This is a genomic window from Variovorax sp. CCNWLW225 (assembly GCF_037204045.1).
GTDB lineage: Bacteria > Pseudomonadota > Gammaproteobacteria > Burkholderiales > Burkholderiaceae_C > Variovorax.
Genome location: NZ_JBBCBV010000012.1, coordinates 1 through 57,355 on the forward strand (window position 1 = coordinate 1; position 57,355 = coordinate 57,355).

The 57,355-nt window shown below is 65.3% G+C and carries 51 protein-coding genes (1 of these 51 cut by a window edge); 40 read left to right on the plus strand and 11 right to left on the minus strand.

Going from position 1 to position 57,355, the window contains the following annotated elements:
• Positions 1-117: 117 nt before the first annotated feature.
• Genes V9L20_RS18655 through xylB form a run of 4 tightly spaced genes read left to right on the plus strand, consistent with a single transcriptional unit; the run spans position 118 to position 4,253 of the window.
• Entirely contained in the window at positions 118-789 is a 672-nt protein-coding gene (locus V9L20_RS18655; RefSeq protein ID WP_337297707.1) for a transaldolase family protein, read from the plus strand.
• Between the two features lie 26 nt (positions 790-815).
• Positions 816-1,784, plus strand: coding sequence for a carbohydrate kinase family protein (locus V9L20_RS18660; protein ID WP_337297708.1), 969 nt, complete (start codon positions 816-818; stop codon positions 1,782-1,784).
• Between the two features lie 13 nt (positions 1,785-1,797).
• On the plus strand, positions 1,798-2,736 hold the full coding sequence (locus V9L20_RS18665; RefSeq protein ID WP_185868029.1) for an AraC family transcriptional regulator: 939 nt from the start codon (positions 1,798-1,800) through the stop codon (positions 2,734-2,736).
• A 47-nt stretch (positions 2,737-2,783) separates the two neighbouring features.
• Entirely contained in the window at positions 2,784-4,253 is a 1,470-nt protein-coding gene (xylB, locus tag V9L20_RS18670) for a xylulokinase (protein ID WP_337297709.1), read from the plus strand.
• Positions 4,254-4,324: 71 nt separating this feature from the next.
• Here xylB and groL read toward each other — a convergent pair whose 3' ends face one another.
• The 5 genes from groL to V9L20_RS18695 all read right to left on the minus strand — a co-directional run bounded on the left by groL (position 4,325) and on the right by V9L20_RS18695 (position 11,032).
• The gene (gene groL, locus V9L20_RS18675) at positions 4,325-5,977 is read right to left on the minus strand and encodes a chaperonin GroEL (protein WP_126745495.1); all 1,653 of its coding nucleotides are present in this window, start codon (positions 5,975-5,977) and stop codon (positions 4,325-4,327) included.
• Between the two features lie 30 nt (positions 5,978-6,007).
• On the minus strand, positions 6,008-6,298 hold the full coding sequence (locus V9L20_RS18680; RefSeq protein ID WP_258504344.1) for a co-chaperone GroES: 291 nt from the start codon (positions 6,296-6,298) through the stop codon (positions 6,008-6,010).
• A gap of 168 nt (positions 6,299-6,466) precedes the next feature.
• Positions 6,467-7,213 carry a DUF4198 domain-containing protein gene (locus V9L20_RS18685; RefSeq protein WP_258504374.1) on the minus strand — a complete coding sequence of 249 codons (747 nt, stop codon included), beginning with the start codon at positions 7,211-7,213 and terminating at the stop codon, positions 6,467-6,469.
• Positions 7,213-9,321 (minus strand): TonB-dependent siderophore receptor, encoded by a 2,109-nt coding sequence (locus tag V9L20_RS18690; protein ID WP_337297710.1) that lies wholly within the window; start codon positions 9,319-9,321, stop codon positions 7,213-7,215. The genes V9L20_RS18685 and V9L20_RS18690 overlap by 1 nt, the downstream gene beginning before the upstream one ends.
• Before the next feature lie 106 nt (positions 9,322-9,427).
• Entirely contained in the window at positions 9,428-11,032 is a 1,605-nt protein-coding gene (locus V9L20_RS18695) for a phospholipase D family protein (protein WP_337297711.1), read from the minus strand.
• Positions 11,033-11,205: 173 nt separating this feature from the next.
• On the opposite strand from V9L20_RS18695, the gene V9L20_RS18700 reads away from it, so the two are divergent.
• From V9L20_RS18700 to V9L20_RS18715, 4 genes are all read left to right on the plus strand, one after another.
• Complete coding sequence (locus V9L20_RS18700; RefSeq protein WP_337297712.1) at positions 11,206-13,308, plus strand: TonB-dependent siderophore receptor; 2,103 nt, start codon at positions 11,206-11,208, stop codon at positions 13,306-13,308.
• 33 nt (positions 13,309-13,341) lie between these two features.
• Complete coding sequence (locus tag V9L20_RS18705; protein ID WP_258508272.1) at positions 13,342-14,541, plus strand: PepSY-associated TM helix domain-containing protein; 1,200 nt, start codon at positions 13,342-13,344, stop codon at positions 14,539-14,541.
• The gene (locus tag V9L20_RS18710; RefSeq protein ID WP_337297713.1) at positions 14,538-14,717 is read left to right on the plus strand and encodes a hypothetical protein; all 180 of its coding nucleotides are present in this window, start codon (positions 14,538-14,540) and stop codon (positions 14,715-14,717) included. The genes V9L20_RS18705 and V9L20_RS18710 overlap by 4 nt, the downstream gene beginning before the upstream one ends.
• A gap of 87 nt (positions 14,718-14,804) precedes the next feature.
• Positions 14,805-16,946, plus strand: coding sequence for a TonB-dependent receptor (locus V9L20_RS18715; RefSeq protein WP_337297805.1), 2,142 nt, complete (start codon positions 14,805-14,807; stop codon positions 16,944-16,946).
• 18 nt (positions 16,947-16,964) lie between these two features.
• On the opposite strand, the gene metK is transcribed toward V9L20_RS18715, so the two are convergent.
• Positions 16,965-18,149 carry a methionine adenosyltransferase gene (gene metK, locus V9L20_RS18720; RefSeq protein ID WP_337297714.1) on the minus strand — a complete coding sequence of 395 codons (1,185 nt, stop codon included), beginning with the start codon at positions 18,147-18,149 and terminating at the stop codon, positions 16,965-16,967.
• 220 nt (positions 18,150-18,369) lie between these two features.
• Here metK and V9L20_RS18725 point away from each other — a divergent pair, with 220 nt between their 5' ends.
• Both V9L20_RS18725 and V9L20_RS18730 read left to right on the plus strand, forming a co-directional pair.
• Positions 18,370-19,269 (plus strand): lysophospholipid acyltransferase family protein, encoded by a 900-nt coding sequence (locus tag V9L20_RS18725; protein ID WP_337297715.1) that lies wholly within the window; start codon positions 18,370-18,372, stop codon positions 19,267-19,269.
• Complete coding sequence (locus V9L20_RS18730) at positions 19,266-20,150, plus strand: LpxL/LpxP family acyltransferase (RefSeq protein WP_337297716.1); 885 nt, start codon at positions 19,266-19,268, stop codon at positions 20,148-20,150. Before V9L20_RS18725 ends, V9L20_RS18730 begins: the two co-directional genes overlap by 4 nt.
• Before the next feature lie 21 nt (positions 20,151-20,171).
• Here V9L20_RS18730 and V9L20_RS18735 read toward each other — a convergent pair whose 3' ends face one another.
• Both V9L20_RS18735 and yihA read right to left on the minus strand, forming a co-directional pair.
• Positions 20,172-21,083, minus strand: a complete 912-nt coding sequence (locus V9L20_RS18735; RefSeq protein ID WP_337297717.1) for an alpha/beta fold hydrolase — start codon at positions 21,081-21,083, stop codon at positions 20,172-20,174.
• Between the two features lie 78 nt (positions 21,084-21,161).
• Positions 21,162-21,905 carry a ribosome biogenesis GTP-binding protein YihA/YsxC gene (yihA, locus tag V9L20_RS18740; protein ID WP_337297718.1) on the minus strand — a complete coding sequence of 248 codons (744 nt, stop codon included), beginning with the start codon at positions 21,903-21,905 and terminating at the stop codon, positions 21,162-21,164.
• A 70-nt stretch (positions 21,906-21,975) separates the two neighbouring features.
• Between yihA and V9L20_RS18745 the strand changes: the two genes are divergently transcribed.
• The 5 genes from V9L20_RS18745 to V9L20_RS18765 all read left to right on the plus strand — a co-directional run bounded on the left by V9L20_RS18745 (position 21,976) and on the right by V9L20_RS18765 (position 28,080).
• Positions 21,976-22,641, plus strand: a complete 666-nt coding sequence (locus V9L20_RS18745) for a c-type cytochrome (protein WP_258504384.1) — start codon at positions 21,976-21,978, stop codon at positions 22,639-22,641.
• A 116-nt stretch (positions 22,642-22,757) separates the two neighbouring features.
• Entirely contained in the window at positions 22,758-24,929 is a 2,172-nt protein-coding gene (locus V9L20_RS18750; protein ID WP_337297719.1) for a cytochrome c biogenesis protein ResB, read from the plus strand.
• The gene (ccsB, locus tag V9L20_RS18755) at positions 24,926-26,242 is read left to right on the plus strand and encodes a c-type cytochrome biogenesis protein CcsB (protein WP_258504386.1); all 1,317 of its coding nucleotides are present in this window, start codon (positions 24,926-24,928) and stop codon (positions 26,240-26,242) included. Before V9L20_RS18750 ends, ccsB begins: the two co-directional genes overlap by 4 nt.
• 118 nt (positions 26,243-26,360) lie before the next feature.
• A complete protein-coding gene (gene msrP / locus V9L20_RS18760; protein WP_337297720.1) occupies positions 26,361-27,371 on the plus strand; it encodes a protein-methionine-sulfoxide reductase catalytic subunit MsrP in 1,011 nt (336 codons plus the stop codon).
• A 34-nt stretch (positions 27,372-27,405) separates the two neighbouring features.
• Positions 27,406-28,080, plus strand: a complete 675-nt coding sequence (locus V9L20_RS18765; RefSeq protein WP_337297721.1) for a sulfite oxidase heme-binding subunit YedZ — start codon at positions 27,406-27,408, stop codon at positions 28,078-28,080.
• Positions 28,081-28,123: 43 nt separating this feature from the next.
• Here V9L20_RS18765 and lysA read toward each other — a convergent pair whose 3' ends face one another.
• Together lysA and lptM are read right to left on the minus strand one after the other, a co-directional pair.
• The gene (gene lysA / locus V9L20_RS18770) at positions 28,124-29,410 is read right to left on the minus strand and encodes a diaminopimelate decarboxylase (RefSeq protein ID WP_337297722.1); all 1,287 of its coding nucleotides are present in this window, start codon (positions 29,408-29,410) and stop codon (positions 28,124-28,126) included.
• Positions 29,407-29,661, minus strand: coding sequence for an LPS translocon maturation chaperone LptM (gene lptM / locus V9L20_RS18775; RefSeq protein ID WP_409513995.1), 255 nt, complete (start codon positions 29,659-29,661; stop codon positions 29,407-29,409). The genes lysA and lptM overlap by 4 nt, the downstream gene beginning before the upstream one ends.
• Before the next feature lie 36 nt (positions 29,662-29,697).
• On the opposite strand from lptM, the gene cyaY reads away from it, so the two are divergent.
• Positions 29,698-30,030 (plus strand): iron donor protein CyaY, encoded by a 333-nt coding sequence (gene cyaY / locus V9L20_RS18780; protein ID WP_258504391.1) that lies wholly within the window; start codon positions 29,698-29,700, stop codon positions 30,028-30,030.
• A gap of 12 nt (positions 30,031-30,042) precedes the next feature.
• Here cyaY and V9L20_RS18785 read toward each other — a convergent pair whose 3' ends face one another.
• The gene (locus V9L20_RS18785; RefSeq protein ID WP_337297723.1) at positions 30,043-32,451 is read right to left on the minus strand and encodes a penicillin-binding protein 1A; all 2,409 of its coding nucleotides are present in this window, start codon (positions 32,449-32,451) and stop codon (positions 30,043-30,045) included.
• A 238-nt stretch (positions 32,452-32,689) separates the two neighbouring features.
• Here V9L20_RS18785 and V9L20_RS18790 point away from each other — a divergent pair, with 238 nt between their 5' ends.
• The 24 genes from V9L20_RS18790 to murA form a co-directional block, all read left to right on the plus strand.
• Complete coding sequence (locus V9L20_RS18790; protein ID WP_337297806.1) at positions 32,690-33,769, plus strand: pilus assembly protein PilM; 1,080 nt, start codon at positions 32,690-32,692, stop codon at positions 33,767-33,769.
• The gene (locus V9L20_RS18795) at positions 33,766-34,386 is read left to right on the plus strand and encodes a PilN domain-containing protein (protein ID WP_258504394.1); all 621 of its coding nucleotides are present in this window, start codon (positions 33,766-33,768) and stop codon (positions 34,384-34,386) included. The genes V9L20_RS18790 and V9L20_RS18795 overlap by 4 nt, the downstream gene beginning before the upstream one ends.
• 8 nt (positions 34,387-34,394) lie before the next feature.
• Positions 34,395-35,075, plus strand: a complete 681-nt coding sequence (locus V9L20_RS18800) for a type 4a pilus biogenesis protein PilO (RefSeq protein WP_337297724.1) — start codon at positions 34,395-34,397, stop codon at positions 35,073-35,075.
• Positions 35,072-35,614: a pilus assembly protein PilP gene (locus V9L20_RS18805; RefSeq protein ID WP_337297725.1), complete on the plus strand. Its 543-nt coding sequence runs from the start codon at positions 35,072-35,074 to the stop codon at positions 35,612-35,614. Before V9L20_RS18800 ends, V9L20_RS18805 begins: the two co-directional genes overlap by 4 nt.
• On the plus strand, positions 35,611-37,752 hold the full coding sequence (gene pilQ, locus V9L20_RS18810) for a type IV pilus secretin PilQ (RefSeq protein WP_337297726.1): 2,142 nt from the start codon (positions 35,611-35,613) through the stop codon (positions 37,750-37,752). Before V9L20_RS18805 ends, pilQ begins: the two co-directional genes overlap by 4 nt.
• 23 nt (positions 37,753-37,775) lie before the next feature.
• The gene (locus V9L20_RS18815) at positions 37,776-38,324 is read left to right on the plus strand and encodes a shikimate kinase (RefSeq protein WP_258504398.1); all 549 of its coding nucleotides are present in this window, start codon (positions 37,776-37,778) and stop codon (positions 38,322-38,324) included.
• A gap of 31 nt (positions 38,325-38,355) precedes the next feature.
• Positions 38,356-39,468, plus strand: a complete 1,113-nt coding sequence (aroB, locus tag V9L20_RS18820) for a 3-dehydroquinate synthase (RefSeq protein ID WP_337297727.1) — start codon at positions 38,356-38,358, stop codon at positions 39,466-39,468.
• Positions 39,469-39,490: 22 nt separating this feature from the next.
• On the plus strand, positions 39,491-40,621 hold the full coding sequence (locus V9L20_RS18825; RefSeq protein ID WP_337297728.1) for a deoxyguanosinetriphosphate triphosphohydrolase: 1,131 nt from the start codon (positions 39,491-39,493) through the stop codon (positions 40,619-40,621).
• Between the two features lie 5 nt (positions 40,622-40,626).
• Positions 40,627-41,880 carry an MFS transporter gene (locus V9L20_RS18830; RefSeq protein WP_443098604.1) on the plus strand — a complete coding sequence of 418 codons (1,254 nt, stop codon included), beginning with the start codon at positions 40,627-40,629 and terminating at the stop codon, positions 41,878-41,880.
• Entirely contained in the window at positions 41,877-42,452 is a 576-nt protein-coding gene (locus V9L20_RS18835) for a DUF1415 domain-containing protein (protein WP_337297730.1), read from the plus strand. The genes V9L20_RS18830 and V9L20_RS18835 overlap by 4 nt, the downstream gene beginning before the upstream one ends.
• Entirely contained in the window at positions 42,449-43,330 is an 882-nt protein-coding gene (locus tag V9L20_RS18840; RefSeq protein WP_337297731.1) for a class I SAM-dependent methyltransferase, read from the plus strand. The genes V9L20_RS18835 and V9L20_RS18840 overlap by 4 nt, the downstream gene beginning before the upstream one ends.
• A 29-nt stretch (positions 43,331-43,359) precedes the next feature.
• On the plus strand, positions 43,360-44,055 hold the full coding sequence (locus tag V9L20_RS18845; RefSeq protein WP_337297732.1) for a transposase: 696 nt from the start codon (positions 43,360-43,362) through the stop codon (positions 44,053-44,055).
• Positions 44,056-44,246: 191 nt separating this feature from the next.
• Entirely contained in the window at positions 44,247-49,001 is a 4,755-nt protein-coding gene (locus V9L20_RS18850) for a glutamate synthase-related protein (RefSeq protein ID WP_337297733.1), read from the plus strand.
• 172 nt (positions 49,002-49,173) lie between these two features.
• A complete protein-coding gene (locus V9L20_RS18855) occupies positions 49,174-50,652 on the plus strand; it encodes a glutamate synthase subunit beta (protein WP_337297734.1) in 1,479 nt (492 codons plus the stop codon).
• Positions 50,653-50,717: 65 nt separating this feature from the next.
• Complete coding sequence (locus V9L20_RS18860) at positions 50,718-51,575, plus strand: ABC transporter ATP-binding protein (protein ID WP_258504406.1); 858 nt, start codon at positions 50,718-50,720, stop codon at positions 51,573-51,575.
• The gene (mlaE, locus tag V9L20_RS18865; protein ID WP_126745528.1) at positions 51,572-52,354 is read left to right on the plus strand and encodes a lipid asymmetry maintenance ABC transporter permease subunit MlaE; all 783 of its coding nucleotides are present in this window, start codon (positions 51,572-51,574) and stop codon (positions 52,352-52,354) included. Before V9L20_RS18860 ends, mlaE begins: the two co-directional genes overlap by 4 nt.
• 38 nt (positions 52,355-52,392) lie before the next feature.
• On the plus strand, positions 52,393-52,884 hold the full coding sequence (gene mlaD, locus V9L20_RS18870; protein ID WP_337297807.1) for an outer membrane lipid asymmetry maintenance protein MlaD: 492 nt from the start codon (positions 52,393-52,395) through the stop codon (positions 52,882-52,884).
• Positions 52,885-52,910: 26 nt separating this feature from the next.
• Positions 52,911-53,627, plus strand: coding sequence for an MlaA family lipoprotein (locus V9L20_RS18875; RefSeq protein ID WP_258504407.1), 717 nt, complete (start codon positions 52,911-52,913; stop codon positions 53,625-53,627).
• Between the two features lie 186 nt (positions 53,628-53,813).
• On the plus strand, positions 53,814-54,473 hold the full coding sequence (locus V9L20_RS18880; RefSeq protein WP_258504408.1) for an MlaC/ttg2D family ABC transporter substrate-binding protein: 660 nt from the start codon (positions 53,814-53,816) through the stop codon (positions 54,471-54,473).
• Positions 54,474-54,477: 4 nt separating this feature from the next.
• Positions 54,478-54,750: an STAS domain-containing protein gene (locus V9L20_RS18885; protein ID WP_126745531.1), complete on the plus strand. Its 273-nt coding sequence runs from the start codon at positions 54,478-54,480 to the stop codon at positions 54,748-54,750.
• An 88-nt stretch (positions 54,751-54,838) separates the two neighbouring features.
• Positions 54,839-55,786, plus strand: a complete 948-nt coding sequence (locus V9L20_RS18890) for an ABC transporter ATP-binding protein (RefSeq protein WP_157612502.1) — start codon at positions 54,839-54,841, stop codon at positions 55,784-55,786.
• A gap of 5 nt (positions 55,787-55,791) precedes the next feature.
• Complete coding sequence (locus V9L20_RS18895; RefSeq protein WP_258508276.1) at positions 55,792-56,547, plus strand: ABC transporter permease; 756 nt, start codon at positions 55,792-55,794, stop codon at positions 56,545-56,547.
• 18 nt (positions 56,548-56,565) lie between these two features.
• On the plus strand, positions 56,566-56,808 hold the full coding sequence (locus tag V9L20_RS18900; protein WP_012746311.1) for a BolA family protein: 243 nt from the start codon (positions 56,566-56,568) through the stop codon (positions 56,806-56,808).
• 39 nt (positions 56,809-56,847) lie between these two features.
• On the plus strand, positions 56,848-57,355 hold the 5' portion of the coding sequence (murA, locus tag V9L20_RS18905) for a UDP-N-acetylglucosamine 1-carboxyvinyltransferase (RefSeq protein WP_258504411.1). The gene runs 782 nt beyond the window's last position; 508 of the gene's 1,290 nt are visible here — the first part of the coding sequence; its start codon is at positions 56,848-56,850; the stop codon falls past the right edge of the window.

Below are 57,355 nucleotides of genomic sequence, written 5' to 3' on the forward strand. Positions count from 1 at the left end.
CTCCGCGCAGCGAAATAAAGGAGGAGGGCGAAGCCCGGGGGACATTCGCGGAGGGGAGTACCCGGTGGCCTTTGCACACGCCACGAACTCTCCGTATTCTGTGCACCAAGCAAGCCCATGAACCAAGATTTCCACCTGTATCTGGACAGCGCCGACTTGACCGAGCTGAAGACGTGCCTACCGCACCCAGTCGTTCACGGCGTAACAACCAACCCCACGCTGCTTCAACGCGCAGGCGTAGGCCGCGACGAGGTACCGGGTCTGCTGAAGCGCTGCATTGAGCTGGGCGCGCGACAGGTACAAGCCCAGGTGTATTCGAGCGATGTCGACGGCATGCTCGAAGACGCCGATAAGCTGCTCTCGCACTTCGACTGCGGACAACTCGTGGTAAAGATTCCCGCCACGCGCCAAGGCCTCGCTGCCGGCGCCCGGCTCATCGCGCAAGACGTGCCGGTCACGTGGACGGCTGTGTACGCGCCCGAACAGGCGCACTTTGCCGCGCAACTGGGCGCGGCGTACGCGGCGCCGTACCTGGGGCGGCTCGAAGACGCAGGTATCGATGGGCTGGCGCTCATTGCGCAAATGCAGGCCCTGGTGGTCCAGCGACCTTCGTCCGGCACGCGGCTTCTGGTCGCGAGCATCCGCTCGCGCGAGGCGTATCTTTCGCTGCTGGGGCTTGGCGTGGGTGCCATCACCATTCCGCCACGCCTTTTTGCCGAACTGCTCGATCATCCCGCCACGCTGGCTGCCGAGAGCGGCTTCCTGGCCGACGCGCGTGCCTTGGGCTGAGAGAAGACGAAGAGAATCGAACCACTATGCGTATTGCACTCACGGGCGAAGCCCTGATCGATTTCACCGCCAGCGAGGCAGGCACCCTCGGGTTCTTGGGGCACGAGGGCGGCTCGCCGCTCAACACCGCGGTGGCCTGCGCGCGCCTGGGCCAACCCACCGGCTTTCTCACCCAGCTGTCGACCGACCTCTTCGGTGAGCGGCTGATGGGCTTTCTCGAGCACAACGGCGTGGACACCAGCTTCATTCTGCGCAGCAACGCGCCGTCGACCCTGGCCTTTGTCGAGCGCACGCCGCAGACCAACCGCTATGCGTTCTATACGCGCGGCAGTGCCGACGCCACCTGGGCGCCGGAGCCCCTGCCGCAGCTGCCGGCGGACTGCCGCTTTCTGCACTTTGGGTCGATCTCGCTGCTGCAGGAGCCGGCGGCCACGCGCATCGCCGAACTGGTCACGGCCAACGCAGGACGCCGTGTGATCGTGTTCGACCCCAATGTGCGGCCTAGCCTGATTCCCGATATACCGGCGTATCGCACGCACGTCATGGAGTGGCTTGCGATGGCCGACATGGTCAAGCTCAGCGACGAGGATGCCGAACTGCTCGCCCCCGGCCGGCCAGTCGATGCGCTGGCCGCGGAGTGCCTGCAGGCCGGTGTGCATGCGGTCATCGTCACTCGCGGCGGCGCCGGTGCCACGCTCTGGCGCACCGGGCGCGAACCGCTGACCGTGGCGGCGCCTCGGGTGGAGGTGGTCGACACCATCGGTGCGGGCGACACCTTCACGGCCGGCCTCTCCGTGTCGCTGCTTGCACACGGCGTGGGGCACCCGGCCCAGCTTGGCGAACTGAGCGACGAGGCCTGGCGCGACGTGATGCGCTTTGCCGCCACGGCCGCTGCGCTGAACTGCACCCGCGAAGGCGCCGATCCACCCACGCTCCAGGCGGTTGAGGCCGCGCTCGCGCAGCAGGACAATGAGCCTGCCGCGTCCCGGTTTTGACCTTCGTGCTGCCATGACAACGTCCACCCGCAAACGCGCGATTCCCCGTCAGCGCCACCCCGAGCTGGAGCGCGACATTGCGCGCTCCCCGTCACTGGGTTACGAGGCCCCAGAAACCGGCTTGGTGCGCTGCCTCGCCCACGGCTTTCCGAGCCCGCTGGTGCGATGGCACTTTCATGAAGACTACGAGCTGCACCTGATCACGGAGACATCGGGCAAGGCCTTCGTCGGCGACTGGATCGGGCCGTTCCAGCCGGGGCATTTGGTGCTCTGCGGGCCGCGGCTGCCGCACAACTGGATCTCGCTGGACGTGCCCGAAGGCGGCGCCGAAGGGCGCGACCGGGTGATCCAGTTCCGCCACGAGCCCATCGAGAGCGCCGCGGCCGGGATCCCGGAGTTGCGCGAGGTGATGCAGCTGCTCGAGCGGGCCCGCCACGGCATCGAGTTCTTCGGCATGTCGCAGCAGGCGCAAACGCACTGGGACAACATCAAGGCCGCGCGCGGCGTGCGCCGGCTCGGGCTGTTCTTCGAGTTCATGGCCGACCTGGCGCAGTGCACCGACTACCGGCTGCTCTCGAGTGTGCAGATGCAGGGTGCGCAAGGCATCGAGGGCGATGCGCAGGTCGACCAGATCAACGACATCGTCAACCGCATCACCGCCAACCTGGCGGAGCCGATTTCCATGTCGGACGTGGCGGCCGAGCTCGGCATGAGCGAGAGCCGCTTCAGCCGCTTCTTCAGGCGTTCCACGGGCAACAGCTTTACCGACTTCGTCAACCGCGTGCGCATCAACAGCGCCTGCCATCTGCTGATGCAGACCGACCACTACGTGACCGACATCTGCTACCAGGTGGGCTTCAACAACGTGGCCAATTTCAACCGGCGTTTTCTCGAAATCAAAGGCATGACGCCGAGCGAATTCAGGCGGCAGGCCGACACGCGGTTCGGCTGAGTTCAAGGCAACAGCCGGCATTCAAGGCGCAATCAGGGAGCACTATCTTGTATCTGGGACTCGACCTCGGCACGTCCGAGCTCAAGGCGCTGCTGCTTGCCGACGATCACCGCATCGTTGGCGTGGCACGCGCAGCACTCACGGTCGAACGGCCGCAACCGCTCTGGTCGGAGCAGGCCCCAAGCCAATGGTGGCAGGCGCTGGAGCAAGTGATGGCCGAGCTGCGGAAGGCGCACCCCGATGCGCTGCGGGCCGTGCGTGGCATCGGCCTGTCGGGCCAGATGCACGGCGCCACGCTGCTCGACGCGGCGGGCGAGGTGCTGCGTCCCGCCATTCTCTGGAACGACGGCCGCAGCGGCGCGCAATGCGAGGCGCTCACGCGCGCGGTAGCGCGGCTGGGCGAAATCGCGGGCAACCTGGCGATGCCCGGTTTTACCGCGCCCAAGCTGCTGTGGGTTCGAGAGCACGAGCCTGAAATCTTCGCTCGGGTGGCGCGCGTGCTGCTGCCGAAAGACTGGCTGCGCTTCATGCTCAGCGGTGAGGCGGTCAGTGAGATGTCCGATGCGGCCGGCACACTGTGGCTCGATGTCGGCGCGCGCGACTGGTCCGACGAACTGCTCGCGGCCACGGGGCTCACGCGAGAGCACATGCCCCGGTTGGTTGAAGGCAGCGAAGTGTCGGCGCAGCTCAAGCCCGAGCTGGCGGCACGCTGGGGCGTGGGCAGCGACTCGGTACTCATCGCTGGCGGCGCCGGCGACAACGCCGCCAGCGCGGTCGGCATGGGGCTGGTGGAGCCGGGCCAGGGCTTTGTGTCGCTCGGCACCTCGGGCGTGGTGTTCGTCTCGACCGACCGCTTTCTGCCCAACCCCGCGCAGGCGATGCATGCGTTCTGCCATGCGCTGCCCAAGCGCTGGCACCAGATGTCGGTGATGCTCTCGGCCGCAAGCGCGGTGAGCTGGGCCGCCAAGACATTCAAGTTTGCCGACGAGGCGGCGCTGCTCGAAGCGGCAGCGTCGGTGGCACCGGCACGGCGCGAGCGTTGCCCGCTGTTCCTGCCGTACCTTTCGGGCGAACGCTCGCCGCACAACAACCCCAATGCGCAGGGCGCGCTGTTCGGCCTGACGCATGCGCACGGTCCGGCGGAAATCGCCTATGCCGTGGTCGAGGGCGTGAGCTTCGGGCTGCGCGACGGCTTCGACACCTTGCGCCTGCCGGCCGACATGCCGCTGCGCGAAGTGGCGCTGGTCGGCGGCGGTGCGCGCAGCGTGTGGTGGGGCCAACTGCTGGCCGACATCTTCCAGGTGCCGCTCACGCTCTATGCAGGCAGCGAGACGGGCGGCGCGCTGGGTGCGGCGCGGCTTGCGTGGCTCGCCGATGGTGGCGCTGTGGCCGAGGTGTGCACGCTGCCGCCGGTCAAGCAGCAACTGGCGCCCTCGGTCGAAGGGAACGGCTCGCACAAGACGCGGCATGCGCGCTTCCAGGTGCTCTACATGGCGCTGCGCGACCAGTTTCGATAAACGTACCGCGCAATAAAAAAGGGCCGCTTGCGCGGCCCTTTTTGTTTTGGTGAGCAGAGCTCAGCCGGGCATTACATGCCCATGCCGCCCATACCACCCATGCCGCCCATGTCGGGCATGCCGCCGCCGGCACCGGCTTCTTCCTTCGGTGCGTCGGCGACCATGGCTTCGGTCGTCAGCAGCAGCGAAGCAACCGATGCTGCGTTCTGCAGCGCGGTGCGGGTCACCTTGGTCGGGTCCAGAATGCCCAGCTCGAGCATGTCGCCGTACGTGTCGTTCGCAGCGTTGAAGCCGTAGTTGCCCTTGCCGGCCAACACAGCGTTCACCACCACCGAGGCTTCGCCGCCGGCGTTGTTCACGATTTCGCGCAGGGGCGCTTCGATCGCCTTGAGCACCAGCTTGATACCGGCGTCCTGGTCGGCGTTGTCGCCCTTCACGCGGTCGCCCACGGCTTGCTTGGCACGCAGCAGAGCCACGCCGCCGCCAGCCACAACGCCTTCTTCCACTGCAGCGCGGGTGGCGTGCAGGGCGTCTTCGACGCGAGCCTTCTTTTCCTTCATTTCGACTTCGGTGGCGGCGCCAACCTTGATCACCGCAACACCGCCGGCCAGCTTGGCCACGCGCTCTTGCAGCTTTTCACGGTCGTAGTCGCTCGTGGCTTCTTCGATCTGCACGCGCACTTGCTTCACGCGGGCTTCGATGTCGGCAGCAGCGCCGGCGCCGTCGATGATGATGGTGTTTTCCTTGCCCACTTCGATGCGCTTGGCTTGGCCCAGGTCGGCCAGCGTCACCTTTTCGAGCGTGAGGCCCACTTCTTCAGCGATGACCTTGCCGCCCGTCAGGATGGCGATGTCTTCCAGCATGGCCTTGCGGCGGTCGCCGAAGCCAGGAGCCTTGACAGCCACGACCTTCAGGATGCCGCGGATCGTGTTCACCACCAGCGTAGCCAGGGCTTCGCCTTCGACTTCTTCGGCAATGATCAGCAGCGGACGGCCAGCCTTGGCAACTTGTTCCAGCGTGGGGAGCAGGTCGCGGATGTTGCTGATCTTCTTGTCGAACAGCAGCACGAACGGGTTGTCGAGCAGCGCCGATTGCTTTTCGGGGTTGTTGATGAAGTAGGGCGACAGGTAGCCGCGGTCGAACTGCATGCCTTCGACGACGTCGAGTTCGCTTTCGAGCGACTTGCCGTCTTCGACAGTGATCACGCCTTCCTTGCCGACCTTGTCCATCGCGTCAGCGATGAGCTTGCCGATGGTTTCGTCGCTGTTGGCCGAGATCGAGCCGACTTGTGCGATTTCCTTCGACGTGGTGGTGGGCTTCGAAGCCTTCTTCAGCTCTTCGACCAGGGCCGTGACGGCCTTGTCGATGCCGCGCTTCAGGTCCATCGGGTTGATGCCGGCGGCCACGTACTTGAAGCCTTCGCGAACGATGGCTTGTGCCAGAACCGTGGCGGTGGTGGTGCCGTCACCAGCGTTGTCGCTGGTCTTCGAGGCCACTTCCTTCACGAGCTGGGCGCCCATGTTCTGGAGCTTGTCCTTGAGTTCGATTTCCTTGGCGACCGACACACCGTCCTTGGTGACGGTGGGGGCGCCGAACGAGCGCTCGAGCACCACGTTGCGGCCCTTGGGGCCCAGGGTCACCTTGACTGCGTTGGCCAGGATGTTGACACCCTCGACCATGCGTGCGCGGGCTTCACCGCCGAAGACTACGTCTTTTGCTGCCATGTTTTATTTCTCCGAAAGGGGATGGATGGATTACTTATCGACGACTGCGAACAGGTCGTCTTCCTTCATGACCAGCAGTTCGTCGCCGCCGACCTTGACGGTCTGGCCGCTGTACTTGCCGAACAGGACGCGGTCGCCGACCTTGACGGTCAGTGCGGTCAGTTCGCCCTTGTCGTTGCGCTTGCCCGGGCCCACGGCCAGGACTTCACCCTGGTCGGGCTTTTCGGCGGCTGCGTCGGGAATGACGATGCCGGAGGCGGTCTTGGTTTCGCTGTCAACACGCTTGACGATCACGCGATCGGCCAAAGGACGAAGTTTCATTGCATCTCCTGGATAAGAAACGGGGTTGTGGTCGGGCGCCGGGCGGGGAGACCGGCGGCCCATCGGCTGGAATCGAGGCTTGTTAGCACTCGTCAGCAGCGAGTGCTAATCATAAGGGCAATCGGTGGAGTTTCAAGGCCCCGGGGCGCAGCCGTCGGCCCCGCTCGCCTATTCCGGCGCGTGCGCAAGCACGAAGGAGAGCGACGCCAGGTGCTCCACCTTGTCGGTCTTCGCAGGATCTTCCGGTGGCGTCGACAGCACGGCGGTGATGACGTTCAGCCCCTGGTTGCGCACCTTGATGACCACGGTGCCGTCGGCGCCGCTTTCGATCGGCTTCGCGTCGGGATCGTTGACGAAGTCGGCCAGCATCAGGGCGCCCGCCACGGGTTTTCCTTTGTAGAGCACGCGCAGGCGCAGGTCTTGGCCGAGCTTTTCGGGCAGCGTGGAATCGACCGGGACGATCTGCAGCGTGTGCCCTGGCAACGGCGGCAAAGCACCGCGCAGCGGGCTGCGCAGATGCACCGCGTATTTGAGGTTGTGGCCGCTGGTGAGCGCGCCCGGAACTTCGTCCTTGCCCTTCTTGAGCCATTTGCCTTCCGGCGTCTTGCTCCAGGTGCCGTTGTCGAGCACGGCTGCGACGATGGCGGGTTTCTCCTTGGTGTCCACCACCAGCAGGCGCCCGCTCACGTCCAATGCCGTCGATACGGGGTTCGCGGACGCGTCGTAGGCGGTGACGGCGGTGATCAGCGGCTGCCGCTTGACCGTGTCCAGATCGTCGGCGCCTTCGCCGTAGATCAGCGCGAGTTCGCCGGAGCGCTGGGCAAACCAGATACCGTGCGCCTGCGCGCCGGCCGAGCAGAGTACGGCCGCCGCCGCGAGGGTGGCCAGGGCGGCAATTCGGTGCGGTTTGCTCATCAGAGGTCCAGTTTCAGGCTGGCGACGACACTGCGTTTCGCGCCTGGGATCACGTACAAATTGCCCCAAGAGGCGGTGTAGAAGTTCTTGTTGAACAGGTTGTGCACGTCGATCGACACGCGCGCGGTCTTGTTGATTTGCCAGTAGCTCACCAGCTTGACGGTGGTGTAGGCCGGCAGGGTGTAGGTGTCGGCGTTGTTGCCCGAGCGGTTGCCGACGTAGTTGATGCCGGCGCCCACGCCATAGCGGCTGCCGTTGGCCAGCGCATCTTCGCGAATGGCAAACAGGCCGGCACTGGTCCTCGGAATGTTCGTGATGCGTGTGCCGGCCGCCAGCGTGGCGTCTTTGGAGATGCGGGCGTCGACGTAGGCGAAATTTCCGCTCACCCGCCAGTTCTTGTCGATCTGGCCATAGACGTCGGCTTCGAAGCCGCTGCTCTTGACTTCGCCGGCGGCCACGGAAAAGCCGGGCGTGTCGCTGGCCGTCAGCACGTTCGTCTTCTTGATGTCGAACACGGCGAAATTGGCGCCCAGGCGCTGGTCCCGGGTCTGCAGCTTCACGCCGGCCTCGAGGGCGGTGGAGTGCTGCGGATCGAATGCGCGGCCGTTCTTGTCGGTGCCGCTGTTGCCGCGAAACGACTTGCCGGCAGACACATACCAGGAGCTCCAGTCGTTCGGCAGATAGGTCAGGCCGGCGCGCGGCGAAACGGCATCGTGCTTCTGGGCACTGTTGCGGTTTGCGACACGGTCCTCGATGCTCTGCCTGTAATGGTCGTAGCGGGCGCCCACCAGCAGCTTCCATTGCGGCGAAAGGCTGATCTGGTCCTGCACGAATACGGCGCTCGCGCGCTGGTGCTCGTCTGTACTGGAGGTGAGCGACGTGAGCGGCGGCTGGGGCTTTCCATACACCGGCTGGTAGATATCGATCGGGTAGTTCCCGGAGCGAAGGATCTCGGTGTTCATCCACAGCCTGGAGGCTTCCACGCCGATGAGCAGCGTGTGGCCCAAGGTGCCGGTCGTGAACTTTCCTTCCAGTTCCGCCTGGAAGGCGGTGTCGCGCGACGGCAGCTGGCGCCACGTGGCGCGGCGGTTCAGCGTCCGGTTGTCGGCCGCGAGCGATGTCGCTTCGGTGTAGTTACCGGAAAAGGTGCTTTCCTTGTAGCTCGCACCCACGCGCGCGCGCCAGTTGTCCGACAACTGGCGGTCCAGCGTGAGCTGGTGCGTATTGCTGGTGAGCGTCATGTTGCCGTCGCCGGGCTCGTTGAGCACGCGGTCGCGGGGCAGGGTGCCGAGCACGCCGCGCACGTTGATCAGCCCGCGGTCCAGCGGCGTCTTCGAACGCAGGAACTCGGACTCGTAGTTGAGCACCGTCTTGTCATCGATCACCCAGGTCAGCGCCGGCGCCACCAGGGTGCGCCGGTTGCTCAGCAGGTCGCTGCGGCTGTCGCCTTCCTCCACCGCCATGTTCAGGCGGTAGGCCACGCTGCGGCCCAGCGCGCCGGTGCTGTCCAGCGTACTGCGGCGCAGGCCCTGGCTGCCGATGCTGAAGTCGGCCGTGTTGCGGCGCGTGAACTCCGGCTTCTTGGTGACGATGTTGATGGTGCCGCCGGGCTCGCTGCTGCCGTAGACGGCCGAGGCAGGGCCCTTCAGGAATTCGAAGCGCTCGACGGTGGCGGTGTCGCGCGGCGGGTTGTAGCCGCGGGAGCCGGGAAAGCCGTTGACCAGAAACCCCATGTCGGTGCTGCTGAAGCCGCGAATACCGAAGTTGTCCCAGGTGCCGCCGAAGTCATTGAGGCGCGTGATGCCGCTCACAAAATCCACCGTGTCGGCCAAGCGCCTCGCACCCATGTCTTCGATCAACTGGCTGGAGATGATGCGTACCGATTGCGGCACCTCCCGCACCGGCGTGCTGGTGCGCGTGGCGCCGCTGCTGGTCGTGGGGTTGTAGCCGCCGGATTCCGGCTCGGCCACCACATGCACTTCGGGCAGCGATGCGCTCGCAGGGTCTGACGGTGCGCTGGCGGTGCCTTGTGCTGTGGAGAGTGAAGAAATGGAAGCGAGGGGGAGCAAGGCGAAGGCGATGCGTGACGACCGGGTGCGAAATCCCATTGAGAACTTTGTAGTGCGTTTGAGTGGAGTTATTGAGAACAAATCTCATTCCCCATTGTAGGCGGCGTGGATGGCCGCCCTTGGCCACCGCAGCCTCTGCAGCGCGCTACAGCTGGTCTGTCGGCACGAACCAGGAGAACAGCAGCAGCTGCAGGCGCGTGAGCAGGCTGGAGTCCGGCTCGCTGTCGAGCACCTCGTTGTCCACATCGCCGGTGCCGATCCATTGCACGTTCTCGCCGTCAGGCATGAGCACCACGCGGTAAACACCTTCGATGTCGTCCAACTGATAGGCGTACAGCAGCGCCTGGCTCAATTCGAAGCTGCGCACGCGAACGCCGAACTCGGTGTTCAGCCGCGCCGAGCGGGGATCGAGGTTCATCGAGCCGAGCAGCACCCATTCCCGGTCGACCAGGGCAAGCTTGGCGTGAAGGCGCCCGCGCGCTTTCTTCAGCAGCGTGCGGAACTGGCGGTTGCGCTTGAGCTGCTGGGTACTCACCTCGTACAGGTTCACGCCCAGCTTCAGCATGTCGACGCGGTAGCGGTTGTAGTTGATGTTCACCAGCGGCTCGTCGCTGTCGGCCAGCGAATTGGTGATGACGCTGATGCGCACGCCGCGCGCCCGGCCTTCCCGGATGCGCGCCATGCCGTCTTCCCCCGGGATGAAGTAGGGCGAAATCACCACCACGTCCGAGCGCGCGCTCGCGGTCATTTCATGGAACCGCGCCGCAAGCGATTCGGCCGGCGATGCAAGAGTGCCCAGCGCCTTGTTGGGGCTGTCCGCTGCGGCATGGGCTTCGGCCCGCATCCACTTCACCCGGCCGATGTCGGCAAGCTGCGTGCCGAGCGGCGCGTCGCCCAGCAGGTCGGTGCCGGCAAGAGGGGCGGGCGGCGGCGCATGGATGGGCGAAGTGGCGGCTTCGAGCTCCGCTTTCAGCAATTCCGGGCTGTCGCTGGCGCCGGCAATCCGCTGGAGCGGGTAGACCACGTCGCTGTTCCAGTAGGTGTCGAAGATGCGCGCCGCCTCCGGCACCACGGGCCCGGCCATGATCAGTTCGAAATCGATGAAGTTGGCGCCTTCGCTGCGCAGGAAATACTCGTCGGCCAGGTTGCGCCCGCCGGCAATCGCCATCGCGCCGTCGGCCACGAAGAGCTTGTTGTGCATGCGGTGGTTGAGCCGGCGAAAGTCGGCGAAGAACTCGATCCACCGCGTGGCCGAGTGGTCGCGGGCGTTCACGAACGGGTTGAACAGGCGGACCTCGGCATTGGGCTCCGCGGCAAGTCCGAGCAGCAGGCGGTCCATGCCGGCGGTATAAAAATCGTCGAGCAGCAGGCGCACCCGTACGCCGCGACGGGCGGCATCGCGCATTTCGCGCAACAGCAGGCGGCCGGTCTTGTCGTTGCCGAGCTGGTAGGTCTGCACGTCCAGCGAGGCTTGCGCCTGACGCATCAGCTCGAAACGGGCGTCGAGCGCAAAAGAGGCCTCGACCAGCGGGCGGATGCTGGAAAGCCCGTCCTGCTGCGCTGCGCTCAGGTCTGCAGCAGCCCGGCCTAGCATGGTGGCGGGAGAGGCCGCGATCGACAGCGTCGGCGGCTCGGGTGCGCGAGGGGGAAGACCGGCACAGCCCGCCAGAACGAGCGCGAGTCCGGAGCCGATCAGCCACAGAGCCGGACCGCGCAGCGCGGAAAACGAGAGTGCAATGAGCTTGAGCATGAGACCGGCCGTAGCACGGGACGTGCGGGCGGGATCGTAGCCGCTTTGGTTGCCACCACGCCGGCCATCCATGGCGTAACGCCCCTCGCTGCTCTCGGGAAATTGAAACAAATGAGACTTTATAACTATTAGAATACGAATCGTTCTTAATAATGTTTCGGAGTGGAGCAGGAATGACGAGGTTGATGGCGGGGCGCAAAGTCGCATCGGTGCTGGCAGGATGCATGGCAATTTATGTGCATCAGCAGGTTTTGGCCCAGGCCCCGGCGCCCGGCGCGTTGCCGGAAATCAGGGTGGATGCAAGCGCAGAGGCCGAAACCGCGACTTCGCCGGTGATCGGCTATCGCGCGAGGAATGCCGCCACCGCCACCAAGACCGACACGCCGCTTTCCGAAACGCCCCAGTCCGTGACCGTGGTCACGCGCGACCAGATGGTGGACCAGGGCGCGGGCAATCTGCAGGACGCGCTCAACTACGCGGCCGGCGTGCGCTCCGATGCCTACGGCCTCGACTCGCGGACCGACTCCGTGCGCATTCGGGGCGCTTCGCCCGACATTTACCTGGACGGCCTGCGCCAGGCCTACGGCTACTACACCAGCACCACGCGCACCGAGCCCTACACGCTGGAGCGGCTCGAAGTGCTGCGCGGCCCGTCGGGCATGCTGTTCGGCGCCGGCACCGCCGCGGGCGTGGTCAACATGGTGAGCAAGCGGCCGCTGCAAGAAGCGCAGCGCGAAGTGGGTGTGCAGTTCGGCAGCTTCGGCCGCAAGCAGGTCCAGGCCGACCTGACCGGTCCGCTGAATGCGGACGGCTCGCTGTCTTACCGGTTGATTGCATTGCAGCGCAAGTCGGACACGCAGGTTGACTACGTGCCCGACGACCGCAGCGTCATTGCGCCGTCGTTGACCTGGCGGCCGAGCGCGGCAACCTCGCTCACGCTGCAAGGCCTGTATCAAAAGGACAAGAGCGGCAGCAGCTCGCAATTCTTCCCGTGGGCAGGCACGTTGCTGCCCAACCCGAGCGGACGCATTCCCACCAGCCGCTTCATCGGCGAGCCGGGCTTCGACTACTACGACAGCGAGCGCAAGACCTTCGGCTGGCAGTTCGAGCACAAGTTCAACGAGAACTGGACCCTGCGGCAGAACTTCCGCTATGCGCAAAACGAAAACGACAACCGCTACCACTACGGCGCGGCCTTCAGCGGGGCCGAGAGCTGGGACGCGACGGACCCGATCTTCAGGCGCGTGCTGGGCCGCTACTACGACAGCTACCTGACGCGCAACCGCACGCAGACGCTCGACAACCATGTCGAAGGACATTTCCAGACCGGCGCGCTCAAGCACACGCTGCTTGTGGGCGCGGACTTCGCGCGCCAGCGCGAAAACGTCTGGGGCGGCACCACGTACGACACCATCGACGCCTATGCGCCTGTGTATGGCCACGTCGACATGCCCATTCGCGATGCGCGGCCGCGCACCCGCCAGCGCCAGAACGGCTTCTACCTGCAGGACCAGATGAAGCTCGACAACTGGATCTTCGTGGCGGGCCTGCGCCACGACAAGGCCGTTTCGAGCGCGGAAGGCAGCGACGCCGAGAAGAGCAGCGCAACCACCAAGCGGTTTGGCGTGATGTACGCCATGCCTTCGGGCTGGTCTCCGTACCTGAGCTACAGCGAGTCGTTCACGCCACAGTCGCCGCGCAACGGGCAGATCTTCTCGCCCCTGCGCGGTGAGCAGTGGGAAGCCGGCGTGAAGTACGAGCCGAAGGACCGCGCGCTTGCGTTCAGCGCGGCGGTGTACGACCTGCGCGAGAAGAACCAGATCACTTCGCCGTCGCCCAACGTGTACACGCAGGTCGGCAAGACCAAGACCCAGGGCCTCGAACTCGAAGCCAAGGGTTCGATCGGCTCGAACCTCGACCTGATCGCGCACTACAACTACACCGATGCGGACGAACTGATCGAGGGCCTGCCCAAGCACCAGGCGAGCGTCTGGGCCAAGTACCGCTTCTCGATTGGTGGTCTCAGCGGGTTCTCGGCCGGCGCGGGCGTGCGCATGATGAGTTCGTTCCGCGACCTGCAGTCCGGCGCGGGTCCACGGGTGCCGGGGGTGACGTTGCTCGATGCCGTCTTTGCCTACGAAAATGCCAACTGGCGCTATGCGCTCAACATCAACAACCTGACGGACAAGGTCTACTTCAGCACCTGCCTTTCGCGCGGTGACTGCTGGTACGGCTCGCGCCGCAGCGTGGTGGCAAGCGCAACCTACCGCTTTTGATAATTCTCTTTCGATGGGAGCAGTGACGACATGATGAACAGCCGAAAGATCAAGACCTGGGCCTGGGTACACAAGTGGAGCAGCCTTGTGTGCACCGTGTTCATGCTGCTGCTGTGCATCACGGGCCTGCCGCTGATCTTTCATCACGAGATCGGCCATCTTCTGGGCACCGAGGTCGAAGCGCCCAAGATGCCCGCGGACACGCCGCGCGTGAGCCTGGACCGCGTGCTCGAGACGGCGCGCGCCAAGCACCCCGACCGCGTGGTGCAGTTCGTCTCGCAGCCCGAGGACGACGACGGCCTCTGGCTCGTCACGCTCACGCCCACGCCTGAACCCACCGAAGACTTCAAGTCGGTCGCCATCGATGCGCGCACCGGCGTCGTGCTGGCACAGCCCAAGTTCGACGAGGGCTTCATGTACGTGATGTTCAAGCTGCACGTCGACCTGTTCGCAGGGCTGGCGGGCAAGCTCTTCCTGGGCTTCATGGGCTTGCTGCTGCTTGTGGCCATCGTTTCCGGGGTGGTGCTTTATGCGCCTTTCATGCGCAAGCTCGACTTCGGCACGGTGCGGCGCGAGAAGCGGCCACGCCTCAAGTGGCTCGACCTGCACAACCTGCTGGGTATCGTCACGCTGGTGTGGCTGTTCGTGGTGGGCTCCACCGGCATGATCAACACCTGGGCCGACCTGATCATCAAGTACTGGCAGTACGACCAGCTCAGCACGCTGCTTGCGCCTTACAAGAACGAGCCGACCGTACCCGCAGCCGAGCGCGGATCGGTGCAGCGTTCGATGGAAGTCGCGCTGAAGCAGGCGCCCGACATGAAGCTGTCTTTCATCGCGTTCCCGGGCACTTCGTTCTCGAGCCCGCACCACACCACCTTCTTCCTGCGCGGCAACGAGCCCTTCACCTCGAAGCTGCTGAAGCCGGTACTGGTCGATGCGAAGACCACACAGGTGACCGCCTCGCCCGAGATGCCGTGGTACCTGACGGCGCTGCTCGTGTCGCAGCCTCTGCACTTCGGCGATTACGCGGGCATGCCGATGCAGATCATCTGGGCGCTGCTCGACATTGCCACCATCATCGTGCTGGGCAGCGGGCTTTACCTGTGGCTCAAGCGCGGCAACACCGTGCCGACACCGGCCGCGCCAACAGCTGCGGGCAGTGCAGGGCGAGCGCCGCAGCATGGCGGGCAGCAGCCTGACCCGGCCCCGGCCATGAAGGTGCAGGCATGAAGCCCCGCCACGCCTTCCGGCGCATGTGGGGCTGGCCGATCGTGCTGGGCGTGCTGACGTCCATCGGCCTGATTTCCGCGCTGTTCAGCGACGGCGGCTTGGGCGACATGCTCGCCTGGTTCGCACTGGGCATTCCCGTCGCGGTGTGCGGCTGGTACGGCTGGCGCAGAACCTGATCTGAGAACCTGGGCTGGCTGCTTCGGCCCGCGCGGGTTGTTGCTAGTACGTGCACCGCCGCGCGCCGAAGCAGAATCGGCGCGATGATGAAGCCCGCACTCGCCGCCACCGCCACTGCCGTTCGCCTGTTGCTGCTGGGGGCTCCGCTCGCTGCCCAGGCGCAACAGGCGACTCCTCCAGACGCAGACCGCGGCCGCCTGCCCGAAGTGACGGTGTCCACGCCCCGCGGCGAGGTCGCGCCCTTCAACGTTCCGGGCTCGGTCGATCGCGTCGACGGTGCGGAGATGCGAGACAACCGGCTGCAGGTCAACTTGTCCGAAAGCCTGGGCGGCGTTCCGGGCCTGCAGGTGCAAAACCGCATGAACTATGCGCAAGACCTGCAGCTGTCGATCCGCGGCTTCGGTGCGCGCTCCACCTTCGGCGTGCGGGGCGTGCGGCTGTATGTCGACGGTATTCCTGCCACGCTGCCCGACGGCCAGGGCCAGACTTCCAACATCGACATCGGCTCGCTCGATCGCGTCGAGATCCTGCGCGGACCGTTTTCGGCGCTCTACGGCAACTCTTCGGGCGGCGTGCTGCAGGCCTTCACCGCGTCGGGCGAGGGCGCGCCGCGCCTTTCGTATTCGGCGGCCGGCGGGAGCTTCGGTACCTGGCGGCAGTCGCTGCAAGGCAGCGGATCACAAGGCGCAATCGATTACCTGCTGAACGCCAGCCGCTTTCAGACCGACGGCTGGCGCGAGCACAGCGCGGCGCGGCGCGACATCGCCAACGGCAAGCTCGGCATCGCACTGGACAACGGCGACAAGCTCACACTGGTGCTCAACAGTGTGCGCATCAGCGCGCAAGACCCGCTGGGCCTCACGGCCGACCAGTACGCGCTGGCGCCACGCAGCGCGGCGCTGGCCACGCAGTTCGACACGCGCAAGACGGTCGAGCAGACGCAGGCCGGCCTGCTCTATGAACGGCGCGTGAGTGCTTCGCAGTCGCTGCGGCTCATGGTGTACGGCGGCGAGCGCAAGACCGTGCAGTACCAGTCGATTCCGCTCGGCCCTCAACAAAATCCGCTGCATGCGGGCGGCGTGATCGATCTGTCGCGCCAGTACGGCGGGGTCGACCTGCGCTGGACCGCCGCATTGCAGATGGCCGACCGGCCGCTCGACCTTGCCGTGGGCCTTGGCTACGACAGCCTGCGCGAGCAGCGCCGCGGCTACGAGAACTACCTCGGCCGCGTGGCCTCGCCCGTGCTGGGCGTGCAAGGCCGCCTGCGGCGCAGCGAGCGCAACGAGGTCTGGAACCTCGACCCCTATGCACAAGCCACCTGGCGCCTGGCCGAGCAGTGGACGCTGGAGGCCGGCGTGCGCCGAAGCAGCGTGCATTTCGATTCACAGGACCGCTATATCGTGGGCGCCAACCGCGACGACAGCGGCAGTGCGCGCTACAGCAAGACGCTCCCGGTCGCCTCGCTGCGGTACCAGGCAACGCCGGACCTGGCGCTCTACGGCTCGATCGGCCGCGGCTTCGAGACGCCCACGCTCAACGAACTCTCGTACCGGGTGGGCGGCGCCAGCGGGCTCAACTTTGCCTTGCGGCCCTCGGTCAACGACAGCGTGGAAGTGGGTGCCAAGGCAAGGCTGGGCGGAGGCCTGCTGACGGCCGCGCTGTTCCAGACCCGCACGCGCGACGAGATCGTGACCGACACCAACAGCGGCGGCCGCGCCACGTTCCAGAACGCGGGCCGCACGCGGCGCAACGGATTCGAACTGGCTTGGCAGCACGAAACGGCCAACCACTGGCGCACGCAGCTTGCCTATACATGGCTGGACGCACGCTACCGCGATGCCTTCTGCTCGCCGTCGCCCTGTGCGGTATCCAACACAGTGGCGGCGGGCAACCGCATTCCCGGCATTGCACGGCAATCGCTCTTTGCATCGCTCGGCTGGGTGCCGCCCGAGGGCTGGCGGGCCGGCGCCGAGGTGCGCGCGCTGGGCCGCATGCAGGCGAACGACGCCAACACCGCCAGCGCGCCGGGCTACGCGGTCGCGGCGCTCTACGCCGGCTACTTGAAGAAGTGGGAGCGTTGGGAGTTCAACGCCTTTGCACGGGTCGACAACCTGTTCGACCGCCGCTACGTAGGGTCCGTCATCGTCAATGAGGGCAATGCGCGCTATTACGAGCCCGCGCCGGGCCGCAACTGGACGGTAGGCCTGAGCGGCGCTTACCGCTTCTGACCCACCGCCGGTGGCTTTTTACTTGAGGCCGGCCGCGGCGCGCAGCGCAGCGGCTTGGGTGGTCGCTTCCCAGGTGAACTCGGGCTCTTCGCGGCCGAAGTGGCCGTAGGCCGCGGTCTTCTGGTAGATCGGGCGCAGCAGGTCGAGCATCTGGATGATGCCCTTCGGACGCAGGTCGAAGAACTCGCGCACGAGTTCGGCGATCTTGTCGTCGGGGATCACGCCGGTGCCTTCGGTGTAGACCGTGATGTTCATCGGCTGCGCCACGCCGATGGCGTAGGCCACCTGGATCTGGCACTGGCGCGCCAGGCCCGCCGCCACGATGTTCTTGGCCACGTAGCGCGCGGCGTAGGCGGCCGAGCGGTCGACCTTGGACGGGTCCTTGCCCGAGAACGCGCCGCCGCCGTGCGGGCAGGCGCCGCCGTAGGTGTCGACGATGATCTTGCGGCCCGTAAGGCCGCAGTCGCCCTGCGGACCGCCGATGACGAAGCGGCCGGTCGGGTTGATCAGGTAGCGCGTGTTCTGCAGCCATTCCTTCGGCAGCACCGGCTTGATGATCTCCTCGATGATGGCTTCGTTGAACGAGGCCTTCATCTTGGTCGGCGTTTCGCTCTGGTCGGGGCTGTGCTGGGTGGAGAGCACCACGGTGTCGATGCTGTGCGGCTTGCCGTCCACATAGCGCATCGTCACCTGGCTCTTGGCGTCGGGGCGCAGGAAGGGCAGGCGCCCGTCCTTGCGCAGCTGGGACTGGCGCTCGACAAGGCGGTGTGCGTAGTAGATGGGCGCGGGCATCAGCTCGGGCGTTTCGTCGCAGGCGTAGCCGAACATCAGGCCCTGGTCGCCGGCGCCGGTGTTCAGGTGGTCGTCGCTGGCGTGGTCCACGCCCTGGGCGATGTCGTTGGACTGCTTGTCGTAGCAGACCATCACGGCGCAACCCTTGTAGTCGATGCCGTAGTCGGTGTTGTCGTAGCCGATGCGCTTGATGGTGTCGCGCGCCACCTGGATGTAGTCGACGTGCGCGTTGGTCGTGATTTCGCCCGCGAGCACCACGAGGCCGGTGTTGGTCAGCGTTTCGGCGGCCACGCGGCTGCGGGGGTCCTGCTCGAAGATCGCGTCCAGGATGGCATCCGAGATCTGGTCGGCGACTTTGTCGGGGTGGCCTTCAGAGACCGATTCGGAAGTGAAGAGGAAGTCGTTCGCCATTTTGTTCAAAGCTCCTTGAAGTGACTTGGCGCGTTGCCAACTCTGCGGAGCCCTGGCGAACGCTTTAGCAGATGCCGACGAATCGGCGGGGCACAATCGCTCTTGCGCTTGTGTTTGTCGCCCTGCAAGTTGTTCCGTAACTCGGCGACAATTTGCATTCTATTCGAGCCGCGCCAAATCGTGCGCGCGCGTCCTGGTATTCACTCCCTGTTGTCAGCCCATGGTCACCCTGTTCCGCCTGCTTGCCCGTGTACCGATGCCGTTGATGCATCGGCTCGGCGCGTTGCTGGGCTGGATGGTCTGGTGGTGCGCCCCCGACTACCGCCGCCGTTTCAAGGCCAATGCCGAAAACGCGGGCTTCACGCCCGACCAGTACCGCCCGGCCATCGCCGCCGCCGGCCAGATGGCCGCCGAGCTGCCCTGGCTCTGGCTGCGCCCGCAGGGCGAAAGCGTGCTGCGGCGCGTGGTGCGCTGGGAAGGCGTCGAGGCCTTCGAGGCCGCCATGCAGGCGAAAAAGGGCGTGATCCTGGTGGCGCCGCACCTGGGCAGCTGGGAGATGTGCGGCCAGGCCATCGGCGAGCGCTTTCTCCAGGCCTACGGACCGATCACCGCGCTGTTTCGCCCCGCGCGCAAGAAATGGATGGCCGAGCTGATTGCCGCGGGCTCGCGCGACCGGCCCGGCCTGCAAACGCTGCCGACCAACAACACCGGCGTGCGCGGCCTCATCCGCACGCTGCGCAGCGGCGGCTACACCGGCATCCTGCCCGACCAGGTGCCACCAGCGAGGCAGGGTGTCTGGGCACCCTTCCTCGGCCGGCCGGCCTACACCATGACGCTGCTGCCGCGCCTCGCGCAGCAGACCGGCGCCGCCTGCTTCCTGAGCGTGTGCGAAAGGCTGCCGCGCGGTGCGGGCTACGTGATTCGCTTCGAACCCATCGTGGGCACTGCGCTCACCGATCCCAAGGCGTCCATCGAAGACGCTGCAGCTGCAATGAACGACGCCATCGGCTGCTTGATCCACAGCCTGCCCGGCCAATACGTGTGGGACTACGCACGCTACAAGGAGCCGCGCGGCGAGACCGTCGTGGCGGCCGCCGCCAATGGGGAGCAGGCGCAATGAGTCTCGGCTCCCGACTCGGCATCGGTTTCATGCGCGCGATTGCGCCGCTGCCCCTGCCGCTGGTACGTGGCTTCGGCGCGCTGCTGGGCCGCGTGCTCCACACCGTCGCAGTGCCGCGCCGCCGCGTGGTCGACACCAACCTGGCGGTGTGCTTTCCGGGCAAATCCGAAGCCGAACGCCGCCGCATCGCGCGCGAGACGTTTGTGTATGTGGCCCAGTCGTGGCTCGACCGCAGTTGGCTTTGGCATGCGCCCGAAAAAGTGGTGGCCAGCCGGCTCAAGGTGGTGGGCGCCCCGCAGGAGATCGACGAAATCGCCAACGGCGACGAGCCGATGATCCTGTTCGCGCCGCATTTCTACGGCCTCGATGCCGCGGCCACGGCATTGACCATGCACACGCCGCGGCCTTCGGCCACCATCTACACGACCCAGCGCGATCCGATGGTCGACGAATGGATTCGCGAAGGCCGCACGCGCTTCGGCAACGTGGCGGCGCTCAACCGGGTGGACGGCATCAAGCCGGTGCTCGGAGGCTTGCGCAAGGGCGGCTTGCTGTACCTGCTGCCCGACATGGACTTTGGCCGCGACCAGACCATCTTCGTGCCGTTCTACGGCGTGCAGGCCGCCACCGTGCCCTCGCTCTCGCGCTTCGCGCGGCTGGGCAAGGCCAAGGTGGTGCCGATCGTCTCCAAGCTCACCCCGGGCGGCTACGAGATCGAGGTGCTGCCGGCCTGGCAGAACTTTCCGACGGACGATGTCGAGGCCGACACAGCGCTCATGAACGAGCGGCTGCAGGGCTACATCGACAAGATGCCGTCCCAGTACTACTGGGTGCATCGCCGCTTCAAGACGCGACCCGAGGGCGCGCCCTCGATCTACTGAAGAAGAAGCGGAGCGGCTTCTTCAGTTCCTCTTCAGAAAGGCTTCGATCTCGCGCGCCACGAGCTGCGGCTGTTCGTGCACGATCCAGTGGGTGGCGTTGGGCACCTTTTTGATCTCGAGCTTGGGCACGTATTCCTCCAGGCCGTCGAGCAGGCCCGGCAACAGCGCTGCGTCGTCGAGCGCCCAGAAGACGAAGGTCGGCACGTTCACCGTGAGCCGTTCGCGCGGCAGCACCGGAATGCCGTCGATGCTCCGGCCCGGCGGCGGCGGCTTCATCGGCGTGACGCGATAGAGGTTGCAGGCGCCGGTAAGGCCGGCATTCCACACCTCGCGGTACTGCTGCTTCACCTCTTCGGTCAGCCATCCGAAGCCGTCGGGGCCGGCCTTCATCAGCGTGAAAAAGGGCCACATGCGCTTGAAGTCGTCGGCCGAGAGCAGCGCTTCGGCATCGGGCCTTGCCAGGAAGTTCATGTAGGCGCTGGCTTGCTGCTGCGCCGGGTTGTTGCGCAACTCGCGCGTGAAGGTGCCCGGGTGCGGGGAATTGATGATGACCAGCCGGCCAACCTGCTCCGGAAAGGCATTGGCATAGCCCCAGCCGAAAGCTCCGCCCCAGTCGTGCGCGACCAGCGCGGCCATCGTGCCGTCGGCGCTCTCGGTGGCCGCCAGTTGCTGGATATCCTGGATCAGCAGGTGGGCCTTGTACGCGGCCACTTCGGTGGGCGCGCTCGACTTCTCGAAACCACGCAGATTGGGCGCCAGGCAGCGGTAGCCGCCATGTTCAGGCTGGGCGAAGTACTCGAGCAGCTCGTCCCAGATGAATGCAGCCTCCGGGAAGCCGTGGAGGAACACCATCAGCGGGCGCCCGGGCGCGCCGGTGGCGCGGCAGCTCAGCGTGGTTCCGTTGGGCAGGCTGCGCCGGAACGTCTCGATCATGCTTTGTCTCCTTCAACTTCCGTTGCTATTGTTTTCATAGTGGATCACGCAGATGGGACGGCAGCGAGCCGGTTTTCCCTAGGTGTCTTCCGGCACCGGGGGCTGTTCGGTTTGCGCCGCTGCTTCCCCGGGCGGATGCGCCCAGCGCCACAGCAGCTCTGCGGCTTCTCCCACTCCCTGCTTCTTGAGGGCGGAGAACAGTTTGACTTCGCCGCCGCCGGCCTGCAGTCGCGTAATGGACAGCACCTTGGCGCCTTCGCTGCGGGTGAGCTTGTCGGACTTGGTCAGGAGCACGAGGAACTTGAGACCTTGCTCCACGCGCGGGCGGATCACGTCGAGCAGGATCTCGTCGAGCTCGGTGAGGCCCTGGCGCGGGTCGCACATCAGCACTACGCCGCGCAGGTTTTCGCGCGTCATCAAATAGTTGCCCATGACGCGCTGCCAGCGCAGCTTGGCTTCCTTGGGGACCGCGGCATAGCCGTAGCCGGGAAGGTCGGCCAGCACGGCGTCGTCGGCCTTTTGCTTGCCCACGCCGAACAGGTTGATGTGCTGCGTGCGGCCGGGCGTCTTGGAGGCGAAGGCCAGGCGCGTCTGCTGGGTGAGCGTGTTGATCGCGGTCGACTTGCCCGCATTCGAGCGACCGACGAAGGCGATTTCGGGCAGGTCGAGCGGAGGCAAATGCTCGAGCTGCGGGGCGCTGGTCAGGAAGTGGGCGGTGTGCAGCCAGCCGAGCGCAACGCGCTCGCGCTCGGCGACGATGGGGTCCACGGCAGGGGTCGCGCGGGAAGGGGGAGCAGCGTGCTTGCGCGACGGCGTAGTCATCAATGAGCTTTCGGAACGGGCCGCCATTGTAGAATCGCGGGGTTTTGCGCCAATAAATCGAGCCCCCGATATGAAGTTGTTTGCCAATTTTCTGCTTGCAGCCCTCATGGGTGTCGCAGCCAGCGCGAGCCTTGCGGCCGACGCGCCAGCCGCCGCAGCGACTGCACCCGCCGCGGCCAAGCCGGCCAAGCCCGACCCCGCCAAGGGCGACGCGGTGTTCAATTCCGCGGCCCAGGCCTGTGCCTCCTGCCACAACGCAGACGGCAACTCGGCCATTGCGGCAAACCCGAAGCTGGCGCAGCAGCACCCCGAATACATCCTCAAGCAGCTGCAGGACTTCAAGTCCGGCAAGCGCAAGAGCCCGATCATGCAGCCCCTGGCGGCCAAGCTGTCCGACGAAGACATGCGCAACATCGCGTGGTTCGTGGGCTCCAAGAAGATCAAGACCGGCTTCTCCAAGGAGAAGGACACCGTGGCACTGGGCGAAAAGATTTACCGCGGCGGTATTGCCGACCGCCAGATTCCGGCCTGCGCCGGCTGCCACAGCCCCAACGGCGCTGGCATGCCCGCCCAGTACCCGCGCCTGGGCGGCCAGCACGCCGACTACACGGTGGCACAGCTTGTTGCCTTCCGGGACAACGTGCGCCAGAACAGCGCCCCCATGACGGGCGTGGCCGCAAAGCTGAACGACCGCGAAATCAAGGCCGTTGCAGACTACATTGCCGGCCTGCGCTGACGCCACGCCCTTCAGCGTGAACTAACCGCCGATAAAAAACCCAAACAGAGGGCGGGCCGATCCAGCTGGATGGCCCGCCCTTTGCTTTTTTCCTGTTTCTTTCTTCCCGCCCACCGATGTCTGTCTCCACCCACGGCCTTCGCGTCCATCGCGGCCCGCAAGTGCTTCGCGCTGCGGTGGAGCTGTTCTCGTCGATGCGGTTTGCCATCGCGCTGCTCACGGTCATCTGCATCGCATCGATCATCGGCACCGTGCTCAAGCAGCACGAGCCGATCAACAACTACATCAACCAGTTCGGTCCATTCTGGGCCGAGCTGTTCCGCACGGCCAAGCTCGACTCGGTCTACAGCGCCTGGTGGTTCCTGCTGATCCTGCTGTTCCTGGTGATCAGCACGTCGCTCTGCATTGCGCGCAACACGCCGCGCATTTTTGTGGACCTGAAGACCTTCAAGGAAAACATCCGCGCGCAGAGCCTCAAGGCCTTCGGCCAGCGCGCTGAAAACCAGCTTGCCGAGGAGCCCGCCGCGGCAGCCAACCGCATCGGCCAACTGCTGGTGAGCGGCGGCTGGAAGGTCAAGCTGCAGCAGCGCGAAGCGGTGGAAGGCCAGTCTGGCGCGGGCTGGATGGTCGCGGCGCGTGCGGGCGGCGCCCACAAGCTGGGCTACATCGCCGCGCACAGCGCCATCGTGCTGGTGTGCATCGGCGGCCTGCTCGACGGCGACCTGGTGGTGCGTGCCCAGACGTGGTTCAACGGCAAGAGCGTGTTCACCGGCGGCGGCATGATTGCCGACGTGCCGCCGCAGCACCGGCTGTCGCCCCGCAACCCGACCTTCCGCGGCAACATCCTGGTGCCCGAAGGCGGGCAGGGCAGCGTGGCCATCCTGCAGCAGTCGGACGGCGTGCTGCTGCAGGAGCTGCCGTTCTCGATCGAGCTCAAGAAGTTCATCGTCGACTATTACTCCACCGGCATGCCCAAGCTGTTTGCAAGCGAGGTGGTGCTGCACGACCGCGAGACCGGCGCCCAGGTGCCCGCGCGCATCGAGGTCAATCATCCGGCCAGCTACAAGGGCGTGGAAATCTACCAGTCGAGCTTCGACGACGGCGGTTCCAAGGTAAAGCTCAAGGCGGTGCCGATGGCGGCCGCCGCCAAGCCCTTCGAGGTCGATGGCGTCATTGGCGGGCCAAGCACTGAAATTACCAACGGCAAGGAAAAGCTCACGCTCGAATACGCCGCGCTGCGCGTGATCAACGTCGAGAATTTTGCCGACGGGGGTGCCATGGGCAGCGGCGCCGACGTGCGCAAGGTCGACCTGCGCCACGACATCGAATCGCGCCTGGGCGCCGCCAACAAGACCACCAAGCCGAAGGTGCTGCGCAACATCGGCCCGAGCATCGGCTACAAGCTGCGCGACGCCGCGGGCCAGGCGCGCGAATACCAGAACTACATGGTGCCGGTCGACACCGGGGACGGCCAGCCGGTGTTCCTGCTCGGCATGCGCGAGAAGCCCGAAGAGCCGTTCCGCTACCTTCGCGTGCCGGCCGACGAGCAGGGCAGCATGGACAGCTTCGTGCGTATGCGCGCTTCGCTGGCCGACGCCGACACCCGCGCACGTGCCGTCGAGCGCTACATCGCCAAGGCTATCGATGCGAAGCGGCCTGAAATGGCCGAGCAGTTGAGCGTTTCGGCTGCGCGTGCACTCGCGCTCTTTGCCGGCAGCGAGCGCGCGAAGGCCGATGCCAGCACGCAGGGCGGCTGGCAGGCCATTGCGGAATTCATGGAAGCCAACGTGCCCGAGCCCGAGCGCGAACGTGCCGGCGCGGTGCTGGTGCGCATCCTGAACGACGTGCTGTTCGAACTGCTCAATCTCAGCCGCGAAAGCGCGGGGCTCGAGGCCTTGCCGCGCGACGACAAGTCGCAAGCCTTTCTCACGCAGGCGGTGCTGGCCATCAGCGATGCGCATTTCTATCCGGCGCCCGTCGCAATGATGATGACCGACTTCACCCAGGTGCAGGCCAGCGTGTTCCAGGTGGCGCGAGCGCCCGGAAAGAACGTGGTCTATCTGGGCTGCCTGTTGCTGATCATCGGGATTTTTGCCATGCTGTACGTGCGCGAGCGCCGGCTCTGGGTGTGGCTGGCACCCGGCGGCGCAAGCGCAGGAGACAACAACACCACGGCTGCCACGATGGCCTTCTCGGTCAATCGCAAGACGATTGACAGCGATCGCGAGTTCGAGCACCTCAAGCACAAGCTGCTTGCCTTGAAAAACGAAGGACCGGCGTCCCCATGAACACCACCACCCTCACGCTCAACGAAAGCTGGTTTTCGCGCCGCAACCTGTTCGACTGGGTTTTCGCGGCACTGGTGCTTGCAGGCGGCCTTTTTGCCTTTGTGCGGTATGCGGGCGCTATGGACTCGTACGAGAAGCCGATCCTCGTCGCCGCGATGATTTCCGTCATTGCGATCGGCTGGTTCTGGCGACCGCTGCGGGTGCTCGCCATCGTCGTGGCGGCGGCCTCGCTGCTGGCCATCGGCTCCTACCAGGGCGACCTGGCGCGCGCGGACACGGTGTTCTGGCTCAAGTACTTCCTGTCGAGCCAGTCGGCCATTCTCTGGATGAGCGTGCTGTTCTTCATGAGCACGCTGTTCTACTGGCTCGGTTTCTTCGGCGGGAAGCAGGGCGACACCTTCGAGCTCATCGGCTCGCGCCTCACATGGGCCGCTATTGCCATGGCGCTGATTGGCACCATGGTGCGCTGGTACGAAAGCCACCTGATCGGGCCGGACATCGGCCACATCCCGGTCAGCAACCTGTACGAAGTGTTCGTGCTGTTCTGCTGGCTTACCGCGGCGTTCTATCTGTACTTCGAAGCGCGCTACGGCACCCGGGCGCTCGGCGCCTTCGTCATGCTGGTGGTGAGTGCGGCGGTGGGCTTCCTGCTCTGGTACACGCTGGTGCGCAACGCCCACGAGATCCAGCCGCTGGTGCCCGCGCTGCAAAGCTGGTGGATGAAGCTGCATGTGCCGGCCAACTTCATCGGCTACGGCACTTTCGCGCTTGCGGCCATGGTGGCCTTTGCCTACCTGGTGAAGGAACAGGCGGGCGAAACCCGCTGGTACAAGCTCACGCCGATCTGGCTTTTGGGCGTGGCGCTGTGCTTTGTGCCGGTGGCATTCCGCCAGCGCGTGCAAGAGGCCGGCGGCAGCTACTGGGTGATCTATGCGGGCATTTCCGCACTCATCGCTGCGGGCATTCTGCTGGGCCGCAAGCGCATTGCGGCAAGGCTGCCCGCCAACGAGGTGCTCGACGACGTAATGTACAAGTCGATCACGGTCGGTTTTGCCTTCTTCACCATCGCCACCGTGCTGGGCGCGTTGTGGGCGGCCGATGCCTGGGGCGGCTACTGGAGCTGGGACCCGAAGGAGACCTGGGCGCTGATCGTCTGGCTCAACTACGCGGCCTGGCTGCACATGCGGCTGGTCAAGGGTTTGCGCGGCACTGTGGCGGCCTGGTGGGCGCTGGCCGGCTTGGCGGTCACCACCTTTGCCTTCCTGGGCGTGAACATGTTCCTGAGCGGACTGCACAGTTACGGCACCTTGTAGCCCCGGGCCGCCGGCTTTTCGCGAAGAATTGAATCCACGCGCAGCGATTGTGCGTAACCGAATCAGGGAATTGTTCGAACTACCCTGAGCAAAACGATTCACGCGAAAGGCCATCACCATGTCGTTCTCCTCCCGCCCGCAAGGTCGCAACAGCGGTTTCATCCATCCGCTTTCGAGCGAAATCACGCCGCGCGCCGTCTACGAGAGCCGGCGCGACCTGCTGAAGCTGATGGCTGGCGGCGCGGCCGGTGCCGCGCTGGCAAGCTTTGCAGGACGCGAGGCCTTCGCCCAGGCGACCGGCCCGCACAAGCTGGCGCTGCTGCCGGGCGCCAAGTCCGCCGTGCCGGGCGCGCAAACGATGGAAAAGCTCACCGACTACAAGGACGCGACGAGCTACAACAACTTCTATGAGTTCGGCACCGACAAGGGCGACCCGGTCAAGAACGCGGGCACGCTCAAGACCCGCCCGTGGACCGTGGAGGTCGAGGGGCTGGTCAAGAAGCCGGGCAAGTACGGCATCGAAGACCTGCTGAAACTCAGTGCGCAGGAAGAGCGCATCTACCGCCTGCGCTGTGTCGAGGGCTGGTCGATGGTCATTCCATGGGTGGGCTATTCGCTGGCCGAGCTCATCAAGAAGGTCGAACCCCAGGGCAACGCCAAGTATGTGGAGTTCGTGACCCTGGCCGACCCCAAGACCATGCCTTTCGTCGGCTCGCGTGTGCTCGATTGGCCCTACACCGAAGGCCTGCGGATGGACGAGGCCATGCATCCGCTCACGCTGCTGGCTTTTGGCATGTACGGCGAAGTGCTGCCTAACCAGAACGGCGCGCCGGTGCGCCTGGTGGTGCCGTGGAAGTACGGGTTCAAGTCGGCCAAGTCGATCGTGAAGATCCGCTTTGTCGAAAAGGAGCCGAGCACGGCATGGAACAAGGCCGCGGCCCAGGAATACGGCTTCTATTCGAACGTGAACCCGAACGTCGACCATCCGCGCTGGAGCCAGGCCACCGAGCGCCGCATTGGCGACGGCGGTGGGCTTTTTGCCAAGCGCAACAAGACGCTGATGTTCAACGGCTACGAAGCCCAGGTCGGCCAGCTCTATGCGGGCATGGACCTGAAGAAGAACTACTGAGCCCGAGCCTGCCTCGCTATCCAGCCTTTGCGCCATGAACAAGCTGCTCATGCATCCGGCGGCCAAGCCGGTGATCTTCTTGCTGTGCCTGCTGCCGTTCGCGTGGCTGACCTACGGCGCATTCACCGACGGGCTGGGCGCGAACCCGGCCGAGTTTCTGATCCGCGCCACGGGCGACTGGACCTTGCGCTTCATCTGTATCGTGCTGGCCGTGACGCCGCTGCGCGTGATCACCAAGGCCAACGCGCTCGCGCGCTTTCGCCGCATGCTGGGCCTGTTCGCGTACTTCTATGTGGTGGTGCACCTGCTGTGCTACAGCTGGTTCGACATGGGCTTCGAATGGGCCGACATCGCCAAGGACATCGCCAAGCGGCCGTTCATCCTGGTGGGGTTCACGGCCTTCGTGCTGCTGACGCCGCTGGCCGCCACATCGTTCAACCGCGCGATCAAGGCACTGGGCGCCAAGCGCTGGCAAATGCTGCACAAGCTGGTCTACCTGATCGCCGGCCTCGGCCTGCTGCACTTCTTCTGGATGCGCGCGGGCAAGAACAACTTTGCCGAGGTGTTCGTCTACGCGGCAATCGTCGCGGTGTTGCTGGGGTGGCGCGTGTGGAACTACGCGAGCAAGCGCAAGCCGAAGCCCTCGGCGGGCGCTCGCGGCGGCAGTAGCGGCAACGAGAAGTCGCTGGGCCGCAGCAGCGCCGGCTGACGCGCTGGTCGGCCCGCCCAAGGCGCACGGCGGCTGCGGCGGATCAGCCCTCGATCCGCTCGCTGCGCAGCTGGTCTTCCATCGTCTCGCGGCGACGGATCAGGGTGGCGCTCTGGCCGCTCACCAGCACTTCGGCGGCGCGGCCTCGCGTGTTGTAGTTGCTGGCCATGCTCATGCAATAGGCGCCTGCCGACAGCACGGCCAGCAGGTCGCCGGACACCACATTGAGCGCGCGGTCGCGGCCGATCCAGTCGCCGCTTTCGCAGACCGGGCCGACCACGTCGTAGACCGGCGCGCTGCCCGCACGGATGCGCAGCGGCACGATCTGCTGGAACGCCTGGTACATCGCAGGCCGGGGCAGGTCGTTCATTGCGGCATCGACGATGCAGAAGTTCTTGTCTTCGCCCGGCTTGGTGTAGAGCACTTCGGTCACGCACACGCCTGCATTGCCGACCAGCGAACGGCCCGGCTCGATGACCAGCTTGCGCCGACCGAAGCCGCGGGCGTCGAGCCGCGCGAGCAGCTGCTGCCAGAGCGCATCGGCCTTGGGCGGCACTTCGCCGTTGTAGTCGATGCCCAGGCCGCCGCCGAAGTCCAGGTGATGGATGGGCACGCCGGCCGCTTCGATGGCTTCGACCAGGTCGAGTATCCGGTCGCAGGCATCCAGGTAGGGCGAGGCTTCGGTGATCTGCGAGCCGATGTGGCAGTCGATGCCCACCACCTCGAGCCCCGGAAGCCTGGCGGCATGGCGATAAGCCTCGACCGCGCGGTCATGGGCGATGCCGAACTTGTTGCCCTTCAAGCCGGTGGAGATGTACGGGTGCGTCTTCGGATCGACGTTCGGGTTGATGCGAATGCTGATGGGCGCGCGGCGCCCTTCAGCCAGTGCCACTTCGTTGAGCACGTCGAGCTCGGCTTCGCTCTCGACATTGAAGCAGGCAATGCCGGCCGCGAGCGCCTGCCGCATTTCGGCGCGGGTCTTGCCCACGCCCGAGAAGATGATCTTTGCCGGATCGGCGCCCACGGCCAGCACACGGGCCAGCTCGCCGCCCGAAACGATGTCGAACCCGCAGCCCGCCTCGGCGAACACGCGCAGCACGCCGAGCGATGAATTCGCCTTCATCGCGTAGCAGATCAGGGCTTCGCGGCCCTCGAAGCCACGCTGGTAGGCCGCCAGCGCGTCCAGCATCCATTGCTTCGAATAGACAAACAAGGGGGTGCCGTGTTCGCGGGCGAGGGCGTCGAGGCTCAGGCCCTCGACATGGAGCGCGCCGTCGTGATGCGCGATGTGCGGATGGCCGGGAAGGAGAGGAAGAGAGGCGTTCGTCACTTCGGCACTCCGGGGCTGGTGGCATTGCCGGTTGCTGCAGCCGGCGCACTGCTGGCCGCAGCGGGCTTGGGCGCTGCTTCAGCGTCGGCAGCGCGCGAGCCGCCGGGCGTGAGCAACTGCGGCAGGGTCGCGCGCTGCGCGGCCGCCGGATCGGTCGGTAGATAGAGCGGCCCACGCTGCCCGCAAGCGCCCAGGGCGCCCGCTACCGCAGCCAGGCAGACCATGAGCGCAGCGCGGCTGGAGGCGCTCACTAGAATTTGACGAACATTCAACATAACGAAATTGTAATGACCGACTCCGAATACATGGACCGCGCCGAAGCTGCGCTCGCCGCCATCGAGCAAGGCTGCGACCGCATCAACGATGCAACCGACGCCGACATCGACAACCAGCGGGTGGGCGGGATGATCACGATTTCATTCAAGAACGGCAGCCAGCTGATCGTGAACCTGCAGAAGCCGCTGCAGGAAATCTGGCTGGCCGCGCGCTCCGGCGGCTATCACTACCGCTTCGACGGCAAGGCCTGGGTCGACACCAAGACCGGCGAGGAGTTCTTCGGCAACCTTTCGCGCGAGGCAAGCCTGCAAGCCGGGCAGCCGCTGGAGTTTGCGGCCCCCTGACTCTGCTCATTCTCAATTCCTGAAGAGGTCGAGAATCCGATTGCGTTCTTCAGGCGGCGGAGGCGGGCTCACCGGCACGCCGCTCAGTGACTCCGCGGGCGGCGTGGCGGGGGTCTCCACGCCAAGGCTGGAGACGCCGCGGCCCGGCGCGTAGTCGTCGTAGTACCACTCACCGCCAACGCTCACGACGCCAGCCGGCGGGGTGGTGGAAAGATCGGTCACGGGCACGCCCTTGATGGCGGTTTCCATGTAGTTGATCCAGATCGGCAGGCTCAAGCCGCCGCCGGTTTCGCGGTCGCCCAGGTTGCGCGGCGTGTCGTAGCCGATCCAGGAAATGGCGGTCATGGTGGGCTGGAAGCCGGCAAACCAGGCGTCGAGCGAGTCGTTGGTGGTGCCCGTCTTGCCGTAGAGGTCGGGCCGCTTGAGCATGGCCTGCGCCTTGGCCGCCGTGCCGGCGCGCGTGATGGATTGCAGCAGCGAATCCATGATGAAGGCGTTGCGCTGGGGAATGGCCCGGATCGTCTCGTTGAGCAGCGGCGGCTGCTTGTCGACCAGCACCCGGTCCTTGTGGTCGGTGATGCGGGTGACCAGGTACGGATTGACGCGGTAGCCGCCGTTGGCGAATACCGAGTAGCCCACGGCCATCTGCATCGGCGTGACCGCTCCGGCGCCCAGCGCCATGGGCAGGTAGGCGGGGTGCTTGTCCTTGTCGAAGCCGAAATTGGTGATCCATTCCTGCGCATAGCGCGTGCCGATGGATTGCAGGATTCGGATCGACACCAGGTTCTTCGACTTCATGAGCGCGGTGCGCATCGACATCGGGCCGTCGTAGCCACCGCCGTAGTTCTTGGGCTCCCAGGGCTGGCCGCCCGTGGTGCCGGCATCGAAGAAGAGCGGTCCGTCGTTGATCACCGTGGAAGGCGTGAAGCCCTTCTCGAGCGCGGCCGAGTAGATGAACGGCTTGAAGCTCGATCCCGGCTGGCGCCAGGCCTGCGTGACGTGGTTGAACTTGTTCTTGCCGAAGTCGAAGCCCCCCACCAGCGCCTTGATGGCGCCGTCGCGCGGATCCATGGCGACGAAGGCGCCTTCCACTTCGGGCAGCTGGGTGATCTCCCAGGTGTTCTTGGGCGTCTTCACCACGCGGATCACGGCGCCGCGGCGGATCTTGATGTTGGGCGGTGCCTTGTCGGAAAGGCCGGATTGCGCGGGCTTGAGGCCTTCTCCGGTGATCTGCACCGGGTCGCCGTTGCCGCGGACGGCCGAGATTTCCTTGGCGCTGGCCTTGAGCACCACGGCCGACATCACGTCGCCGTTGTCGGGGTGGTCGGTTAGCGCGTCGTCCACGGCTTCGTCGAGTTCCTTGGGGTCGTTCGGAAGATCGACGAATTTCTCGGGGCCGCGATAGATCTGGCGCCGCTCGTAGTCCATGATGCCCTTGCGCAGGGCCTTGTATGCGGCGGCCTGGTCGGCGGCCACCAGCGAGGTGTACACCTTCAGGCCCCGGGTGTAGGTGCTGTCGCCGTATTGCGCATACATGAGCTGGCGCACGGTTTCGGCCACGTACTCGGCGTGCAGGCGGTTCGGGTCCGCCGCGTCGCGCAGGTGCAACTCTTCCTTCTTGGCTTGGGCAGCCTGCTCGGCCGTGATGAAGCCTGCGTCCTGCATGCGGTCGATCACATAGAACTGGCGCCCGCGCGCGCGCTGCGGATTGTTGACCGGGTTGTTGGCGCCCGGTGCCTTCGGCAGGCCGGCCAGCATGGCCGCCTCGGCAATGGAAAGATCTTGTAGCGGTTTGCCGAAATACGCTTCAGAGGCCGCGGCAAAACCGTAGGCGCGGTTGCCCAGGTAGATCTGGTTCAGGTAGATCTCGAAGATCTGGTCCTTGGTCAGCAGGTGCTCCAGCTTGAAGGTGAGCAGCACTTCGTAGATCTTGCGGGTGAGCGTTTTCTCCGAACTCAGGTAGACATTGCGCGCTACCTGCATCGTGATGGTCGAGGCGCCCTGGCTCTTCACGCGGTTCATGTTGGCCAGCCCCGCGCGCACCATGCCCTTGTAGTCGACGCCGCCGTGGTCGTAGAAGCGCGTGTCTTCAGCGGCCAACACCGCTTCCTTCACCAGTTTGGGGATCGCCGCGATCGGCGTAAGGTTGCGCCGTTCCTCGCCGAATTCGCCGATCAAAATGCCTTCGGCCGAGAAAACCCGCAGCGGCAGCTTCGGCCGGTAGTCGGACAGCTCGGAAATATCCGGCAGATTGGGGTAGGCAACCGCCAGGGCGACTGCGACCACGCACAGAACGGCCAGCACACCGGCCGCGGCAATGCCGAATCCCCAGGCCATGAAGCGCAGCAGCCATTTGAGCCAGGCTGGGCGTGTGGAGGAGGGAGTCTTGGCTGGCCCTTTAGGGCGTGAGGTTTCTTGCATGTGGGCCCGGAGAATCACCTGACATTATAAAAAGCCGCCCTCTTGCCGAGGACCGAACTTTGGCGCATCGTTGCGGGCTAAACCAAAAGTTACTGAATGTGGCTACAACGTCAGCTTTTGACAACGGTCCCCAGGCTTGGAGCCCGCGGTTGCTTGGTTGCAAGTACGCCTCCTGCTAGCATGCAACCGAACGCAATTTTTTCCATTGGTTACAAATGCAGGGGTAAAGGGACCTAACTTGGCTGCTTTCGGATCATTGTTTCGTCGTCAGAACGCCCCCATGCTCGGCTTGGACGTCAGTTCGTCCAGCGTCAAGCTGGTCGAGCTCGGCCGTGAGGCCAGCGGCAAGCTGGTTCTGGAGCGGTGCGCGATCGAACCCCTCGAGCGGGGCTGGATCACTGACGGCAACGTCGAAAAGTTCGATGAAGTGGCCGAAGCCGTCCGCCGCGTCGTGCGCAAGAGCGGCACCCGCACGCGCAATGTGGCGCTGGCGCTGCCTCCATCGGCCGTCATTACCAAGAAGATCATTCTTCCGGGTGGCATGAGCGAGCAGGAACTCGAACTGCAAGTCGAGTCCGAAGCCAACCAATACATTCCCTTTTCGCTGGACGAAGTCAGTCTCGACTTTTGCGTGACTGGGCAGAGCGCCGCCTCCGCTGGCGATGTCGAGGTGCTGATTGCCGCATCCCGCAAGGAAAAGGTCCAGGACCGCGAAGGGCTGGCCGAAGCGGCCGGCCTGAAGGCGATGATCCTGGACGTCGAGTCTTATGCGTCGCGCCTCGCAACCGCTCGCTTGATCGAACAACTGCCGGGCAAGGGCCTCGACGCTGTCGTGGCGCTTTTCGAAGTGGGCGCCTTCACCACCAGCATGCAGGTTCTGCGCAACCAGGAAGTGCTGTACGACCGCGACCAGGCTTTCGGCGGCGCCCAGCTGACCCAGCTGATCGTCCGCCAATACGGCTTTTCCGCCGAAGAGGCCGAAGCCAAGAAGCGCAGCGGAGATTTGCCCGACGACTACGGCTCCAGCGTGCTGAAGCCTTTCGTGGAAAGCATTGCGCAGGAAATTGCCCGTGCATTGCAGTTCTTCTTTACCAGCACGCCGCACAACCGCGTCGACTATGTGCTGCTCGCCGGCGGTTCGGCCTCGTTGCCAAGCCTGACCAGCGCCGTCACCCGTCAGACCTCCTTCGCCTGTTCGCTCGTGAATCCGTTCGATGGCATGGAGCTGGGTCCCAACATCCGTGAGAAGAAGGTTCGGCGCGAGGCGCCTTCCTATCTGACCTCCTGCGGTCTCGCCATGCGGAGGTTCGTGCAGTGATCCTCATCAATTTGCTTCCGCATCGCGAAGCCGCGCGCAAGCGGCGCCGCGAAGCTTTCTACGGCACCCTGGGCGCTGCGGCTATCCTGGGCGGCGTGATCGCGGGCCTCGGCTTTCTCTGGTTCGAGGCGCAAATCTCGGCCCAGCAGGCCAAGAACAATTTCCTGAAGACCGAAATCACCAAGCTCGATGCCGAGATCAAGGAGATCTCGACGCTGCAACAGGAAATTGCAGCCCTGCGTGCGCGCCAGCAGGCGGTTGAAGACCTCCAGGGCGACCGCAACCTGCCGGTGCACCTGCTCAATGAACTGGTTCGGCAACTGCCCGACGGCGCCTACATCACCAGCATGAAGCAGGACAACCAGACGGTCACGCTGCAAGGCATGGCGCAGTCGAACGAGCGTGTTTCCGAACTGCTGCGCAACCTGGGCAACAACAGCCCGTGGCTGGTCAAGCCGGAGCTGGTCGAAATTACTTCCGCAACGGTGAGCCTGAGCCAGCGCGACCAGCGCCGCGTGGCGAACTTCACGATGCGCATCGGCCTCAAGCGGCCGACCGACGCGCAGAAGGCCGCGGCTGAGAAAGCCTTGGCCACAGCGGCGCAGGTCAAGGGGTAGGACGGATCATGGCAAGCAATCGCCCCTCTCAAAAGATAGATGTCGGCGCCGCATTTCGTGGCTTCGGCGATCAGTTCCGCAACCTGAATCCGAACGATCCGGCCAGCTGGCCGCCGGTGCCTCGCTATGCCTTGTGCCTGGCGGTGACGGCAATGGTGCTGGTCGGCCTGTGGTTCCTGTGGCTCACCAACTCGAACGACGAGCTCGAAAGCGAGCGCGCCAAGGAAGTCACGCTGCGCGCCGACTACCAGAAGAAGGTCGCACTGGCCGCCAACCTCGACCTGCTGAAGAAGCAGCGCGAGCAGGTGCAGCAATATGTGACGCTGCTCGAGAAGCAGCTGCCGAGCAAGGCGGAAATGGACGCACTGCTGTCCGACATCAACCAGGCTGGCCTCGGCCGCAGCCTGCAGTTCGAGCTGTTCCGTCCGGGGCAGGTTTCGGTGAAAGACTACTACGCGGAACTGCCGATCGCCGTGCGCGTGACCGGCCGCTACCACGACATCGGCTCGTTTGCCGCCGACGTCGCGGGCCTTTCACGCATCGTGACGCTGAACAACTTGACGATCACTCCGCAAAAAGACAAGGACGGCGCCCTGACGATGGATGCCACGGCCCGCACCTACCGCTATCTCGATGACGAAGAGCGTGCGGCCCAGAAACGCGCTGCGGCGCCAAAGGCGAAGAAATGAGGACGATCGCCAAACTCCTGTGGCTGGCAGCGGCCGCAATGGGCTTGAGCGCCTGTGCCGATTCGGAGCAGGAAGACCTGCGCCGCTGGATGGTCGAGCAGCGTGCCCAAGTCAAGCCCAACGTGCCGCCGATCACCGAGCCCAAGAAATTCACGCCCCAGGCCTACACCGAAGGGGCCGCTTTCGAGCCGTTCAACCTGCTGAAGCTCACGCAGGCACTGCGCCGCGAATCCAACCAGCCCAGCACGTCGGAGCTGATCGCGCCTGAACTGGCGCGACGCAAGGAAGCACTCGAAGCCTTCCCGCTCGACTCGATGGCCATGGTGGGCAGCATGAACCGCAACGGCCAGCCGGTGGCGCTGGTCCGTGTCGACAAGCTCCTCTACAAGGTGCGCGTCGGCGAGTACCTGGGGCTCAACTACGGGCGCATTACCCGTATCAACGAAACCGAAGTCGCCTTGCGTGAAATCGTGCAAGACGCCGCCGGTGAATGGATCGAACGCGTGGCGACATTGCAGCTGCAAGAGAGTGCGAAATGAATCAGAAAAAATCAACAATGGCACAGCGGCTGCGAGCTGCCGGGCTGGGTCTGCTGGCATTCGGCGCATTTGCCATGGCGCATGCGCAAAACGCCATCGAAGCGGTAACCAGTTCGACGCAATCCGGCGCCGAGGTCATCCGCATCGACCTGGCACAGCCGCTCGCGGCCGTGCCGACCGGCTTTGCCGTTCAGACCCCGGCGCGCATTGCGCTTGATTTCCCGGGCGTCACCAACGCCATCGGGCGCTCCGCCATCGAGGTGAACCAGGGCAACCTGCGTTCCGTCAACGTGGTGCAGGCCGGCGAGCGCAGCCGCGTGGTGCTGAACCTCAAGCAGGCGACCGCCTACAAGACCGAGATCCAGGGCAAGTCGCTGCTGGTGATCCTGGAGCCGGTGGCCGGCACGGCGCTCGCGTCGTCAACGCCCACCGTGTTTGCCGAGAACCGCAACCGCGACACGCTGCCGCTGCGCGACGTCGACTTCCGCCTCGGCTCCGAGAACACCGGCCGCGTGATCGTCGACCTGCCGAACAACCAGGTGGGCGTCGATGTCAAGCAGCAGGGCAAGAACCTCGTCGTCGAATTCACCAAATCGACGCTGCCCGAGGGCCTGCGCCGCCGCCTCGACGTGGCCGACTTCAACACGCCGGTCCAGTTGATCACCTCGCAACAGTCCGGTGACCGCGTTCGCATGACGATCGAGGCCAAGGGCGACTGGGAGCACAGCGCCTACCAGAGCGAGAACCAGTTCGTCGTCGAAGTGCGTGCCCGCAAGGTCGACCCGACCAAGCTGACGCAAGGCGTGGGCTACAACGGCGAGAAGCTGTCGCTGAACTTCCAGAACATCGAGATCCGCTCGCTGCTGCAGGTGATCGCCGACTTCACGAACTTCAACATCGTGACCTCCGATTCGGTGACCGGCGCGCTGACGCTGCGGCTGAAGGACGTGCCGTGGGATCAAGCCCTCGACATCATCATGCAGGCGAAGAACCTGGGCATGCGCAAGAACGGCAGCGTGCTGTGGATTGCGCCCAAGGATGAAATCAACGCCAAGGAAAAGCTCGAGTTCGAAGCCAAGGCCGCAATCGAGAATCTCGAGCCGCTGCGCACGCAGTCGTTCCAGCTCAACTACACCAAGGCGATTGCCATTGCCCAGGGCCTGACCGGCACCGGCGCCTCGTCGGGCGGCGGTGGCGGCTCCGGCACCACAACCCGCATCCTGAGCCCGCGCGGCAGCGTGATCGCGGAGTCGCGCACCAACCAGCTGTTCGTCTCCGACGTGCCCTCGCGCCTTGCACAGGTGAGCGAACTGATCCAGAAGCTCGACATCCCGGTTCGCCAGGTGCTGATCGAAGCGCGCATCGTGGAAGCCTCCGACACCTTCGGCAAGTCGCTCGGCGTGCGCCTGGGCGGCGGTATTTCCCGCGAACGCGTCGCGTCGGCCAACGGCAATCCGGCATACGGCACCCTCGGCGTCATGCCCACCACCACCACCGGCGGCGTCGGCGCAGCGGCAGCCACCTGGACCAACTCCAATTTCCTCAACCTGCCCGCAGGCGATGCCGGCGGCACCGGCAATTCGCCCGGTACCTTCGCGATCTCGCTGTTCAACTCGAGCTTGTCGCGCATGTTGAACCTCGAGATCTCGGCGCTCGAAGCTGACGGCAAGGGCAAGCTGGTTTCCAGCCCCCGCGTCATCACGGCCGACCAGACCAAGGCGCTGATCGAGCAGGGTGAAGAAATTCCCTACCAGCAGGCAACCTCCAGCGGCGCCACGTCGATCTCGTTCCGCAAGGCGGTGCTCAAGCTCGAAGTCACGCCCCAGATCACGCCCGAAGGCAACATCATCCTGACCCTGGACGTGAGCAAGGATGCCCGCGGCGTCAACACTTCGGCGGGTCCGGCCATCAACACCAAGCACGTGCAGACCGAAGTGCTGGTCGAGAACGGCGGCACGGTCGTCATCGGTGGTATCTTCGAACTCACCGAAACCAATGACGAATCGCGCGTGCCGGTGCTGGGTGAAGTGCCCTACCTTGGGGCACTGTTCCGCAAGCGCGAACGCGTTGCCAACAAGACCGAAATGCTCGTCTTTATCACTCCGAAGATGATTACCGATCGCAACGCCGCGCGCTGACGCGCGGGCGTAGCAGCCACCGCGTGGCGGTCGCACTCGTCGGTTTGCCCGGCGCCGGTAAATCCGCAGTGGGGCGGCGCCTGGGCGCCCGCCTCAATCTTCCGTTCGTCGATACCGACCACGTGATCGAGCAGCGCATCGGCTGCTCGATTCGCGATTACTTCGAGCGGGAAGGCGAAATCGCTTTCCGGGACCTCGAGCAAACGGTAATAGCCGACCTTTGCGCACAGCCTCACGGCGTGCTTGCCACGGGAGGCGGAGCGGTCTTGCGGGAGGTCAATCGCAAGCAGTTGCGGGACCACTTCCACGTGATCTACCTGCGCTCTTCCCCCGAAGACCTGTTTCGCCGCTTGCGGCATGACGTCAAGCGGCCTCTCTTGCAGGTGGCCGATCCGCTCGGGCGGCTGCGCGAGCTGCACGATGCGCGCGACCCGTTCTACAGGGAAACGGCCCACGACGTGGTCGACACGGGCCGCCCGTCGATCGCCATGCTGGTGAACATCATCGTCATGCAGCTGGAGCTCGCCGGCATCGTGGCGCCGGGCGCCCACCCGGAAGAACCCGCCGCCTGAGCAACCGGTCCGCAGCGCCTAAACTCGCTGCATGCCATTGCCCGCACCTTCCGCACCGCCAGAACGCGTCGATATCCAGCTCGGCGAGCGCAGCTACCCCATCCTGATCGGCGCCGGCCTGCTCGGCGAATCTTCGAGCTTTGCCGCGGCGCCCGACGCTGCGAGCGCGCTGATCGTCAGCAACACCACGGTGGCACCGCTCTATGCCAAGGCGCTGCACGCGGCCCTGGCCTACCGTTTCCGCACGGTGCACCTTCTCGAGTTGCCCGACGGCGAGGCGCACAAGAACCTGCAGACACTGAACCTGATCTTCGATGCGCTGCTCGGCCACGGCAGCGACCGGAAAACCGTGCTGTTCGCCCTGGGCGGCGGCGTGGTGGGCGACATGACAGGCTTTGCCGCCGCCAGCTACATGCGGGGCGTGCCGTTCGTGCAGGTGCCGACCACGCTGCTGGCGCAGGTCGATTCGTCGGTGGGAGGCAAGACCGCGATCAACCACCCGCTCGGCAAGAACATGATCGGCGCGTTCTATCAGCCGCAGCTCGTGGTGTGCGACCTGGGCACGCTGCAGACGCTGCCGCCGCGGGAGATGAGCGCGGGCCTGGCCGAAGTCATCAAATACGGGCCCATCCACGACATGGCGTTCTTCGACTGGATCGAAGCGAACATCGATGCGCTGGTGGCCCGCGACCCCGCCGCGCTGGCCTATGCCGTCAAGCGCAGCTGCGAGATCAAGGCGCTGGTCGTCGGGCAGGACGAGCGCGAAACGGGCCTCCGCGCCATTCTCAACTTCGGCCATACCTTCGGCCACGCGATCGAATCGGGCCTGGGCTACGGCGAATGGCTGCATGGCGAAGCGGTCGGCTGCGGCATGGTCATGGCTGCGCACCTGTCGCAGCGGCTCGGCGGCGTCGATACAGCGTTTGTCGAACGGCTCACGCGGCTCATCGAACGTGCCGGCCTGCCAACCGTCGGCCCGGCACTGGGAGCCGACCGTTACCTCGAGCTCATGCGTGTCGACAAGAAATCAGAAGCCGGAGAGATCCGCTTCGTGGTCATCGACAAGCCGGGCTCCGCCGCGGTCAGCAGCGCGCCCGATGCGCTCGTGCGCGAAGTGCTCGCGCAGTGCTGCAGCGCCGGATGAGCGCAGCGCCAAGGGTGCGGCGATGAGTCTTGCGGCCTATGCCTGCCACCCCGCGCGGTCGCGCGGGCGCCGTCATGTCGAGCCGCCCGCGCCCACGCGCGATGCCTTCCAGCGCGACCGCGATCGCATCGTGCATTCCACCGCGTTCCGGCGCCTGGTCTACAAGACGCAGGTGTTCCTGAACCATGAGGGCGACCTGTTTCGTACCCGGCTCACGCATTCGCTCGAGGTGGCGCAGCTCGGCCGTTCCATCGCGCGTGCCTTGCGCCTCAACGAAGACCTGGTGGAGGCAATTGCCCTGGCGCACGACCTCGGCCACACGCCGTTCGGCCACGCGGGGCAGGACGCGCTCAATGCCTGCATGGAAAGCCACGGCGGCTTCGAGCACAACCTGCAGAGCCTGCGTGTGGTCGATGCGCTGGAGCACCGATATCCGCAGTACGACGGCCTGAATCTCAGCTTCGAGACCCGCGAGGGCATTCTCAAGCACTGTTCGCGCGCCAATGCCGAGCGCCTGGAAGCCGCCGAACCCAACGGCGTGGCGAGGCGCTTCCTCGACCGCACCCAGCCTGCGCTCGAGGCGCAGCTGTGCAACCTGGCGGACGCCATTGCCTACAACGCGCACGACATCGATGACGGCGTGCGCTCGGGGCTCATCAGCGTCGAGCAGCTCGGCGAGGTGGAGCTGTTCGAGCGCTACCGCCGTGAGGCACTCGCCGAGTACCCCAGGCTGGAAGGGCGGCGCGTGCTCTACGAGACGATCCGGCGCATGCTGAGCGCCCAGGTCTATGACGTGATCGACGCCACCCGTGCGGCGGTCGAAAGTGCAGCTCCGGTCGATGCCGACGGCGTCCGCAACTCACCGCCGCTCGTCGCGTTCAGCGAAACCATGCAGTCGCAGTCCAGCGAACTCAAGAGCTTCCTGTTCCGCAACCTCTATCGGCATCCGCAGGTGACGCAGACCACCGACCAGGCGCAGCAGGTCGTGCGGGAGCTGTTCGACGGGTACCTCGAGCGCAGTGCCGAGATGCCCGCTTCCTACGCCGACCGCCGCGACCGGCATCGCGCGGTGGCCGACTACATCGCCGGCATGACCGATCGGTTCGCCATGCGCGAGCACGAAAGGCTCACCGGCCGGCGGGGCATCGGGTGAGTTCGGTGGCCGCCGTCTCCGCGCGCGTTCCAGCCGCCGCCTTCGCCGTCCTTTTCGGCGGCGTGAGCGCGGCGCTGCACCTGGGCAAGCTGCCGCCCGCCGTGCCGGCCCTGCAGGCGTCGCTCGGCATCAGCCTGGTCGAAGCCGGTTTTCTGCTGTCGCTGGTGCAAGTGGCCAGCATGACTCTCGGGCTGGTGATCGGGCTTGCGGCCGACACCATTGGCCTTCGGCGCAGCATGCTCACGGGGCTGCTTGTGCTGGTTGTTGCCAGCCTGCTCGGCGGCGCCGTCGGCACCGGCCTCTTCGGCGATGCGCACGCGGTGCGGTGGCTGCTGGTTCTGCGCGCCGCCGAAGGCATTGGCTTTCTGCTGGCGGTCATGCCGGGGCCAGGGTTGATCCGCGCGCTCACGCCGGCCGGAGCGGACAAGGCCGCGCTCGGACTGTGGGGTGCGTACATGCCGCTTGGCGTCGCGCTTGCGCTGCTGCTCGGTCCGGCGTTGATCGCCTGGGGCGGTTGGTCCGACTGGTGGTGGGCACTGTCCGCCGTTTCAGTCGGCGCGGCGCTCTGGCTGTGGCTGGCCGTACCTTCTGACAAGGTTCGTTCTACCGCTGCGGGCGGCGCAACGGCGGGGTGGTCGTTGCGGCTGCGCACGACAGTCGGTGCGCGCGCACCCTGGATGATCGCGCTGACCTTTGCCGTGTATTCCGCCCAGTGGATGGCGGTGATCGGCTTCCTTCCGGCCATTTATGCCGGCGCGGGTGTGCCGCCAGGCTGGAATGCGGTGCTCACCGCGATTGCGGCCGCGATGAACATCGTCGGCAACGTGGCGGGCGGGCGCTGGCTGCAACGCGGCGTTGCGCCCGAGCGCCTGCTGCAGCTGGGCTTCGGGGCCATGGCGCTGGGAGGCGTGGCAGCTTTTGCGCAAATGGGGCAGGGCGCCGGCGCGCTCGGCCTGCCGCCAGCGCTTCGCTATGCCGCTGTCTGCCTCTTTTCGTTGGGCGGCGGCATGGTGCCGGCAACGCTGTTCCTGCTCGGGGTCCGCATGGCGCCGGGGCCCAGCACCGTCTCGACCACGGTCGGTCTCATGCAGCAGGCCTCTTCCCTGGGGCAGTTCCTGGCGCCGCCCGCGGTGGCATGGGTGGCTCACCGCGTCGGCGGCTGGCACTGGACATGGACCGCCACACTGGCATGTTCGCTGGCCGGCATGGCCATGGCGCGGCACCTTGGACGAATACGCCTTGCGGCGGCAGTGGCATGACGGGCGCGGCGACAATCGAGGCCATGCAGGCCGAAGCCGATACGCAGCGCTGGCTCGAACGTGCGGTGATCGGACTCAACCTGTGTCCCTTTGCCAAGGCGGTTCATGTCAAGGCGCAGATTCACTTCGCCGTGTACATGCCGGCCGACGACACCGCGCTGATCGAAATGCTTCTTGCCGAGGCCAATGAACTCGCCGCGCTCGATGCCTCCGTGCGCGACACCACCTTGCTGATAGCACCCAACACCTTGGCGGATTTTCTGGACTTCAACGATTTCACCGCACGCGCCGAACGCAAGCTTGCCCGCGCGGGCTTCGACGGCGTGTTCCAGCTGGCGAGCTTCCATCCGCAGTTCCAGTTCGGCGGCACCAAGCCCGACGACATTTCGAACGCAACCAACCGTGCGCCTTACCCTACGCTGCATCTGTTGCGCGAAGACAGCGTGAGCCGCGCAGTGGAGGCGTTCCCGGAGGCCGAAGCCATTTTCGAACGCAACATCGAAACGCTCGCAGCACTGGGCCCCGAAGGCTGGGCCGCGCTCGACGTGGGCCCCGGGAGCGCCAGGCGATGAATGCACACGCAACCAAGACTGTGAAGACCGCAAAGACCGCCAAGGCCGAAGCCGAGTTGTCCGAGGTTCTGCGCCCGGGCCAATCCGTCGAGCTCCTGAAGGAGCTGCACATCCTTACGCGCGAAGGCCGGCTCAATCAGGATTCGCGGCGCAAGCTCAAGCAGGTGTACCACCTGTTCCAGTTCATCGAGCAACTCCTGCGTGAGCTGCCGGGCGGCGGCGCCGAGGCCACGCTGGCCGACCACGGTGCGGGCAAGTCGTACCTCGGGTTCATCATCTACGACCTGTTCTTCCGTTCGCGCGAAGGCGGGCACGTCTACGGCATTGAGACGCGCAGCGAACTGGTGGAAAAATCGCGCGCGCTGGCAAGGCAGCTCGGATTCGACCGCATGTCGTTCCTGAATCTCACCGTCGCCGAATCGGCGAACGCGAGCGAATTGCCCGAGCGGATCGACGTGGTCACCGCGCTGCACGCCTGCGATACGGCCACCGACGATGCCATTGCCTTCGGCCTCGCGAAGAAGGCGCGCTGCATGGTGCTGGTGCCTTGCTGCCAGGCCGAGGTGGCCGCCTGCCTGCGCGAAACCAAGGCGCTCGCGCTGTCGCGCACGCCATTGGCCGAACTGTGGCGCCACCCGCTGCACACCCGCGAAATCGGCAGCCAGCTCACCAATGTGCTGCGCTGCCTGTACCTCGAGGCCAACGGCTACAGCGTCACCGTGACCGAACTGGTGGGCTGGGAGCACAGCATGAAGAACGAGCTGATCCTGGCGCGCCACACCGGGCAGCGCAAGGCCGCCGCAGCCGCCCGGCTGGGCGAGTTGCTGGCTCAGTTCGGACTCGACGCCTTGGGCGAGACACGCTTTCGCCTGAGCTGAAAACCGCGAGCGCGCGCCGCCTTCCCGCCATGGCCCGTCTCCCCCGCCTTACGCTGGCCGACATGCCGCACCACGTGATCCAGCGTGGAAACAACCGCCAGGCGATCTTTGTCGACCGTGCGGACCACGAGCGGTTGCTCGCCCTGCTGGCCGACAACGCCACGCGCTTCGGCATCGCGCTGCACGCCTATGTGCTGATGGACAACCACTTCCATCTGCTGGCAACGCCCAGTACCACCACCGGGCTGCCGCAGTTCATGCAGTCGGTGGGGCGCAGCTACGTGCGCTACTTCAATGACCGCCATGGCCGCAGCGGCACCTTGTGGGAGGGGCGCTACAGGTCTACGCTGATCCAGAGCGATCGCTATCTGCTGACCTGCATGGCGTACATCGATCTCAACCCCGTGCGGGCCGGCATGGTCGCGGACGCGCGCGACTTTCCATGGTCCAGCCACGGCCACTATGCCGGCTTGCGGCAAGACAAGCTGCTGACGCCGCATCCGCTGTACTGGGAACTCGGCAACACGCCCTTCGCCCGCGAGGCTGCATACGTCGAGTTGGTGCGTGCGGGAGTGCGATCCGCCGATCAGGGCGTACTTACCGAAGCCACGCTGCGCGGGTGGGCGGCCGGCGATGCGGATTTTCTTGCTTCGCTTCAAAAATCTACCGAGCGGCGCGTGGCCAAGGCCAAGGCTGGCCGGCCGCCGGCGGCATCTACTTCCTGACGCCGGGGTCGCGGTAGCCAGGCGGCCATCGCGGGAACGCTCTTGTGCGCGCGTTTAATCTGTCCCTATTTTAATTCTGACCAGAACGCTCGGAATTTAATAAGAATCTGACCCCAATTAAAGTGTTTGGCGTTCTTTGTGCATCGCAATATCCTTCTCTTCCCTGCGAAAAACTGATGAAGGAGTGCGCCATGACTACGGCTGCCGAGATCGAACATCTCCAACAACACGGTCTGTATTCCGGTGCCGACGAGCACGATGCTTGCGGCGTCGGCTTCGTGGCGCACATCAAGGGCGAAAAGAGCCATGCGATCGTGCTGCAGGGCCTGAAGATCCTCGAAAACCTCGACCATCGCGGCGCAGTGGGCGCTGACAAGCTCATGGGTGACGGTGCGGGCATCCTGATCCAGTTGCCCGACCATCTGTACCGCGAAGAAATGGCCAAGCAGGGCGTCACGCTGCCGCCGCCCGGCGAATACGGCGTCGGCATGATCTTCCTGCCAAAGGAACACGCCTCCCGCGAAGCCTGCGAACAAGAGATGGAACGCGCCATCAAGGCCGAAGGCCAGGTGCTGCTGGGCTGGCGCGACGTGCCGGTGAACCGCGACATGCCGATGTCGCCCACGGTGCGCGCCAAGGAGCCGCTGCTGCGCCAGGTGTTCATCGGCCGCGGCAACGACGTCATCGTGCAGGATGCGCTCGAACGCAAGCTCTATGTCATCCGCAAGACCGCCAGCGCCAACATCCAGCGCCTGAAGCTCAAGCACAGCAAGGAATACTACGTTCCGAGCATGTCGAGCCGTACCGTGGTCTACAAGGGCCTGCTGCTCGCCGACCAGGTGGGTACCTATTACCTCGACCTGCAAGACAAGCGCTGCATCTCGGCCCTCGGCCTGGTGCATCAGCGCTTCTCGACCAACACTTTCCCCGAGTGGCCGCTGGCCCACCCGTACCGCTATGTAGCCCACAACGGCGAAATCAACACGGTCAAGGGTAACTACAACTGGATGAAGGCGCGCGAAGGCGTCATGTCCTCGCCCGTGCTCGGCGCCGACCTGCAAAAGCTGTACCCCATCAGCTTTGCCGGCCAGTCCGATACCGCCACCTTCGACAACTGCCTCGAGCTGTTGACGATGGCCGGCTACCCCATCAGCCAGGCCGTGATGATGATGATTCCCGAGCCCTGGGAACAGCACGCCACCATGGACCCGCGCCGCCGCGCGTTCTATGAATACCACGCCGCCATGCTCGAGCCGTGGGACGGCCCGGCCTCCATCGTGTTCACCGACGGCCGGCAGATCGGCGCCACGCTCGACCGCAACGGCCTGCGTCCCTCGCGCTACTGCGTGACCGACGACGACCTGGTCATCATGGCTTCGGAATCGGGCGTGCTGCCCGTGCCCGAGCAGAAGATCGTGCGCAAGTGGCGCCTGCAGCCCGGCAAGATGTTCCTGATCGACCTGGAACAGGGCCGCATGATCGACGACGAGGAGGTCAAGGCCACCCTCGCCAACAGCAAGCCCTACAAGCAGTGGATCGAGAACCTGCGCATCAAGCTCGATAGCGTGAAGGCCGAGCCAGTCTCCGCGCCCGTCAGCCAGGTTGCGCTGCTCGACCGCCAGCAGGCCTTCGGCTACACCCAGGAAGACATCAAGTTCCTGATGAGTCCGATGGCGCAGGCTGGCGAAGAAGGCATCGGCTCCATGGGCAACGACAGCCCGCTGGCCGTGCTTTCCAGCAAGAACAAGCCGCTCTACAACTACTTCAAGCAGTTGTTCGCGCAAGTGACCAACCCGCCGATCGACCCGATCCGCGAAGCCATCGTGATGTCGCTGGTGTCGTTCATCGGCCCCAAGCCCAACCTGCTGGACATCAACCAGGTCAACCCGCCGATGCGGCTTGAAGTGAGCCAGCCGATTCTCGACTTTGCCGACATGGCCAAGCTGCGCGACATCGGCAAGTACACGCAGGGCAAGTTCAAGAGCTACGTGCTCGACATCACCTATCCGCTTGCCTGGGGCGACGAAGGCGTCGAAGCCAAGCTGGCCTCGCTCTGCGCCGAGGCGGTCGACGCCATCAAGGGCGGCCACAACATCCTGATCGTGAGCGACCGCGGCGTGAGCCCGACGCAAGTCGCGATTCCCGCCGTGCTGGCGCTGTCGGCCGTGCACCAGTACCTGGTGCGCGAGGGCCTGCGCACCACCGCCGGCCTGGTCGTCGAGACCGGTTCGGCGCGCGAAGTGCATCACTTCGGCGTGCTGGCGGGCTACGGCGCGGAAGCCGTTCACCCGTACCTGGCCATGGAAACCCTGGCGGCCATGCATGCCGACCTGCCAGGCGACATGAGCGCCGAGAAGGCGGTCTACAACTACGTCAAGGCCATCGGCAAGGGTCTGTCGAAGATCATGTCGAAGATGGGTGTCAGCACCTACATGAGCTACTGCGGCGCGCAGCTGTTCGAGGCCATCGGCCTGAACACGGCCACGGTCAACAAGTACTTCACCGGTACGGCCAGCCGTGTCGAGGGCATCGGCGTGTTCGAGATTGCCGAGGAAGCCATCCGCATGCACAAGGCGGCTTTCGGCGACGATCCGATTCTTTCCAACATGCTCGACGCCGGCGGTGAATACGCCTGGCGCACGCGCGGCGAAGAGCACATGTGGACGCCCGACGCCATTGCCAAGCTGCAGCACAGCACGCGCTCCAACAACTGGAACACGTACAAGGAATACGCGCAGCTCATCAACGACCAGAACCGCCGCCATCTCACGCTGCGCGGCCTCTTCGAGTTCAAGCTGGATCCGGCCAAGGCCATTCCGGTCGACGAGGTCGAGCCCGCGGCTGAAATCGTCAAGCGCTTTGCCACTGGCGCGATGTCGCTCGGCTCGATCAGCACCGAAGCGCACTCCACGCTGGCCATTGCCATGAACCGCATCGGCGGCAAGAGCAACACGGGCGAGGGTGGCGAAGATCCGGCGCGCTACCGCAACGAGCTCAAGGGCATCCCGATCAAGCAGGGCGACACGCTCAAGAGCGTGATCGGCGCGGCCAACGTCGAGGTCGACCTGCCGCTGAAGGACGGCGACTCGCTGCGCTCGCGCATCAAGCAGGTGGCTTCGGGCCGCTTCGGCGTCACGGCCGAGTACCTGCATTCGGCCGACCAGATCCAGATCAAGATGGCGCAGGGGGCCAAGCCGGGCGAGGGCGGCCAGCTGCCCGGCGGCAAGGTCACCGAGTACATCGGCAAGCAGCGCTACGCGGTTCCGGGCGTTGGCCTGATCTCGCCGCCGCCGCACCACGACATCTACTCGATCGAAGACCTGGCACAACTGATTCACGACCTGAAGAATGCTGCGCCGCACGCAAGCATCAGCGTCAAGCTGGTGAGCGAAATCGGCGTGGGCACCATCGCGGCCGGCGTGGCCAAGTGCAAGAGCGACCACGTGGTGATCGCGGGCCATGACGGCGGCACGGGCGCATCGCCCTGGTCGTCCATCAAGCACGCGGGCAGCCCGTGGGAAATCGGCTTGGCCGAAACGCAGCAGACGCTGGTGCTCAACCGCCTGCGCAGCCGCATCCGCGTGCAGGCCGACGGCCAGATGAAGACCGGCCGCGACGTCGCCATTGGCGCGCTGCTGGGTGCCGACGAGTTCGGCTTTGCCACGGCGCCGCTGGTGGTCGAAGGCTGCATCATGATGCGCAAGTGCCACCTGAACACCTGCCCGGTGGGCGTGGCCACGCAAGACCCGATCCTGCGCAAGAAGTTCTCGGGCAAGCCCGAGCACGTCGTCAACTACTTCTTCTTCGTTGCGGAAGAAGTGCGCCAGATCATGGCCCAGCTCGGCATCCGCAAGTTCGACGACCTGATCGGCCGCGCCGACCTGCTCGACATGCGCAAGGGCATCGAGCACTGGAAGGCCTCCGGCCTGGACTTCAGCCGCCTGTTCGCGCTGCCGACGGTGCCGGCCGAAGTGCCGCGCTTCCATGTTGAGAACCAGGACCATGGCCTGGACAAGGCGCTGGACGTCAAGCTCATCGAGAAGTCGCGCCCCGCCATCGAGCGCGGCGAGAAGGTGCAGTTCATCGAGGTGGCGCGCAACGTCAACCGCTCGGTGGGTGCCATGCTGTCGGGCGCGCTAACGAAGGTGCATCCGCAAGGCCTACCCGACGATTCGATCCGCATCCAGCTCGAAGGCACGGGCGGCCAGTCGTTCGGCGCCTTCCTGGCGCGCGGCATCACGCTGTACCTCATTGGCGATGCCAACGACTACACCGGCAAGGGCCTTTCCGGCGGCCGCGTGGTGGTTCGCCCGAGCCTTGATTTCCGCGGCGAAGCCATCCGCAACACCATCGTCGGCAACACCGCGCTCTACGGCGCGACCACCGGCGAAGCCTATCTGTGCGGCGTGGCCGGCGAGCGTTTCGCGGTGCGCCTCTCGGGTGCCACGGCGGTCGTCGAAGGCACGGGCGACCACGGCTGCGAATACATGACCGGCGGCACGGTCGCGGTGCTCGGCAAGACCGGCCGCAACTTTGCGGCTGGCATGAGCGGCGGCGTGGCTTTCGTCTATGACGAAGACGGCCAGTTCGCCACGCGCTGCAATCTCTCGATGGTGTCGCTCGACAAGGTGCTGACCTCGGCCGAGCAGACCGCGAGCGTGCACCGCAAGATCTGGCACGGCGGCGAGACCGACGAGGCCCAGCTCAAGAAGCTGCTCGAAGAGCACCACCGCTGGACCGGCAGCAAGCGTGCGCGCGAACTGCTCGACAACTGGGCCGTGGCCCGCACCAAGTTCGTCAAGGTGTTCCCGAACGAATACAAGCGTGCGCTCGCCGAGCTGCACGACCGCAAGGTCGAGCTCACGAGCAGCGGCAACAACGCGCACATCGGCCTCGAGCCGCACGCGATCGCCGCCGCACCGCAGGCCACCCCGGCCGCAGTTTGAAGATCAACCAAAAACAGAACTAGCTCCCACACGGCATGCAGCACGTGAAACTGTCACAGCCCCTTCGGGGAACACCGCGGAACCGGCTTTGCCAGGCCGCAGGTGTTGCCCCCTTGAGGGGGGAGGCGGCTACACGCAGTGAGCAAGCAACGGGGGTGTAAAAGGAATCGCGATGGGAAAGATCACCGGCTTCATGGAGCATGAGCGCATCGAAGAGGGCTACAAGCCCGTTGAAGAGCGCGTCAAGCATTACAAGGAATTCGTCGTCGGCCTGACGAACGAGCAGGCCAAGGTACAGGGCGCACGCTGCATGGACTGCGGCACGCCGTTCTGCAACAGCGGCTGCCCGGTCAACAACATCATTCCGGACTTCAACGACCTCGTGTACCGCAACGATTGGCAGAACGCCTTCGCGGTGCTCGACTCGACCAACAACTTTCCGGAGTTCACCGGCCGCATCTGCCCCGCCCCTTGCGAGGCCGCCTGCGTGCTCAACGTGAACGACGACCCCGTCGGCATCAAGTCGCTGGAACACGCCATCATCGACCGCGCCTGGGACGAAGGCTGGGTGGCGCCGCGCGTTGCCAAGCACAAGACGGGCAAGAAAGTGGCCGTGGTGGGTTCGGGCCCGGCCGGCATGGCCGCGGCGCAGCAGCTCGCTCGCGCCGGCCATGACGTGACGCTGTTCGAGAAGAACGACCGCATCGGCGGCCTGCTGCGCTACGGCATTCCCGACTTCAAGATGGAGAAGACGCACATCGATCGCCGCGTCGAGCAGATGAAGGCCGAGGGCGTGACCTTCCGCACCGGCGTGATCGTCGGCGCCGCGAAAGACCCGCTGGGCAAGGGCTCCAAGGTGACCAACCTCGCCAAGGAAACCGTCACGCCCGAGCAGCTGGACAAGGAATTCGACGCCGTGCTGCTCACCGGCGGGGCCGAGCAATCGCGCGACCTGCCGGTGCCGGGCCGCGACCTGGACGGCATTCACTTTGCGATGGAGTTCCTGCCCCAGCAGAACCGTGTCAACGCCGGCGACAAGGTCAAGGGCCAGCTGCGCGCCGAGGGCAAGCACGTCATCGTCATCGGCGGTGGCGACACCGGCTCCGACTGCGTGGGCACCAGCAACCGCCATGGCGCAGCCAGCGTCACGCAGTTCGAGCTGATGCCCCAGCCGCCCGAAGAAGAAAACCGCCCGCTGACCTGGCCCTACTGGCCGATCAAGCTGCGCACCAGCTCCAGCCACGAAGAAGGCTGCGAGCGCGAGTTCGCCATCTCCACCAAGGAGTTCATCGGCGAAAAGGGCAAGGTCACCGGCCTCAAGACCGTCCGCGTCGAGTGGAAGGACGGCAAGATGCAGGAAGTGGCCGGCAGCGAGCAGATCCTCAAGGCCGACCTCGTGCTGCTGGCGATGGGTTTCATCAGCCCCGTGGCCACCGTGCTGGATGCCTTCGGCGTCGAGAAGGATGCACGCGGCAATGCCAAGGCCACCGTCGATTTCATCGGTGGCTACGCCACCAACGTGCCCAAGGTGTTCGCGGCAGGCGATATCCGCCGCGGCCAGTCGCTCGTGGTGTGGGCGATTCGCGAGGGGCGGCAGGCTGCCCGCTCGGTGGACGAGTTTTTGATGGGATTTAGCGACTTACCTCGCTGATTTTTGTTTCAGTTTTGCGGGGCCCGTCACGGCCCCGCTATCATTTGCGGAAACCGCATGCCGGGATGCCTGTCAAGGCGCCCGGCTTTTTTATTGAGATGGACCCAGCCGCACTGCCACACCCCTTTGTAGAGTTCCGCGACGTTACGTTCGGCTATGGCGCACGTGCGATTCTCGACGGGGTGTCCTTTTCCGTCCCGCGCGGCAAGGTCACCGCGCTCATGGGGGCCTCGGGCGGCGGCAAGACCACCGTGCTGCGGCTCGTCGGCGGACAGCAACGAGCCCAGCGCGGCGAGGTGCTGTTCGACGGCCAGGACGTCGGCAAGTTCGATGCCGCGGCTCTCTATAAAGCGCGGCGGCGCATGGGCATGCTCTTTCAGTTCGGTGCCTTGTTCACCGACATGAGCGTGTTCGACAACGTGGCTTTTCCCTTGCGCGAGCACACGCAGCTGTCGGAAGCGCTGGTGCGCGACATCGTCCTCATGAAGCTCGACGCCGTGGGCTTGCGCGGCGCGCGGGACCTCATGCCCAGCGAAGTGTCCGGCGGCATGGCCCGGCGCGTGGCGCTGGCGCGTGCCATTGCGCTCGACCCCGACCTGGTGATGTACGACGAGCCTTTTGCCGGCCTCGACCCGATTTCGCTCGGCACGGCGGCGCGGCTGATCCGCCAGCTCAACGACACGCTGGGGCTGACCAGCATCGTCGTCTCGCACGATCTCGAAGAAACATTCCGAATTGCCGACCACGTGATCATCCTGGCCAACGGCGCCATCGCGGCGCAGGGCACGCCCGACGAAGTGCGGCAAAGCGCCGATCCGCTGGTTCACCAGTTCGTCAATGCGCTGCCCGACGGGCCGGTGCATTTTCATTACCCTGGCGTTGGAATCGAAGCAGATTTCGGCAACGAAGGGGAGCGCGCATGACCTGGTGGAAGCCCGCCGATGTCGGCTTTGCCGTGCGCAGCAAGCTCGCCGATATGGGCTATGGCGCCAAGCTGTTCGTGCGCCTGGCGTTCCAAGGCGCGCAGAGCCTGCGGCGCTTCAGCCTGGTGCGCGACCAGATTCACTTTCTCGGCAACTACTCGCTCGCCATCATTGCGGTGTCCGGCCTTTTCGTGGGCTTTGTGCTGGGCCTGCAGATGTATTACGCGCTGCAGCGCTACGGTTCTTCCGAGGCGCTCGGCCTGCTGGTTGCCCTGAGCCTGGTGCGTGAGCTCGGCCCTGTGGTGGCTGCCTTGCTCTTCACCGGGCGTGCCGGTACCTCGCTCACCGCGGAAATCGGCCTCATGAAGGCCGGCGAACAGCTCAGCGCCATGGAAATGATGGCGGTCGACCCAGTGCGGCGCATTCTGGCCCCGCGTTTCTGGGCCGGCGTCATCACCATGCCGCTGCTCGCGGCCGTGTTCAGCGCGGTCGGCATCATGGGCGGCTATGTGGTGGGTGTGCTGATGCTTGGTGTCGACCCCGGCGCGTTCTGGGGCCAGATGCAGGGCGGCGTCGATGTGTGGCGCGACGTCGGCAACGGCGTGATCAAGAGCATCGTCTTCGGTTTTACCGTGACCTTCATTGCGCTGCTGCAGGGCTACGAGGCCCAGCCCACGCCTGAAGGCGTCTCGCGCGCGACCACGCGCACGGTGGTGATGGCGTCGCTGTCGGTGCTCGGCCTCGACTTCCTGTTGACCGCCATGATGTTCAGTATTTGAAGGGGCCTTGGCTCCAATCGTTCTAGAGAGTGCAAACCATGCAACGTTCCACTAACGACATCTGGGTCGGCCTGTTCGTCCTGATCGGCGGCGCGGCGCTTCTGTTCCTCGCGCTGCAATCGGCCAACCTGCTGAGCCTGAATTTCCAGAAGACGTACAACGTCACCGCGCGCTTCGACAATATCGGCGGTCTCAAGCCGCAAACCGCGGTCAAGAGCGCGGGGGTGGTGGTCGGCCGTGTGGAATCCATCTCATTCGACGACAAGTCCTTTCAGGCCAGCGTGACGCTGGCATTGCAAAACCGTTACAGTTTTCCCAAGGACAGCTCGCTCAAGATCCTGACCAGTGGCCTGCTCGGCGAGCAGTACATCGGAATCGAAGCGGGTGCCGAGGAGAAGAACCTGCAAGCCGGCGACACCATTACCGCGACCCAGTCGGCCGTGGTGCTGGAAAACCTGATCAGCCAGTTCCTCTACAGCAAGGCGGCCGAAGGAAATACTCCGGCGCCGGGAACAGCCAACAAGAAATGAAAACAAGCCCTTTTTCCTCAAGTGCTATGAATAACATAGCGAATTACGCCCGCTGGATGAGCGTGGCAACGGTCTTTGCGGTACTTGCAGGCTGCGCGAGCGGCCCCCGCGCCAATCCGGCCGACCCTTTCGAGCCCTTCAATCGCGGCGTCACCAGTTTCAACGACAAGGTCGACGAAGCGGTGCTGGTGCCCGTGGCCACGGCTTACCAGCGCGTGCTGCCCTCGATGGTGCGCACCGGCGTGAGCAATTTCTTCGGCAACCTGGGTGACGTCTGGAGCTTTGCCAACAGCGTGGCCCAGCTCAAGCTGCAGAACAGCGCCGAAACCTTCATGCGGGTCAACGTCAACACCTTCTTCGGCCTCGGCGGCCTGCTGGACATTGCCACCGAAGCGGGCATCGACCGCCATGAAGAAGACTTCGGCCAGACGCTCGGCCGCTGGGGCGTGGGCGCGGGCCCGTACGTCGTGCTGCCTCTGCTCGGCCCTTCGACCCTGCGCGATACCGCAGCCTTGCCTGTCGACCGGGCCGGGAGCGTGCTCGGGAACATGAACGACGTCGCGTGGCGCAATTCGCTCTCCGTGCTGGAAGTCGTCGACACCCGGGCCAAGTACCTGCGTGCCGGCCGCCTGCTCGATGATGCGGCGCTCGACAAGTACACGTTCACGCGCGACGCCTTCCTGCAGCACCGCCGCAACGACGTCTACGACGGCAATCCGCCGGACGACGAAGGCGGAAAGTAAGAGTCGTAAACGGGCAGAAAAGAAGCTGTTTGCCGCCGGATGAAGCCTTTTCTGCTTGCATCCGGTTTCAAGGCTTCACCTGCGCTTCAGGGAACCCGGTCGGCTCCAGACCCGTCGAACACGTTCTTTCCAGGAGGCGCGCCTTAGTGCTCGCCTTGCGGATTTTCAAAACTTGAGGGAATTGCCATGAACAACAATATCTTGCAACGACGCAGCCTTGGCCGCCTGGTACTCGCGAGCGCGCTGCTTTTCGGCGCTGCCGCTGCTTTCGTGCGCCCCGCGCAGGCCGCCGACGAAGCGCCAGATGCGCTGGTCAAGCGGCTGTCGACCGATGTGCTCGAAACCATCAAGGCCGACACCTCCATCAAGGCAGGCGACATCAGCAAGATCATGCTGCTGGTCGACAGCAAGATCATGCCCAACGTCAATTTCCAGCGCATGACGGCCTCCGCCGTGGGCCCGGCATGGCGCCAGGCCACGCCCGAGCAGCAAAAGCGCCTGCAGGAAGAATTCAAGACTTTGCTGGTGCGCACCTACGCCGGCGCGCTCGACCAGGTGAGCGACCAGACCGTCACGGTCCGTCCGTTCCGTGGTTCGCCCGACGACACCGAAGTGCTGGTGCGCACCGAGGTCAAGGGCCGCGGCGACCCGGTGCAACTCGACTACCGGCTCGAGAAAACGCCCGGCCAGGGCGGCGGCTGGAAGGTCTACAACCTCAATGTGCTGGGCGTCTGGCTCGTTGATACCTACCGCACCCAGTTCTCGCAGGAAATCAACGCCCGCGGCATCGATGGCCTGATTGCAGCGCTGGCCGCGCGCAACAAGGGCAACAGCGGCAAGAGCTGACGCCATGCTGGTGCTGCCGACCAAACTCACCCACGACGAGGCCCCCGCCTGCATGCGCATGCTGCAGCAGGGGCTGGCGGGGCAGACCGACACTTCCACGGTAGTCGACGCCAGCGCGCTGACGCAGTTCGATTCGTCGGCGCTGGCCGTGCTGCTGGAATGCCGGCGTGAATCGAGTGCGCTCGGCCGCGGCTTTGCCGTGAAGGGCCTTTCGCCTCGGCTGCGCGAGTTGGCCGCCTTGTACGGCATTGCGGGTCTTTTGCCCGCAGCGCCCTGAGCGCGGGGCAGCCGGACTGTAGCCGCGTCAGGGCATCTGGCCGCGGCGCAGCAGCTTGCGGGGCGCGCCCGTAAAATCGCCGGCTCCCATGCCCGCGATCTCATTCCAATCGGTCTCCAAGACCTATCCCCCCTCCAGACAGCAACGGGCCCAAGGCAAACAAGGGCTGCGCGCCGTCGACGAGGTCAGCTTCCAGATCGAGCCGGGCGAGTTCTTCGGCTTGCTGGGCCCCAACGGCGCAGGCAAGACCACGCTCATCAGCATGCTGGCCGGCTTGTCTCGCCCCACCGCCGGAGCCATCAGCGTGCATGGCTTCGACGTGCAGCGCGACTACGCCGAGGCCCGCCGCCAGCTTGGCATCGTGCCGCAGGAGTTGGTGTTCGACCCCTTCTTCAATGTGCGGGAATCGCTGCGCATCCAGTCGGGCTACTTCGGCATCAAGAACAACGAACCGTGGATCGACGAATTGCTGCAAAGCCTCGGCCTGGCCGACAAGGCCACGGCCAACATGCGACAGCTTTCGGGCGGCATGAAGCGCCGGGTGCTGGTGGCGCAAGCGCTGGTGCACAAGCCGCCTGTGATCGTGCTCGACGAGCCGACGGCCGGGGTCGACGTGGAACTGCGCCAGACGCTCTGGCAGTTCGTCGCCAGGCTCAACAAGCAGGGCAGCACCGTGCTGCTCACCACGCACTACCTCGAGGAAGCCGAGGCGCTGTGCAGCCGCATCGCCATGCTCAAGCTGGGCCGCGTGATTGCGCTCGACCGCACCAGCGAACTCCTGAAGTCTGCCGCCAGCAACGTGCTGCGCTTCAAGACCGACGCCATGCTGCCCTGGGCCATTGCCCAGCACGCGCGCATCACCGGGCGCATCGTGCAGCTGCCGGCGCAGAACGCGCATGAAGTCGAACAATTGCTGGCCGCCATCCGCGAAGCCGGCGTCGTGGTGGAAGACGTGGAAATGCGCAAGGCCGATCTTGAAGACGTGTTCATCGACCTGATGGCGGGTGAGCAAACGCCGCTGGAGGTCTCGCGATGATGGCAGTGACAGGTTGGCGCGCGCTGCTTTATAAAGAAACGCTGCGCTTCTGGAAGGTCGGCTTCCAGACGGTTGGCGCGCCGGTGCTCACCGCGCTGCTCTATCTCATGGTGTTCGGCCATGTGCTCGAAGACCACGTGAAGGTCTACGGCTCGGTCGGCTACACCGCCTTCCTGGTGCCGGGCCTGGTGATGATGAGCGTGCTGCAGAACGCCTTCGCCAACAGCTCGTCGTCCATCATCCAGAGCAAGATCATGGGCAACCTGGTCTTCGTGCTGCTCACGCCGCTGTCGCACTGGGGCTGGTTCTTCGCCTACGTGGGCTCTTCGGTGATCCGCGGGCTGGCCGTGGGCCTCGGCGTGTTCGTGGTGACCATGTTCTTCGCCATGCCGAGCTTCGTTGCGCCGCTCTGGATCCTGGTGTTCGCGCTGCTCGGCTCCGCAATGCTGGGCACGCTGGGGCTCATTGCCGGGCTCTGGGCCGAGAAGTTCGACCAGATGGCCGTGTTCCAGAACTTCCTGATCATGCCCATGACCTTTCTCTCGGGCGTGTTCTATTCGATCGGCTCGCTGCCGCCGTTCTGGCAGTCGGTGAGTCACCTCAACCCGTTTTTCTACATGATCGACGGCTTCCGCTACGGCTTCTTCGGGGTCAGCGACGCTTCGCCCTGGCTCAGCCTGGGCATCGTTGGCGGCGCCTGGCTGGTGGTGAGCGCCATTGCCGTCCACTTGCTGCGAATCGGCTACAAAATCAGAGGCTGAAAGGCCCTTTCAATTCCCATGACCGCCGAACAACTCCAGGCCCTGATCCAGTCCCACCTCCCTTGCGAGCACATCACGCTCGAAGGGGACGGCCGCCACTGGTACGCCACCATCGTCTCGGCCGAATTCGAGGGCAAGCGCGCTATTCAGCGGCATCAGCGGGTCTACGCCACCCTCGGTGCGAAAATGCACACCGACGAGGTGCATGCGCTCTCCATGAAGACCTACACGCCGGCCGAATGGGCGGCGTTGGAAAAATAACTCTCCGGCCCCGCGGGGCCTGATTTCGCTGGAAATTCGATGGACAAACTTCTGATTCGCGGCGGGCGCCAGCTTCGCGGCGAGGTACTCATTTCCGGCGCCAAGAACGCAGCCTTGCCGGAGCTTTGCGCCGCGCTGCTGACCGACCAGCCCGTGACGCTGCACAACGTGCCGCGCCTGCAGGACGTGTCGACCATGCTCAAGCTGGTGCGCAACATGGGCGTTGTGGCCGAGCGTGACGACAACGGCACGGTGCAGCTCAATGCGGGCGACCTCGCCAACCCCGAGGCGCCCTACGAACTGGTGAAGACGATGCGGGCCTCGGTGCTGGCACTCGGTCCGCTGCTCGCGCGCTTCGGCCGTGCCAAGGTGTCGCTGCCGGGCGGCTGCGCCATCGGTTCGCGGCCCGTCGACCAGCACATCAAGGGCCTGCAGGCCATGGGTGCCGAGATCGTGGTCGAGCACGGCTACATGATCGCCAGCCTGCCGGCCGGCCGCACCCGCCTGAAGGGCGCGCGCATCCTGACCGACATGGTTACCGTGACCG

Bases quoted from the DNA above. Each gene is read 5' to 3' on its own strand.
- V9L20_RS18880 (WP_258504408.1), top strand. From the start codon at position 53,814: ATGAACAACAATATCTTGCAACGACGCAGCCTTGGCCGCCTGGTACTC.
- V9L20_RS18845 (WP_337297732.1), top strand. From the start codon at position 43,360: ATGGCCCGTCTCCCCCGCCTTACGCTGGCCGACATGCCGCACCACGTG.
- V9L20_RS18690 (WP_337297710.1), bottom strand. From the start codon at position 9,321: ATGGGATTTCGCACCCGGTCGTCACGCATCGCCTTCGCCTTGCTCCCC.
- V9L20_RS18695 (WP_337297711.1), bottom strand. From the start codon at position 11,032: ATGCTCAAGCTCATTGCACTCTCGTTTTCCGCGCTGCGCGGTCCGGCT.
- V9L20_RS18840 (WP_337297731.1), top strand. From the start codon at position 42,449: ATGAATGCACACGCAACCAAGACTGTGAAGACCGCAAAGACCGCCAAG.
- cyaY (WP_258504391.1), top strand. From the start codon at position 29,698: ATGACCGACTCCGAATACATGGACCGCGCCGAAGCTGCGCTCGCCGCC.
- V9L20_RS18735 (WP_337297717.1), bottom strand. From the start codon at position 21,083: ATGATCGAGACGTTCCGGCGCAGCCTGCCCAACGGAACCACGCTGAGC.
- V9L20_RS18850 (WP_337297733.1), top strand. From the start codon at position 44,247: ATGACTACGGCTGCCGAGATCGAACATCTCCAACAACACGGTCTGTAT.
- V9L20_RS18680 (WP_258504344.1), bottom strand. From the start codon at position 6,298: ATGAAACTTCGTCCTTTGGCCGATCGCGTGATCGTCAAGCGTGTTGAC.
- V9L20_RS18655 (WP_337297707.1), top strand. From the start codon at position 118: ATGAACCAAGATTTCCACCTGTATCTGGACAGCGCCGACTTGACCGAG.
- groL (WP_126745495.1), bottom strand. From the start codon at position 5,977: ATGGCAGCAAAAGACGTAGTCTTCGGCGGTGAAGCCCGCGCACGCATG.
- msrP (WP_337297720.1), top strand. From the start codon at position 26,361: ATGTCGTTCTCCTCCCGCCCGCAAGGTCGCAACAGCGGTTTCATCCAT.
- V9L20_RS18835 (WP_337297730.1), top strand. From the start codon at position 41,877: ATGACGGGCGCGGCGACAATCGAGGCCATGCAGGCCGAAGCCGATACG.
- aroB (WP_337297727.1), top strand. From the start codon at position 38,356: ATGCCATTGCCCGCACCTTCCGCACCGCCAGAACGCGTCGATATCCAG.
- V9L20_RS18890 (WP_157612502.1), top strand. From the start codon at position 54,839: ATGCCCGCGATCTCATTCCAATCGGTCTCCAAGACCTATCCCCCCTCC.
- V9L20_RS18805 (WP_337297725.1), top strand. From the start codon at position 35,072: ATGAGGACGATCGCCAAACTCCTGTGGCTGGCAGCGGCCGCAATGGGC.
- V9L20_RS18710 (WP_337297713.1), top strand. From the start codon at position 14,538: ATGAAGCCCCGCCACGCCTTCCGGCGCATGTGGGGCTGGCCGATCGTG.
- V9L20_RS18730 (WP_337297716.1), top strand. From the start codon at position 19,266: ATGAGTCTCGGCTCCCGACTCGGCATCGGTTTCATGCGCGCGATTGCG.
- yihA (WP_337297718.1), bottom strand. From the start codon at position 21,905: ATGACTACGCCGTCGCGCAAGCACGCTGCTCCCCCTTCCCGCGCGACC.
- V9L20_RS18700 (WP_337297712.1), top strand. From the start codon at position 11,206: ATGACGAGGTTGATGGCGGGGCGCAAAGTCGCATCGGTGCTGGCAGGA.
- V9L20_RS18725 (WP_337297715.1), top strand. From the start codon at position 18,370: ATGGTCACCCTGTTCCGCCTGCTTGCCCGTGTACCGATGCCGTTGATG.
- V9L20_RS18705 (WP_258508272.1), top strand. From the start codon at position 13,342: ATGAACAGCCGAAAGATCAAGACCTGGGCCTGGGTACACAAGTGGAGC.
- metK (WP_337297714.1), bottom strand. From the start codon at position 18,149: ATGGCGAACGACTTCCTCTTCACTTCCGAATCGGTCTCTGAAGGCCAC.
- ccsB (WP_258504386.1), top strand. From the start codon at position 24,926: ATGAACACCACCACCCTCACGCTCAACGAAAGCTGGTTTTCGCGCCGC.
- V9L20_RS18685 (WP_258504374.1), bottom strand. From the start codon at position 7,213: ATGAGCAAACCGCACCGAATTGCCGCCCTGGCCACCCTCGCGGCGGCG.
- V9L20_RS18800 (WP_337297724.1), top strand. From the start codon at position 34,395: ATGGCAAGCAATCGCCCCTCTCAAAAGATAGATGTCGGCGCCGCATTT.
- V9L20_RS18860 (WP_258504406.1), top strand. From the start codon at position 50,718: ATGCCTGTCAAGGCGCCCGGCTTTTTTATTGAGATGGACCCAGCCGCA.
- V9L20_RS18750 (WP_337297719.1), top strand. From the start codon at position 22,758: ATGTCTGTCTCCACCCACGGCCTTCGCGTCCATCGCGGCCCGCAAGTG.
- V9L20_RS18660 (WP_337297708.1), top strand. From the start codon at position 816: ATGCGTATTGCACTCACGGGCGAAGCCCTGATCGATTTCACCGCCAGC.
- pilQ (WP_337297726.1), top strand. From the start codon at position 35,611: ATGAATCAGAAAAAATCAACAATGGCACAGCGGCTGCGAGCTGCCGGG.
- mlaE (WP_126745528.1), top strand. From the start codon at position 51,572: ATGACCTGGTGGAAGCCCGCCGATGTCGGCTTTGCCGTGCGCAGCAAG.
- V9L20_RS18825 (WP_337297728.1), top strand. From the start codon at position 39,491: ATGAGTCTTGCGGCCTATGCCTGCCACCCCGCGCGGTCGCGCGGGCGC.
- V9L20_RS18875 (WP_258504407.1), top strand. From the start codon at position 52,911: ATGAATAACATAGCGAATTACGCCCGCTGGATGAGCGTGGCAACGGTC.
- V9L20_RS18785 (WP_337297723.1), bottom strand. From the start codon at position 32,451: ATGCAAGAAACCTCACGCCCTAAAGGGCCAGCCAAGACTCCCTCCTCC.
- V9L20_RS18745 (WP_258504384.1), top strand. From the start codon at position 21,976: ATGAAGTTGTTTGCCAATTTTCTGCTTGCAGCCCTCATGGGTGTCGCA.
- V9L20_RS18855 (WP_337297734.1), top strand. From the start codon at position 49,174: ATGGGAAAGATCACCGGCTTCATGGAGCATGAGCGCATCGAAGAGGGC.
- V9L20_RS18715 (WP_337297805.1), top strand. From the start codon at position 14,805: ATGAAGCCCGCACTCGCCGCCACCGCCACTGCCGTTCGCCTGTTGCTG.
- V9L20_RS18665 (WP_185868029.1), top strand. From the start codon at position 1,798: ATGACAACGTCCACCCGCAAACGCGCGATTCCCCGTCAGCGCCACCCC.
- mlaD (WP_337297807.1), top strand. From the start codon at position 52,393: ATGCAACGTTCCACTAACGACATCTGGGTCGGCCTGTTCGTCCTGATC.
- V9L20_RS18765 (WP_337297721.1), top strand. From the start codon at position 27,406: ATGAACAAGCTGCTCATGCATCCGGCGGCCAAGCCGGTGATCTTCTTG.
- V9L20_RS18885 (WP_126745531.1), top strand. From the start codon at position 54,478: ATGCTGGTGCTGCCGACCAAACTCACCCACGACGAGGCCCCCGCCTGC.
- V9L20_RS18900 (WP_012746311.1), top strand. From the start codon at position 56,566: ATGACCGCCGAACAACTCCAGGCCCTGATCCAGTCCCACCTCCCTTGC.